This window comes from Acinetobacter legionensis (assembly GCF_048551735.1).
Taxonomy (GTDB): Bacteria; Pseudomonadota; Gammaproteobacteria; order Pseudomonadales; family Moraxellaceae; genus Acinetobacter.
Map to the genome: position 1 here is coordinate 57,672 of NZ_JBIMBV010000003.1, position 57,671 is coordinate 115,342.

Genomic DNA, 57,671 nt, shown 5'->3' on the forward strand with positions numbered 1-57,671 from the left:
GATTTATAATGATTTGCAACTTTAACAATAAATTTTGATTTTAAATCTTCAACTTTTTGGAGGAAATGGCGCAAATTCATTTGCTCTTCAGGACTAATGATTTGCTCATTTTCATCATAGGGATGCTTTAATTTTGCAGAAATAAAACATTCTAATGCATCGATACGACAGAAGGTTTCGTGTGCGTAATCAGCTTGATAGTCAGTGGGTAACAGCGCAAGTTTAAGACTTGTATCCTCGGTGGTATATAGCGTTTCATCTAATCCATAATAAGGTAAATCTTTATTTACAGGTTCTGGAAAACCTTTGGCATATTGGGTATCGAACAATTCACTGTCTGTATAAACTTGAATATCATCCCAATTGGGTTGAACTAAATCTTGTTCAATTCGTTTAATTAATTTTGCATTCAGATCATATCGCCAAAAAATCTCGGTACGTAAATTGGGACGTTGCGTTTCAGGTGCTTCGTAATCATTGTCTGCGCTATACCATTCAGCCAATTCTTTACCAAAAATCCATGCGGTTTTCTTTTGTTGATCATGGCTAACAATAAAGTGGGGGATGGCTAACAGTTCAACATTGGCATTTGGATTTTGTTCATCATTTAAAATACTAGAGCTATGTAGACTGAGTCGATACACGCCTTGTTTCTTCAGCCCTTCAAGCCAAATCTGAAAATGCTGTGCCAATAGGTGCTGGTTGGTTAAATCACGGAAGCCAAAAGCATGCTGATTAAAAATGGCATGATTGACCCAACGAGAAAAACTAATCCCTTGAGTGAGATACTCATTGCCATAAGTGACGAGTGTAAGTTGACGTTTCCAGATTTGATCGAGTGCCATTTTTTATAGATCTCAGCGACATTAAATCCATTTTATACTTTTTATAAATCAAAGTTCTAGCATTTCAACAGGAATCAAACAGGGAAATATACAAATTATTTAGAATAAGTTGTGACTAATCGTATTTTTTGTAAAGCGGAAACTTCATTCGACTGCATAAAAACTGTTAGAATATAGAGTTATATTATTTTTCTAAAATATTGCTTTGAGAGTTACTATGTCACTGGAAGCCCTGACCACTGAAGCGCTCGCTGCGATTGCAGCAGCTCAAGACCTGACTACACTCGACCAAGTACGAGTGCAATTTACAGGGAAAAAAAGCCAGCTTGCGGAACAATCTAAGGCACTTGGTAAAATGGACCCTGAAGAGCGTAAAGTTCAGGGTGCTGCAATTCATGCAGTACGTGAAGCGATCAGTACAGCGTTGACTGAACGCCAAACTGAATTACAGAAAGCTGAATTAGAATTAAAGCTAGCAAGTGAAACAATCGATATTACTTTGCCTGGACGTGGGCAAGCTGTAGGAAGTATTCATCCTGTTACTCAGGTTCAAGAACGTATTTGTCAATTCTTTACCAAAGCGGGTTTTACTGTTGCGACAGGGCCAGAAGTTGAAGATGATTATCACAATTTTGAAGCATTGAATATTCCAGGACATCATCCTGCACGTGCGATGCATGATACGTTTTACTTTGATGCAAACCATTTGCTACGTACCCATACCTCAGGTGTACAAGTACGCACAATGGAAACCTCGCAACCACCGATTCGTATCGTTTGTCCAGGGCGTGTCTATCGCTGTGACTCAGATCAAACCCATTCTCCAATGTTTCACCAAATTGAAGGTTTATACGTTGCTGAAAATACCAGCTTCGCAGAATTAAAAGGTTTGTTGATTAATCTGCTAAATGAATTTTTTGAGAAAGATTTAAAAGTACGCTTCCGTCCGTCTTATTTCCCATTCACAGAGCCAAGTGCTGAGGTGGATATTATGGATGAGCGTGGCCGTTGGTTAGAGGTTTTGGGTTGCGGTATGGTGCATCCAAATGTTCTACAAGCTGCGGGTATTGATCCTGAAAAATACAAAGGCTTTGCATTTGGTCTTGGTGTAGAGCGTTTCGCAATGTTGCGTTATGGCATCAATGATTTGCGTATGTTTTACCAAAACGATGTGCGTTTTTTACGCCAATTTGCTTAACAAATTTATACCTCTCCCTGACCTCTCCTAATGAGGAGAGGGGATGTCCAAGATAACGAGACGAAGGGTTCTGATTCTTTTTAAAAAAGAGTCAGAGAGGAATTCATAGATATTGAATATAGGTTTTAGAAATGAAAATTAGCGAAAATTGGCTTCGCACATGGGTCAACCCTGCAATTGATAGCGATACTTTGTCTGATCAACTGACCATGTTGGGACTCGAGGTTGATGAACTAGTTCCCGCAGCTAAACCATTTACAGGTGTGGTGATTGGTGAGGTTTTAACTGTTGTACAGCATCCTGATGCAGATCGTTTACGTGTCACCACCGTGAATATTGGCTCGGGCGAACCTTTGCAAATCGTATGCGGTGCACCAAATGTACGTGTTGGTATGAAAGCACCAGTTGCAACCATTGGTGCAGTACTCCCAGGTGATTTTAAAATTAAAAAAGGCAAACTTCGTGGTGTTGAATCACAAGGAATGCTCTGTGGCGCTTCAGAAATTGACCTTGAAGATAAAATTGATGGACTGTTAGAACTTCCTGCTGATGCACCTGTAGGCACAAATATTCGAGAATATTTAAATCTTGATGATCATGTTATCGATATCAGCATCACGCCAAACCGTGGTGATTGCTTTAGTATTCGTGGGGTAGCACGTGAAATTGGTGTAATTAACCAATTACCTGTAACCGCACCTGAGATTCAAGACGTTGCTGCTACGCTTGCTGACCAGAAGCAAGTTGTTGTGACAACGGATGGTTGTCCTCGTTACTTAGGCCGTGTAATTAAAAATGTAAATACCAAAGCACCTACGCCAGAGTGGATGGAGCAAGCTTTAGCACGTTCAGGTATTCGTCAACACAGTATTCTTGTTGATATTACCAACTATGTACTTATGGAACTTGGTCAACCGTTGCATGCGTTTGATGGTGATGAGGTTCAAGGTTCAGTGCATGTGCGTCAGGCAAGTGCAAATGAAAAGCTTGTTTTGTTAAATGAACAAGAAATTGAATTGACCGAAGATGTTATGGTGATTGCAGATGATGTAAAAGCATTGGCGATCGCAGGCATCATGGGTGGTTTGTCTTCATCTGTAACAGATGAAACCACTGAGATTTTCCTTGAGTCTGCATTCTTTGCACCATTACATATCGCAGGTCGTGCACGCCGTTATGGTTTGCATACAGATGCGTCACAACGCTATGAACGTGGTGTGGATTTTGAATTGCCTATGATTGCAATGCAACGCGCTTCACAATTGATTCAAGCCCTTGCAGGTGGTGATTTCGGTCCAATTACCGTATCTGAAAAAACTGAATTATTGCCTAAACGTGAAGCAATTGAATTGAATCAAGCGCAAGTCGATCAATTGCTGGGTTATCAAGTTCCTACTGTATTTATTACAGATGCACTGCAACGTTTAGGTTGTGATGTGACTGTAAAAGCTGAAGGTGAATGGATTGTTGTTCCCCCATCACACCGTTACGATATGGCAATTTATCAAGATTTAATTGAAGAAGTTGCGCGTATACATGGTTATGACAATATTCAAATTAGTCTGCCAGTGATTGATGTAAAACTTGCTCAACATCAGGATCAATTTGAACTGACTCAATTACGTCAAACGTTAGTAACACTCGGTTATCAAGAGGCGATTAGTTTTAGTTTTGCAGATTTAAAACTTGAAAAACAATTGAATTCACAAGTAAATCCATTGGCGCTTGCAAATCCGATTTCAAGTGACTTGGCGGTAATGCGTTCAACTCTTCTTTCAAGCTTAATTCCGTGTGTTCAGTACAATATCAATCGTCAACAAAGTCGTGTACGTTTCTTTGAGCTAGGGCTACGTTTTGATTATCAAAACGCGAAAAGTATAGAAGATTTGAAACAGATTCCAACTTTGGCTATGATTGCCGTAGGATCAAAACAAATTGAATCTTGGCATGGAAAAGCTCAAGTTATGGATTTCTTTGATCTCAAAGGCGAGGTCGAAGAAATTTTAGCAGCTGGACGTGTTCAAGTTGAATATGTTCGTTCTGATCGTGAATGGTTACATCCAGGTCAGTCTGCGGAAATTCTCGTGGATGGTAAATCAGTAGGTTATTTAGGTCGTCTACATCCATCTTTGGAAAATGCACTGGATTTGAGCACAACTTGGATCGCAGAGCTCGACCAATCGGCTGTTTTGCAAACTTATGTATCTAATTTTACAGAATTATCACGATTTCCATCGGTTAGACGTGATATTGCGCTTGTAATTAGTGATAAGATTAATGTTAGTGAAATTCAGCAACTTATCGAAAAAACGGGTGGAGAGCTTTTAGACTCTACTTGGTTATTTGATGTGTATACAGGGCAAGGTGTTGAACAAGGTAAACGCTCATTGGCATTTGCATTGTTATGGCAACATCCATCACGTACACTCGAAGATGCTGAGATTAAATCCGGTATGGATCATATTATTCAAGTGTTAGAAGACACTTATCAAGCGACATTGAGGGCCTCATGACAGCATTAACAAAAGCAGAAATGGCTGATCATTTAAGTGAGCTTACGAGTTTAAACCGTCGTGAAGCAAAACAAATGGTCGAGTTGTTCTTTGACGAGATTAGCCAAGCATTAATTGCAGGTGAACAAGTTAAACTTTCAGGTTTCGGAAATTTTGAGCTACGTGACAAACGTCAACGTCCAGGTCGAAATCCTAAAACTGGAGAAGAAATTCCAATCTCAGCACGCCGTGTTGTAACATTCCGTGCAGGTCAAAAATTTAGACAACGTGTGGGAACAGAACAAGAAGATTAATTGGTGCTCTTTATGTCGTAAGATGAAAGCTCTGTAATCTAAAAAGTTTTGTAAGATAAAAACCCTGAGCAATATGCTTGGGGTTTTTTTATTGCAAAAATAAATGCCGCTAGAGTTGTATAAACTAGCTTTGTTGGAATGATTGTGACAAGGATTGATATCGTTTTATCATAATATTAAATGATCAACTGGATTTTTACGTAGACGAAGTTTTAGTTAAAACAAGGCGGGGGAATGTGTTGCAATTGTTGATAAGCAAAGCTCTTATGGCTAATAACTTTAATCTGAGAAAACTCTAAGCGTCTTTGTAAAAACACAAATAAGTAAAAATATTATAGTGTTGGCTAAGATTATCCGATTAGATCGGTTATTTTAAAGGATGATAATAAAAGTAAAATATAGTTCTAAGGGATTCGTGTTAGTACGGTCTAAAGAGGTTTAACTTGAAGGTGATATGGCTTGTTTATGATTAATCCAATTTTAACAAAAAATATAGCAAAAAAAAGAGAACCTAAAAGGTTCTCTTTTCTTGATAACAATCTAAGCGATTATTATTGAGCAGCTGAAGCAGCAGCAGAAGCGTCTGCAGCAGCAGCAGTAGCATCAGATGCAGCAGCAGTAGCGTCAGCAGCAGCATCAGTAGCAGATGCAGCAGCAGCGTCAACAGCAGCAGTAGCTTCAGAAGCAGCTTCTACAGCTTGAGAAGCAGCAGCATTTGCGTCAGCAGCAGCTTCTTCAGTTTTTTTAGCACAACCAACGAAAGCTAAAGTAGTAGCAACTGCAGCAGCAATAGCGATTTTTTTGAATAACATGGCATCACTCTCATAAATTTAATTGAGACAAAAAACCCAAGTTAGCCTGTTTTTTGCTTTTTGCATGAGCAGTCTAACTGGTATGCGAATATGCTATCACTGCGCATTTTGAATTGCTACTGTTAATCTTAAAAAAACTGACCAAATTGATGAAAAAGTGATGTTTTTTTAACAGTATTTTACAATCAAGTTGCACTTTTAGATTGGTTTGTTGATAAATAAGCTATTAATAAATATAAAAAATATTGGTCCGTAATTTATATATTTAAATATTTGCAATGTTCTGTAACGTTGAGACTCGGTGATTGTATATTTATGTAAATAATGTCAACCAAATAAAAAGGCTACTATTAAAGTAGCCTTTTTAAATACTTATCGAATTAGTTTGCAGCTTTACGTTTCATTTGATCAAAGAAATCATCATTTGTTTTGGTTTCTTTCATTCGATCTAATAAGAATTCCATCGCCACTAATTCATCCATAGGATGAAGAAGTTTACGAAGAATCCATACTTTACGCAGATTTTCTTCGTTCATGAGACGCTCTTCACGACGCGTACCCGATTTTTTGATATTCATTGCTGGGAAGACGCGTTTTTCAGCAATACGGCGATCAAGAATGATTTCTTGGTTACCTGTACCTTTGAATTCTTCGTAGATCACTTCATCCATTTTACTGCCTGTTTCAATCAAGGCGGTAGAAATAATGGTGAGAGAACCGCCTTCTTCGATATTACGTGCAGCACCAAAGAAACGTTTAGGGCGTTCTAAGGCATGTGCATCAACACCGCCCGTAAGTACCTTGCCAGATGAAGGAACAACCGTGTTATAAGCACGTGCTAAACGTGTAATTGAGTCAAGTAAGATTACAACATCTTTTTTATGCTCTACCAGACGTTTGGCTTTTTCAATCACCATTTCAGCAACTTGGACATGGCGAGCTGGAGATTCATCAAATGTTGATGCAACAACTTCACCACGCACAGTACGTTCCATTTCGGTTACTTCTTCAGGACGTTCGTCGATCAAAAGTACAATCAAGAAGCATTCAGGATTATTACGCACAATAGATTGAGCAATGTTCTGTAATAACATTGTTTTACCCGCTTTTGGCGGTGCTACGATAATTGAACGTTGACCTTTACCAATGGGTGCAACTAAGTCCACTACACGCGCTGTCAAATCTTCAGAAGAACCATTACCCAATTCCATAACCAATTGCTCAGTTGGGAAAAGTGGTGTGAGGTTTTCAAATAAAATTTTATTGCGTGAGTTTTCAGGAGTGTCATAGTTAATTTGATTAACTTTTAATAATGCAAAGTAGCGTTCACCTTCTTTAGGTGGGCGAATCGTACCTGTAATCGTATCACCCGTTCGTAGATTGAAACGACGAATTTGTGAAGGACTAACATAGATATCATCCGGACCTGCAAGATAAGAACCTGCAGCGGAACGTAAAAAGCCGAAACCATCAGACAAAATTTCAAGAACACCATCACCAAAAATTTCTTCGCCATTCATTGCATGGCGTTTGAGGATGGCAAAAATGATGTCTTGCTTACGATTACGAGCCATTCCTTCAAGGCCCATAAACTCAGCAATTTTAATGAGTTCGCCGATCGGTTTTTTCTTGAGTTCAGTTAAATTCATAAATGGTCAGATTGAATAAGGATGTGTGGAACACAGATAAAGAGAAAAGAAGCAAAAGTCGCCAGCAGTGTAATAGGTGAGTTGAAGTTGTATAGACACAAAAACAAACTCAGAATCTATGTAGTTCTTTCGAGGAGAAATATGTAAAACAATTTCTGTTGCCGAACGGCGATCTTATGTGTTGTCCTTTAAGAAACAGGAAGAGAATCCTAATGTTCCTTGAGCATGGAATATAAGTTAGATCAACAAGTTTGTCAAATTATAGTCGAAAAAAAATACGCTAGAAAATCAAGCGTATTTCTCATTTTCCTAGATTTATACAAATAATGTATAAATTCAGCAAATTAAATATTTTCTTCAATGAATGCAGTTAATTTAGATTTTGGCACTGCACCAATCTGTTGAGCAACAACTTCACCATTTTTGAACATCAATAACGCTGGAATGTTACGAATGTTATAGTTGACCGCAGTTGCTTCACATGCAGTCACATCAACTTTAACGATTTTAACTTTACCTTCAAATTCAGTTGAAAGTACTTCAAGAACGGGTGCAATCGCTTTACACGGTGCACACCAGCCAGCCCAGAAATCTACGATTACAGGGATATCAGATTGAAGTACATCTGCATCAAAGTTGTCATCAGTGGTATTTACGATATTGCCAGACATGGATTTTGCTCCAAAATATTTTAAAGATGAATCTATCTATGGATATAAGTATTACATAGTCATCTTTAACAATGTAGGGGGATGCTTAAATTTTCATTCTAATTTGTGAGTTTGTCCAATTGATGCTCACGATATTTACAATCGGATCTTTAGAAAATCAGTGAAACTGTCACATAATTGTCATATATGCTGAAAAAATAATGACTCATCAAATTGTCTAAATAAATGGCTTTTAAAAAGCGTGTATGTGAATTAATCTAAGCAACAATTCAGTATGAGTTTGTATAAATAATGTCTGATTTTTTGATTGATGAAGAATTACTTGCCGCGATTGATATGGGGTCAAATAGTTTCCATTTGGCAATTGCTCGTGTGGATCATGGTGAAGTTAAGAAAGTTGCTTCTATGTCAGAAAAGGTTCAGCTTGCGGCTGGATTAGATGAAAATAAAAACTTAACTGAAGCTGCACAGCAACGAGGCTTGGCTTGCTTAGCGCGTTTTGTTGGACGTTTAAGTTCAGTACAGCCCACTCGCCTCAGAATTGTAGCGACAAATGCGCTACGTCAAGCTAAAAATGGGCATGAATTTATTCAAAAAGCAGCTGAGATCCTGCCAAAACCCATCGAAATTATTGCGGGACGAGAAGAAGCTCGACTTATTTACTTGGGTGTATCGCATACTATGGCCAATAGTGGTCGTCGTCTGGTGATCGATATTGGTGGTGGATCTACTGAATTGATTATTGGTGAAGAGTTTGAGCCGATTCATACCGAATCTTTACAAATGGGCTGTGTTGCTTTTACTAAAGCCTATTTTGCCGAGGGCGATATTAATAACAAGGCTTTTGATAAAGCTGTGGTTGCCGCACGAAAAGAATTGTCTTCGATTGCAAATACCTATAAAGCTGCGGGTTGGGATACTGTGGTCGGTTCTAGTGGAACCATCAAAGCGTGTCGTCAAATTGCTGTCAATATGGGCTGGAGTGATGAGCAAGAAAATCTTACTCGAGAAGGTTTAGAAAAGTTAAAAGATAAATTGCTGAAATTTAAAAATATTTCAGATATGGAGTTTGAAGGCTTAAAAGAAGACCGTCGAGCTGTATTACCTGCGGGTTTAGCGATCCTTTATGCTGTTTTTGAAGTCTTGAATATTGATAAGCTGGTATATTCTGATGGGGCATTACGTGAAGGTGTAATGTATGACTTATTAGGCCGTTTCCAACATGAAGATATTCGGGATCGTAGTGTACAGGCAATGATGGGGCGCTATGGTGCAGATGCAAAACAAGCTGAGCGTGTCGTAGAAACAGCACAACATTTGTTTAATGCCGTGGCCAGTACATTAAATTTAAACAGTGATGATAGTGATCTTTTGCGTCGAGCTGCTTATTTGCATGAGATGGGCTTAGCCATTAGCCATAGTGGTTATCAAAAACACAGTGCTTACTTATTACAACATTCAGACATTCCTGGTTTTTCACAAATTGATCAAAACCATTTGTCACATTTGGTCGCTCATCATCGTCGTAAATTGCGAGTAGATGCCAAATTAGAAGTGCTAAAAGTGGGCGGCAACAAGCTTGTGTACTTGTGTTTGTTACTCCGTCTTGCTGTTTTACTGAATCATAGTCGTAGCGATGAGATGCTTCCTGCCATTGAATTGGCGGTAGAGAATGAGCAACAATGGCAACTCAGCGTTTCTGGTGATGCCAAACAATGGCCATTGCTGGTTGCAGATTTGCATGATGAGCAAGTGCAATTTAAGCATTGGGACATTGAATTGAATATTCAGTCGGAACAGTTTATCGATTAACTTAAAGGTTTTGTGATGATGGAATGATCAATCATTTCATATCACTTAAACCTAAACTTCCGATGCGTAATCCATCGGTGAATTAGGGATAATACTCGACTTATGAAAAATAAAGCTGCTCAATCTCAAGCTTGGAAAACGGTTCAAATTGCACGTCACCCTGAGCGTCCGCAATTTTTGGATTACGTAGGCGAAATCTTTACTGAATTTGATACCTTGCATGGTGATCGTCTATATGGTGATGATGGTGCAATGGTGGGTGGTTTGGCCCGTTTTAACGGTCTACCAGTGATGGTTGTGGGTCAACACCGTGGTCGTAGTACGCGTGAAAAATTACAGCATAACTTTGGGATGTGTAATCCTGAAGGGTACAGAAAGTCTCAACGCTTACTTGATATGGCGGAACGCTTTAACCTTCCTGTATTTACTTTTATCGATACGATGGGGGCATACCCTGGTATTGGTGCTGAAGAGCGTGGTCAAGCGGAAGCAATTGCAACAAGTTTGGCGCAACTTTCAAGCCTTAAAGTGCCAGTGATTGCGACAGTTTTGGGTGAAGGCGGTTCTGGTGGTGCTTTGGGGATTGGTGTTGCTGATCGCGTCATTATGCTTTCGCACAGTATCTATTCTGTGATTTCTCCTGAGGGTTGTGCATCGATTCTATGGAAAACTGCGGATAAAGCTGAACAAGCCAGTGAAGCACTTGCATTAACTGCCAATAAACTGAAAGAAATTGGCATTGTTGAATATGTGGTTGATGAGGGTGATGGCGCTCATTTGCATCCTTTTGAGGTTATGGAAAAACTTAAGGATGTGTTAAAACAAGCGCTTGATGAATTACAGCCAATGACTGCGGAAGAACGATGCGAAGCACGTTATCAACGTTTAATGAAGTTTGGCAGCAACAATTTAGGTCTTGCTTCTTAAAACAGTATTCTCAATTTCCTGAAGATACCCGTTTCTTAATCGGATGTAGCGGTGGTATGGATTCCATGCTATTGCTACATCTGATGGCACAGCTTTTTCCTGAGCGAATTCGTGCAATTTATGTCAACCATCAACTGCAAAAAGTCAGTGATGAGTGGGCTGATTTTGTTGCTCAACAATGTACAGCGCTTAATATTCCTTATATTCTTCAGCCAGTTCAAGTCGCTCAAGGCAATCTTGAGAATCAAGCACGTGAAGTGCGTTATCAGGCTTATTTTCAGCATATAGATAAAAATGAGGTATTGGTTCTTGCTCACCATCAGCAAGATCAGGCCGAAACGTTAATGTTACGCTTGTTGTCAGGTGCGGGGGTTACAGGTCTATCAGCAATGCAATCCATCGATCAGCGCGATCAATTGCTGATCTGGCGGCCTTTACTTGATACTTCCCGTGAGCAGATTTGCCAATGGGTTGAGCAACTGAAAATCGATTATGTGGATGATCCTTCTAATTTAGATATACATTATGACCGTGCATGGTGTAGACATGAACTTTGGCATATTTTGCAAAGTCGTTATCCTAAAATGCAGCAAGCATTGGCACGTACTAGCTATTTAATGCAAGATGCTGATGAAATTCTCAATGAGGTAGTACAGCAGGATTTAAAGTTCTGTGGTCATCCTACACAATTGGATTTAGCCAAATTGGCATCACTTTCCCCTGCTAGACAGCGGCAACTTCTCTCAATGTGGATGAAAGGTGAAGGGACATATCGCCCAGCTTTGGACATGGTGCAAAGGCTACAAGATGAGGTAATTGAATCTAAGACAGATGCGCAAGCCGCTTTACATTGGAATCATTTTTATTATTTACGCTATCAAAATCAGCTTTACCGAATTGAGCAAAACCAATATTTAGCGTCAAAATCTAAACAATTGCCTCAAGAACAGGAAGTTCAATTTCAGCTTCATCAACAACTACAATTCACATCTGGTGTGTTTCAGATCGAAAGCTCTAAAATGGGCCTGGCTTTTGCACTGTTCAATCATAAGCTAACATTAAAGCCGCGTTTAGGTGGTGAAAAAATTCATCTTTATGGCAGAGTAGGTGCTTGGCCTTTGAAAAAAGCTATTCAAGAAGCACATATTTTTCCGTGGATGCGTCATACAATTCAAATATTAAGTGTAGATAATGTTATGCTTGGTGTGTTTACACCAAATGGTTTTTGGTTGGCGCAATCTGAATATTGTGAAGTGGGTGGATGGCAACCAAATTTAATCTCTGAGTTAAAAAACTAAGGTCGAGCGTGATTCATGAGTGCAGCGTTAAATTGTAATATTACTTTTATTGGTGGTGGGAATATGGCACAAGCCCTAATCGGTGGCTTGTTGAGTCGTGGATTACCTGCAACACGTATTACAGTTTCTGACCCCTTTGAAAATATTCGACAATTGCTACAAGAAAAAGATGTGCATGTGACTGACGATAATATCGCAGCAATTAAAAACGCCGATATCGTTGTTTTTGCTGTAAAACCTCAAGTTTTGGGTGGAGTGCTTAAACCATTAAAAGGTTTACTCGAAGATAAATTATTGATCTCAATTGTTGCAGGTGCTGAAATTCAAACAATTTCAGACTTAACGGGTAGTGAGCGTATTGTTCGTGTTATGCCGAATACACCTGCTTTGGTTCAAACTGGTGCACATGGTATTTTTGCTCAAGAAGAGGTCAGTGTTAAAGACCGCGAATTGGCAACACAAGTACTTGCTTCGACAGGTTTAACGATCTGGGTGACTTCTGAAGCGCAAATTGATGCTGTGACTGCTGTTTCTGGTTCAGGCCCTGCATATTTCTTCTATATGATGGAAAGCATGATTCGCGCTGGAAAAAATATGGGTTTAGATGAAAAGGTTGCGACCGCTTTAACTTTACAGACAGCACTTGGTGCAGCACAAATGGCAATTACCAGCTCAAATGCGCCATCGGAATTGCGTAAAAATGTGACTTCTCCAAACGGTACTACACAAGCTGCTTTAGAAGTATTTGATCGTGCTCAAATTTCTCAAAATATTCAGACAGCTTTAGCTGCTGCGCAGAAGCGTAGTCAGGAACTGGCTCAAGAATTAAGTGACAGCATTAAATAATTATTGATTTTTAGGAACGTTCCAGTATGGGTGCAAATTCTGCGCAAATTTTTGGCATTATTATTAACGTAGCGATTTTGCTCGTATTCTTTCGTTTTTTAATGCAATTGGCCATGGTGAGTCCATACAATCCAGTGGTGATGTCGACAGTCAAAGCGACAAAAATTGTGGATATGTTTGGTCGAATTTTTCCGCCTTTAGCCAAAGGGCGAGTAAATACAGCTGCATTAGTTTTGCTGGTGGTGTTATATCTGCTTAAGATTTTTGGAATGATGTACTTGCAAGGTGCAATACCTAATAGTCCTGTACATTTGATCATTCTAACTTTTGTAACCATGATCCAAGACCTGATTCGTTTTTGTCGCTATTTAATTTTTGCGACCATTATTCTTAGTTGGGTGGTGATGTTTACCCAGTCGAGATCACCTTATATTGAAGTGATTCAAGAGCTTGCCGAGCCATTATTGGCGCCGTTCCGCCGTATCATGCCAAATATGGGAATGATTGATCTTTCTCCAATTCTAGCGATTTTGGCATTGATCATTGCTGAAAAAGTTATGGATTATGCTGCGATTGCGTTGTTAACAGGCCTTTAACTTACCAGTTTAAATAGCAAAAGGACTCAATAGAGTCCTTTTTTTGTGAGTATTAAAAATATAATATTGAGTATGTTTTCAACAAAAGATGATCTCTCCCTAACTTTTTCTAGAAAGTTAGGGAATAGTCTAAAGGCTTAATGTGCTTCACCCCAATTCTTGCCTTGACCGACTTCAACAACTAAAGGTACCGATAAGGTAACGACCTTTTGCATCACATCTTTAATCTGTGCAGCCAATTTATCTGCAATAGCCTCATCAACTTCAAACACCAATTCATCGTGTACTTGAAGTAAAAGTTTCGCCTGATTTTGAGGTAAGATTTTATTGACTTCAATCATCGCCATTTTAATAATTTCAGCAGCAGAGCCTTGGAGTGGGGCATTAATCGCAGCACGTTCCGCACCTTTACGCACCATCATATTTCGAGCATCAATATCTGGTGTATATAAGCGACGACCTGTAATGGTTTCTACAAAACCTTGTTCCAGTGCGACTTGGCGGGTACGTTGCATATACTCATAGATACCCGGATAACGGTGGAAGTATTGCTTAATATAGTTTTGCGATTCTTCACGAGTAAAGCCCAGTTGACGAATCAAACCAAACTCAGACATACCGTACAATAAACCAAAGTTAACAGCTTTCGCTTGGCGGCGTTGATCAGAGGTCACATTTTCTAGCGCGACACCCAAGACCTCAGATGCTGTACGACGGTGTACATCTTGCCCATTTTGAAAAGCATCAACTAAAGCATCATCTTGTGAGAAATGCGCCATTAAACGTAATTCAATTTGTGAATAATCGGCTGCCAAAAGTACACGACCTTGAGGTGCGATAAAGGCTTTACGAATCTGACGACCAATTTCCTCACGTATCGGAATGTTCTGTAGGTTTGGATCGGTTGATGACAAGCGTCCTGTTGCTGTTAATGCTTGATGGTAACTGGTATGGACGCGGTGGGTATCGGGATTGGCTTGTTTCACTAAGGCTTCGGTATAGGTACTTCTAAGCTTAGTTAAACCACGATACTCAATGATTAGTTCAGTAATTGGATGATCGATTTTTTCTAAAACTGCTTCAGAGGTACTGTATTGTCCCGTTGCCGTTTTTTTGCCACCTTTTAAGCCTAATTTTTCAAATAAAACTTCACCGACTTGTTTGGGTGAACCGACATTAAAAGATTCGCCTGCAATTTCGATAATTTGATTTTCAAGATTTTGAATGGTATTGGCAAAGTCTACACTGAGCTGATCCAAGAAGCTTAGATCAAGTTCTATCCCATTTTCTTCCATGGTTGCCAAAACACTGGCTACAGGCATTTCAATGTGATGTAAAATATTGATCAGTTCAGGAATTTCTTTCAGCTTACGTTCCAGAACTTCATATAGGCGGTATGTGACATGTGCATCTTCTGCTGCATAATGTCCAGCGGTTTCAATCTCGATTTGATTAAAGGTCTTTTGTTTTGCACCTTTACCTGCAACTTGTTCAAAAGTTGTGGTCAAATGGCTCAGATAAACGCGCGCAACATCATCCATACCATGGCGTGTTGTCACTGCATTCAATACATAAGAGGCCAGCATGGTGTCAAAATACCAACCTTGTAAATGAATACCGTGATTTTCAAAAATATGCGCATCATATTTTAAATGATGTCCAATTTTTTCAATACTTGGATCTTCAAGAATCGGTTTGATTTGCTGAATAATCGCATCGCGATTGAGTTGCTCAGGAGCACCTTCATAATCATGTGCTAAGGGGATGTAATAAGCATCATTGGCATCAAAAGCTACTGAAAAACCAACCATTTCAGCAATACGATAATCTAAGCTTGTGGTTTCAGTGTCAATTGCAAAACGTTTTTCTGTGCTTAAGCGTTGGAAGAGCTTATCCCATGCTTCTTGACTTAAAATAGTATGATAAGTGGCTTCACCAAGACGGTCATCAACACTTGAACTTGTGGCTTGATCTGTAATTTCACTTTCAACAGGTTGTTCGGTTTTACTAATACTTTGAGTTGTTTGTTTATAGGCGGGGCTATTTGGATTATTGGGATGATCAAGCGATTGTAATTGATTACGGAATTCAAGTTCAGTATACAAACTACGCAATGCTTCAACATCAGGTTCACACAGCTTTAAATCATCATAGGTCAAACTTAAATCGAGATCGATAACAATACTTGCTAGTTGATGATCAAGCGTAATTCCTTCAACATTGTCTTTTAAACTTTGTCCAACTTTACCTTTGATATTATCAACATTTTCCAAAATACCAGCAATCGTACCATACTCATTTAACAGTTTAGCGGCAGTTTTTGCACCTACACCCGGTACGCCACGAATACCATCAGAGGCATCACCCATTAAGGTTAAATAATCAATAATTTGATCTGGGCGGACGCCAAATTTTTCGATTACACCATCGACATCCATCGGTTTGTCTTTAAAACTGTCTTCAAGGGTAACCTTATCAGTGACCAACTGGGCCATGTCTTTATCACCCGTAGAAATCAAAACTTGATGACCAGCTTTTTCAGCACGTTTTGCCAAGGTTCCAATAATGTCATCAGCTTCAGCACCAGGAAGCGTATGTAATGGAATACCTAAAGCACGGATCAAGGCATGCAAATAAGGAATTTGTTGTGACAATTCTTCTGGCATGCTTGGACGGTCACCTTTATATATCGGTGACAGCACATGACGAAAGGTGGGTTCAGGTGTGTCAAAAATAACCGCCATATGTGTTGGTTGCACACGACGCATCAGTTTTTGAATTGCAGAAATTGCCCCACGAATCGCATTGGTCTGTAATCCAGTTGATGTGGTTAAAGGTGGGAGTGCATGAAAAGCACGAAATAAAAAGTATGACCCATCGACCAATACAAATGGTGGCATTGATATTTTCCTAATTCAAATAACCGCTTTATTGTACGTGATTTTTTACGCTTGCGAAGATGCAACAGTCATCCTTGTGTTACTGAATATCTGATGAATTCACATAATCATCAAGCAAGGCTGTTGTATTATCGAGTTACTCAGGATCGAGAAAGATGAAATATGCTCAAAGGGCAGAGTGAAATTCGTATCATTTGGTTAATGATGTTGATCATTATTGCAGTCAGTGCATGGTTTTTGGATGCACGAATATTGACATACATCAGTGGTTTAGCATTTGTCATGAGTGTGATGCAGTATGTTGATGCGATTCAAGATCCATTGCAAGAGATTGCACAGCAGACATTATTTCCATTACAAAGCACTTCAAAAGTGCCTTTGTATATTTCTTCGATTGTTGCTGTTGTAGGGCTAACACTGCATTTGAGCTGGATGGTTGGTTTAGGTCTCACAGCTTGGATTTTCTTTTTCTTACGCTGGTTACGCCGTTTAGAGCGTTATTTAACTCAAGTACAATTACAAATTCAACATTTGAACTTTTCAGAACATACATCCCCAGATTTAAACCATCCGCTATCGATTAAACAAAGTATAGCGATGAATAAAGACTCTTCCCTGAACTTAATGGGACAAATTCGCCAATGGATTTTTCAAGGAAATCCTGTTTTAAAAGTTGCGATCTTGGTTTTGGTGATTGGCATTGTGTTATTGCTACGTTTTGCGACAGAGCATTGGCAATTAAGTTTAGCAGTCAAACTTTCAATCGTTGCTTTGTCCAGTGGAGCAATCACCACATTGGGAGTGTTGCTACAAAATAAAAATCGTAGTTTTGCCTTAGCAATAGAGGGGTTGGGGCTTGCTGGATTATTTTTAACCTTATTCTTTGCCTATTACAATCAGTTGCTTCCGAGTCTTTATCTGGCAAGTTTATGTTTTGCTGTAATTATGGCATTGACACTGAGTTTAAGCTTAAAGCAGCAAAGCGTGGAATTGGCATTGATGGCAGTCCTTATCGCATATATTGCGCCATTTACGTTGCCTGTGCGAAATGCAACGGTGGCGGAACTGATGGCTTATTATTTAGTGATTAACATTGCAATTGCTGTACTTAGTACCTTAAGACCTTGGAAATATTTAAATCAGATCGGATTTTTAGTGACAGTCATCATTGGTGGTGGTTACGCTTTCTATTATGGATATATTCAAGAAAAACAGTTACTCACAATACTCATTTTTGCACATCTCTCCGTATTCATTTGGCTTGGTTTTCGATTCAGTCAATTGATCGCCAAACAGGACCTGGAGCAATTTAAACTTAAACCCAGTTTAGATGTTGCGTTGATTTTTGGGGCACCGATAATTGGCTATTTATTTATATATTTAATGTATTTTCACCAAGAGCTTATCCTTGCTGGATTTAGCCTTGGTTTTGCTGTGGTGTTTGCAGGAATTTACCAACTTTCTAAACGTAATCAATCTATTCAACTGATTTCTCAAAGTTATTTTAGTTTGGCATTGATCTTTATTGCTTTAATTCCACCGATTCTTCTGCATGGTCAGTGGAGCGTGGTGGGTTGGGCTGTTGAAGGCTTATGTATTTTTGGCTTTGCTTTATATCGACAATCAGTGATCAGTCGTTATATGGCGATAGCCTTGTTGATTGTTGCAGGTTGTTCAAGCCTTTATTACTTATTTGAATTGCCTGATTTTCCAACCACGATGTATTGGTGCTTAAGTTTAAGCTATATCGCTGTGGTGTTATTGGCAAATAGTCGTGATGATTTTCGCAAACAGATCAGTTCAGTAACGACCTTGTTTTTAAGCCTGCTGATGATTTCTGCAACCACGATGATTCTTGCATTATTGCTTGATCACCTAGAGGGAGAAAATCGATATATATACACTGTATTGATTGTGGTTGTCGCTTATCTGTTGATGAATGAATTGATGTTGTGGCTAAAGGCCAGATCAACATGGTTGATTCCAAAATGGATTGGGGTAATTCCCGTCTATGTATTCACACTCATTTTATTATTGGATATTAGTAAAAATGGCATGTTGTTATGGACCAGTGATATTGAACGATGGGGTATCTCAGTTTCAGGTTTAGTGCTAGCGACAGTCTGGTTAAGACCTGCAAAAGGGATACAGTTTGAAAGTGAATGGCTGAGTTTAGGTGTTTTAGTTAGTTTAAGTCTAAGCAGTCTTAGCTTGATTGCAACGATGCCTTATATCAGCGTAGTCATTTTACCTTTAGTGTTTTGTGGATGGTGTTTCTTTCAGAAAAAATCAGAATGGACGATGTTCTGGCAGACGCGAAGTAGTTTATTACTGATGCTGATTTGGATGATTTGTTCTCAGCTATTTTCACAGCAAGCATTTCAAGGATATTTATTACCAATCTTAAATCCATTTGATTTGGTTAGTATCGCCATGTTAATTGGTTTTTTCTGGATGCTGTATCTTCAATTTAAGCAAGGTATAAAGCAGGGAATAGACCATGGGATACTTGCTGTTCTGTGTGTTCTAAGTTTGTTGTGGCTGAGTAGCTATATCATTTTAAGAGCTTTACATGTGTATTTTGCTACTCCTTATAATCAACTTAGTCTATGGCAAGATGCCACTACACAACTGAGCTTAACCTTGCTTTGGGTGAGCTTAGCTTTTATCGCAATGAGCTTTGCCAGTCGTAAGTTTTTACGTCCTTTATGGATTTTAGGGGGGAGTATTTTGGTGATTGTCACCTTAAAATTGGTGCTTTTTGATTTATCACATATTGGAACATTAACTCGAGTGGTTTCTTTCTTGGGGGCGGGTTTTGTGATGCTGATTATTGCTTATATTGCCCCGATTCCTGATCAGAAAAATTTAAATCATTAATTATGGATTGGGTGATAATTTAGGTTGTTCAGTTGAAAGCAAAATAAAAGAGGCATTTACTAAATAGTAAATGCCTCTTTTTAAGTTTAAGTATTGAGATACTTAAAGAATTTCAATTGCTAGAGCAGTCGCTTCACCACCACCAATACAAAGGGCCGCAATCCCTTTTTTACCGCCAGTACGTTTTAAAGCATGAATTAAGGTCAAAATAATGCGCGAACCTGTAGAACCAACAGGATGACCTAGGGCACATGCACCACCGTGAATGTTGACTTTTTCAGCGTCCAGTTTAAATTCATCGATTGGGCACATAGTGACCATCGCAAATGCTTCATTGATTTCCCATAAATCAACATCTTGAACATCCCAACCGGTTTTATTCAGGACCTTTTGGATTGCACCTACAGGAGCAATGGTAAACTCAGATGGATGCTGTGAGTTTGAAGCATATGCAACAATTTTTGCTAATGGTTGGAGCCCTTTTGCAGCAGCATGATCCGCAGAAGTTAATACAAGTGCAGATGCGCCATCTGAAATTGAGCTGGCATTCGCAGCCGTGATAGTTCCATCTTTGGCAAATGCAGGACGTAAGGTAGGAATTTTTTCGATATTGGCATTAAATGGTTGTTCATCTTGATCAATAACAACATCGCCTTTACGGCTTGAAACCGTCACAGAAACGATTTCATCTTTAAACCAACCTTCAGTAATAGCTTTTTGTGCACGCTGTAAAGAACGAATCGCAAAATCATCCATTTGTTGACGTGTATAGCCTTTTGTATTTGCCATATCTTGTGCAAATGAACCCATTAGGCGACCCGTTTCAGCATCTTCTAAACCATCAAAGAACATATGGTCTTTTACTTCACCATGTCCCATGCGATATCCGCTGCGGGCTTTAGGAAGAAGATACGGTGCATTGGTCATAGATTCCATTCCGCCAGCAACAATGACGTCTGCCGAACCTGCTTTGATCGAATCCGCAGCTTGCATGACTGCTTTCATCCCTGAACCACACAGTTTGTTAATGGTTACAGCACCCGTTGTATCAGGTAAGCCAGCTTTGCGCATCGCTTGACGTGCAGGACCTTGTTTTAAACCAGCAGGTAAGACACACCCCATAATGACTTCTTGTACATCGTTTGGTTGTAATCCAGCACGGGCAATGGCTTCTTTAATTGTCGCAGCACCTAAGTCAGGTGCAGTCAAACTGGTCAGACTTCCTTGAAAACCACCCATAGCTGTACGGGCACCATTAACAATTACGATGTCAGTCATTGTTCTATCTCCAAATGATTATTCTGTGAATATATCCAAAACCTAAGCAGTATATAAAAAATAGTGTAAGAATAAAGTCTAGGTATTGAATATATGCTGACCGTAGAGAACAGTTTTTAACATTCGGGTCGTGGTCCAAAATTTATAGCTCCCATTCGTCCGATTTTGTATCGTTTATTATTTTCGACATCATATTGACTGCAATAATAGAAACTTCCAGGTGAACCTCTGGGTAGGCCAGTATCACCTTGTAAAGTTAACGCATCTCTACTGCTTGCACTTCCAATCCAGCTCAGTGTGCCATATTTAATTTTATTTTCAGTTTTTAGGAGTATGTGGTCTCCAGCATCAATCTGTTTATTTTTATTTTTATCTGTAAAAATAAGTAATCCTTTATTCCATTTGTCTTTTTCACATTGAATTAAATCTTCAGATGAACAAATGACCACAGTTGTATGTCGGACCAAAGCTTGACTTCTTGCATAAGAAACATGTTGCTGTATTTGTGCTGAAACAGCCCTAATCTCTTGTTTCTGCATCCAATTATGATAATGCGGTAAGCAGATTAAGCTGATAATTGCAATAATACAGATTATGGTAATTAGTTCGAATAAGGTAAGACCTTGCTCTTTACAATAAAAATACATCATTAGGTCTTCTGTTAAGTCTTGTTTTTTATTTGAAAAATAATGATTTTTCTATTAAATTTAATTGAAATGTTAACGTAGTAAAATATTTATTACTATCGGTTTCTTTTACTGCTAAAATGCATGTAGCAAAAAGATAAGCGATCCACGCAAAAAAATTGAGTAAAATGTTACCGAATTACAACGGAAATTGTAAGTAATTTTGTCAATAATTTACTTGATTAAAGTTATCAAGCACTTGGAAAAAGCCTCAAGTGTTTGTATGATTCAACGTGAGTAGCTTAAAAATAATACTGGGGTATTAAAATTTATCTCAGGATAGCCAATAAATTTTAGGCTAAGCTTGAACAACAATTGTTATCTCTGGAGGATATCCATGAAATTGAGTCGTATCGCACTTGCTATGCTTGTTGCTGCTCCATTCGCTGCTGCTAATGCTGGTGTAACTGTTACACCTTTACTACTTGGTTACACTTTCCAAGACTCTCAACACAACAATGGTGGTGATAAAGGCGAGTTAACTAACGGCCCTGAATTACAAGACGATTTATTCGTTGGTGCTGCACTTGGTGTAGAACTTACTCCATGGTTAGGTTTTGAAGCTGAATATAACCAAGTTAAAGGTGACCTTGACGGTACTGGCGTAGCTGGTTCTGAATACAAGCAAACTCAAATCAACGGTAACTTTTATGCTACTTCTGATTTGATCACTAAAAACTATGACAGCAAAATCAAACCGTATGTATTGTTAGGTGCTGGTCATTACAAGTATAAACTTGATGACATGTCTTACCATAACAACGAAGAAGGTACTTTAGGTAATGCTGGTGTTGGTGCTTTCTGGCGCTTAAACGATGCTTTATCTCTTCGTACTGAAGCTCGTGGTACTTATAACTTTGACGAAAAATTCTGGAACTATACTGCTCTTGCAGGTCTTAACGTAGTTCTTGGTGGTCACTTGAAGCCTGCTGCTCCTGTAGTAGAAGTTGCTCCAGTGGTTCCAGTTGCTCCAACTCCAGTTGAACCAGCTCCACAAGTTCTTACTGAAGATTTGAACATGGAACTTCGTGTGTTCTTTGATACAAACAAATCAAACATCAAAGATCAATACAAGCCAGAAGTTGCTAAAGTTGCTGATGCGTTAACTACATTCCCGAATGCGACTGCTCGTATTGAAGGTCATACAGATAACACTGGTCCACGTAAGTTAAACGAACGTTTATCTTTAGCTCGTGCTAACTCTGTTAAATCAGCGCTTGTAAGCGAGTACAACATTGATGCATCTCGTTTGTCTACTCAAGGTTTCGCTTGGGATCAACCGATTGCTGACAACAAAACTAAAGAAGGTCGTGCTATGAACCGTCGTGTATTCGCGACAATCACTGGTAGCCGTACTGTAACTAAATAATCCTTTATTTAGTGAATAAAAAAGCGACTCAATTGAGTCGCTTTTTTATTTAAAGTCCTTATAATTATAGAATATTTAAATAAAACTGAATCAGAAATTAATAATTACAGGTTAACGATGAAATATATCATTTTAGGACTGGTACTCATGGCATTAAATGCCTGTACGTCGACATCAATAAATCCAAATCGTGTCTCAATCCAAAAACAATATCCAAATGAAGTGAAGTCATTGAAAAATGGGCTGTCTATATATTTTCAACCGAAATCGATAGATATTGAAGCTGAGTATAAACCCGCTTTGTCTGTTGCTTCAAAATTATTGAAAGACAATAAAAATTTTGTTCTCTACATTGAAGGTCATACAGACAGTACAGGCTCTTTGGCTACAAATAATAAAGTATCGTTAACACGCGCAAATATTGTGAAAGATTTTCTATTAAATGAATATCAAGTGAATCCAGAGCAATTGATTACACTTGGTTTAGGACCAATAAAGCCAATTGCTGATAATAAAACGGCAGAAGGTCGAGTAAAAAATAGACGGGTAACAGTGACTTTAAAAATTAAGTAATTTTGATAAAGCATCATAATTCAATCTTATAACGTTATAATTGTTGATTGTGATTTCTACAAGTTTGAAAATTGAATGAGTGTACAACTGCCTAAAGCCTTATTAGACCTAGAATCAAATTGCGGTATTTTTGCTGTTTGGATGTTATTGCAAAATTACTCAATTCAGTTAGATACTCAACAGCTGGTTAAACTTTGTCATCACGATGCAGAAGATGGTACTTTTACGATTGGCTTAGCTGTTGGGTTGAAAAAATTAGGTTTTGATCTCGCTTTTTATACAGATGAAGACTCAAATATTCATGAAAAAGAAATAGTCCGTTATCAAGACGCGAAAAGGTTAGAGTTGCAGATCAGTCCAGCGCTAAGCTATGAAGAAATTCAAGACTATACTGAACAAGGGTGCAATATCATTGTTTTTTATGACACTTTAGAAGGCATTGGAAATCATTCGTTGGTTTATTCGATAAATGATCAGGAAATTTGTTTCTATGATAATTTTGAAGCCATGCCGAAAGCGGTCTTTGAGCAACAACGGCTAGCTGAGGGAATCTGTCAGCAAGTGATTGTGATTTATCCCGATATTCCACCTGTACGTTATTGTTAATCCAATTAAAAATGTGAATCTCAGTAAATCGAAATTTACTGAGATTTGTGATAAAAATTGAGGGCTATTTCGGCTTTAGCCTTTAATACACAATACTTGTTTTAGTGTATGGACCACATCAATCAAATCATTTTGATTGGCCATAACTTGATGAATATCCTTGTAGGCACTTGGAATCTCATCAACCACACCTTTATCTTTACGGCACTCAATGCCTGCTGTTTGTGCAATTAAATCTTGCTGATTAAACAAATGCTTGGCTTTAGAGCGACTCATTTTACGTCCTGCGCCATGTGAGCATGAACAAAACGAATCTGGATTACCTTTGCCTTTAACAATAAAAGATTGCGCGCCCATTGAACCGGGGATAATCCCATATTCATCGAGCCCTGCACGAATTGCACCTTTACGTGTAACAAAGACATCTTCACCAAAGTGAAGTTCTTTCTGTACATAATTATGATGACAATTAATCGCTTCTTTGGTCATTTGAAAACTTGGTAATAAAGGGCGGATCGCTTCTAAAATTAAACGCATCATCTCACGTCGGTTTTCAAAAGCATATTCTTGTGCCCATTCTACAGCTTCCACATAATCATCGAAATTCGTTGATCCTTCTGCAAAGTAGCTCAAGTCTTTATCAGGCACGTGACCAAAACGATGCTGCGCTTCTTTCTTGGCACGTTCGATAAAGTAAGTACCAATCACATTCCCTAAGCCACGACTACCTGAATGTAGCATGATCCAGATATCTTCATTTTCATCAAAACACAATTCAATAAAGTGATTACCACCACCTAGGGTACCGAGTTGCTTTTGCCATGTAACATCAAAACTGCGCAACATACGTTTTAAAGCAGGGTGTTTATCTGTAATTCGCTGGAGCTTTTTATCTAAGGGTGAAAGTGTAGAAGCCTTGGCTTTGATTTGTTTGTGCATTTCAAAGCCGACAGGTACTTTTCTTTCAATAGCATTGCGTAAAGTACTTAAATTATCGGGTAACTGAGATGCTTTTAGAATAAGTCTTAATGCATTCATACCGCAACCGATATCCACGCCAACCGCAGCAGGAATGATGGCATTCTTGGTTGGAATAACACTTCCCACTGTTGCACCTTTACCTAAATGTACATCTGGCATGACTGCGATATGCGAATGAATAAATTGTAATTGTGCCATTTTTCGCAGTTGCGTTAAGCTTTCTTCATCCACATCTTTTGTATAAATTTTTACAGGAACGCCATATTCTGCTTTGGCGTTTAAAATCATTTGTATGCTCATTTTTTTTCTCGAAGCAAATTTTTTATTGTCCGAAGGTGGTTAAAATTCTATTGTCAAAGCAATGATCTATTCAGATTTTAAAGACAATAAAAAAACCTAGCGAATGCTAGGTTTGACTGACATTCGGACACTTTGATTAATTCAGTGCCCGTGAGTAGACGACTGCTTAATCTTACTTTAAAGTTTTCTCAAATTGATGCATGTCGTACTCCTATATTTTTTGATTTAAAATCAAGGGTGAAAATTCTGATTGAACACTATCCAATGGGCATCATTCTATAAATAAAAAAAACTTTGTCAATAAAACATAGTAAATTAATTTTTAATTCAGGTGGAATTACTTATGTAAAAATAATAAAGCAGCTAAAAAGCTGCTTTATTCATATCAAATGATTTACTCTTTTTCGACTTGAATCGGTTGTACATCCATTTGATCATAAGCAATCAATTTGGATTTGTGTTTCCATTTATAACCAAGCCAAATAACAAGGAACAAGGGAATACTAATATAAGTAGACAATACACTCATCCATTTTCCATCAAGCACAGCTTCTGCATTTTGACCAAGAATAATAATGGCACAAAGAACAAATGCAAACCACGGACCAAAAGGAAAGAATTTTGCACGATAAGCTAAATCTTCAAGTTTATAACCTTGTGCTAAATAGCCTTTACGGAAGCGATAATGTGAGATTGCGATACCTAACCAGACAATAAATCCGCACATACCTGACATGTTTAACAACCATGTAAACACGACACTTTCACCAATAAAGGTGGTTAAGAAGCACAGTGCTGCAATTGCAGTGGTTGCATACAGTGCATTCATGGGTACACCGCGAAGATCGAGTTTAGAGAAAACTCGTGGTGCTTTACCTTCACGTGCCATATCGAACAACATACGTGTTGATGAATACATACCTGAGTTACCAGCAGACATAATTGCAGTCAAAATCACGGCATTCATTAAGCCCGCTGCAAATGCTAAACCTGCTTTTTCATATAACAGGGTAAATGGTGACAGGGTAATGTTTCCATCACCTTCCGCAGCAAGTGCAAGGTTTGGATCTGTATACGCAACCAATGTACCAATAATAAAGATACACAAGATATAAAATAAAAGAATACGCCAAAAGATTTGTTTAATGGCGATAGGGATGGTTTTTTTCGGATCTTTAGATTCACCCGCTGCAACGCCTACCATCTCTGTTCCTTGGAAAGAGAATCCAGCGATCATTGCCACACCGACTAAGGCTTGAAAACCACCGACAAATGGCGCTTCACCAACAGTCCAATTTTTGCTAATTGAATCTGTTGGATCTAACATGATTTTACCAATCATGAATAAGCCAATGACAATAAAGAAGATGATGGCAATCACTTTAACCAGTGAAAATAAAAATTCACTTTCACCAAAACCTTTTACAGTTAATGCATTGATAAAGAAGATAATCGCAAGGAATAGCGCACTCCACCAAAATCCAGGGATATCGGGAAACCAAAATTTCATGATGAATTGAACGGCAACCAATTCAAATGCAACAGTAATGGCCCAGTTATACCAGTAGTTCCAGCCCAGTGCGAAACCAAAACCTTCTTCTACATATTTATTACCATAGGTAAAGAATGCACCTGATGTTGGATTATGGGTTGCAAGTTCACCTAAACTGGTCATCAAGAAATAAATCATGATACCAATCAGAACATAAGCAAGTAATGCACCACCAGGACCAGCTGTGGCAATCGTTTGACCAGAAGCAAGGAATAACCCTGTACCAATAGAACCGCCAATGGCGATCATGTTTAAATGTCGTGCTCCTAGCTTCCGCTGGAGTTGTTGGGGATGATCTGTTTCGCTCATCGTTATTCCTTACTACTTTTTTGAGTGTTGGCGAACAGCACTTTAAAGCCTTGTTGATCTGCTTTAGTCGTACATTGACTAAAACTCTGCTCAATGAGTAATGGGTAATTTAGGAAGCGGTTTGCCACAATCCATAATTCACCACCTGATTTTAAATGTCGTCTAGCAGTTTTACATAACGTTTCACTGGCATTGTAATCTGTTTGAATACCTTGGTGAAATGGAGGATTACTCACAATCGCATGTAAGAACAATGGTGCATCCTCAATCCCTGTGACTGCTTTTATTTCAAGTTGTTCTAAAGGTAAATTATTTTTTTCAAAGGTCATTCGTGTTGATGCTAAAGCAAAAGCATCGACATCTAAAGCAAAAATGCGATTTTTCGGATTAAGTTTACTGAGATAAGCACTGATGACGCCAGCACCACAGCCAAAGTCTGCAATTTTTCCAGAAGTGACCTGCTTGAGATAAGGTAAAAGAACCCCAGTTCCAATATCGAGACGATTTTGGCTAAACACACCAGGGAGTGCACAAATGCTAAGTTCTCCAGCAGGTGTTGGAACATTATAGACTTGCGCCCATTCTGCTAATGGCTTTGCAGTTACAGTTTTATCTGTGGTGAGTTGCCACATTTGACAATGACGTGCGCTATCAAGCTTGATGGCTTGACCATAAGGCTGGAGTTGTTTTGCAGCACGTTCTACCCCACCTTTTTTCTCTCCAACCAAGAAAATCGAAGCGCCAACGGCTAAACGACTGACTAAATTGTGCAAGATATAATTGAGTAGCTCTTTTGATTTTGGAACAAAAACAACAGCCTGATCAAATTCAGCTTCTGGCAGGTCAGTACCAAAATGTACCTTTGCCTGCTGATTCTGAAAATATTGAAACTCATTGTAATTCCAAGTCCAAATGCTTGCTTCGATGTTATGAGCTAAATTTGAAAGTAGATCATCCGTTGCTGCATTTACAAATAGCACGCGTCCAGAAAGGTAGTCATGCTGTCGAATGACAACTTCGCTTTTTGGCTCCATATTCACCATCCATCAATAAAAATTAGCGCAATGCCCAGTCTAAGCTGGGCATTATAAAGAATAGATTTATTATTTTTTAGTTTCGGGTAAAACTAAATTCAAAATTAATGCAGCGAGTCCGCCAGTTGCGACACCAGAACTAAAAATATTACGCGGTAATTCTGGCAAATGTTCCAAAATTTGAGGAACTTGCGCAACCCCTAGGCCGAGACCCAAAGAGATAGCAATAATTAGTAGTGCACGACGGTCTAGTTGAATTCCCGATAAAATGTTAATGCCTGAAGCAGCAACTGCACCAAACATTACCATAACCGCACCGCCCAGTACCGCTTGCGGTACCGCCTGAATGATACCAGCCACAGCAGGGAATAACCCCAGAATGATAAGCAGGATTGCAATCCAAATCCCAACAAAACGACTTGCAACACCCGTCAACTGAATTACACCATTATTTTGTGCAAAGACAGAACTTGGGAATGTGTTGAAGATCCCTGCAAGGAAAGAGTTGGCACCATTGACCAATACACCACCTTTAATTCGTTCCATCCACACTGGGCCATCTACAGGCTGATTTGAAATTTTAGAGGTTGCGGTGACATCGCCAATTGCTTCTAATGACGTGACAAGATAAATAAACGCCATAGGAATAAATAAGCTCCATGAGAAGCTAATTCCAAAATGCATTGGTGTCGGAATTTGAATCAATGGGGCATCTTTTAAACCAGAAAAATCCAAATAGCCCATAAAGCCCGCAAGAATATAGCCGATCACTAAAGCAATGAGAATTGCAGAACTTTTCACCCAAACTACTTTGAAGCGATTGAGAAGAACGATAATTGCCAACACTGTACATGACATAATGAGATTGTCGGCACTGGCAAACGTATGACTTTCCATGGCTTGGTAGCCACCGCCCATGCTGATTAAGCCTTCTTTAATTAAGGTTAAACCAATTAACAGCACCACAATTCCTGTAACCAATGGTGTGATCAACTTTTTTACCCAAGGTAAAATACGAGAAACACCCATTTCAATAAATGAGCCTGCAATGACCACACCAAAAATAGATGCCATAACTGCTTCTACTGGTGTGCCGGCAGCAACCATGGCAGAACCAATCCCAATCATTGGACCAATAAAGTTAAAACTTGTACCTTGAACAATCAGTAGCCCTGCACCAAATGGTCCAATTTTTTTACATTGTAAGAATGTTGCCACTCCAGAAATCACCAATGACATGGAAAGAATCATATTGGTATCTTGAGGAGAAACACCTAAAGCTAAACAAATCAGTAAACCGGGTGTTACAATTGGAACAATAATCGCAAGTAAATGTTGCAAAGCCGCAAAAAAAGCGATGAGTGGTTTTGGGCGATCATCTAGACCATAAACAAGATCGATTTGAGCCTGTTTCTGATTGGGAGAGGGGTTAGAATTGGACATGGCACAGCAATTGGAAGTGGCAAGATGGCGCTATTCTAATCGCTTTACACACTATTACAAAATAAAAAGCCTGCTGTTGTGAAAAAAACTTGTAACTGTCAATAAACTGTCACTACTAAAAGTTAAGATTTTTCTGTATAATTTGCCCTCAAATTTAAAGCGTATCGAATTTACATGTCTGATATTAAAACTCTCCGTAATATTGCCATCATCGCGCACGTCGACCATGGTAAAACGACTCTTGTCGACAAACTTTTACAACAATCAGGTGCACTCGGTGACCGCGCGGGTGAGATTGAGCGTGTTATGGATTCGAATGCGCTTGAGTCTGAACGCGGTATTACCATTCTTGCAAAAAACACTGCGATCAAATGGTTAGACAAGCGTACAAATACTGAATACCGCATCAACATCGTCGACACCCCAGGACATGCTGACTTTGGTGGTGAAGTAGAACGTGTAATGTCTATGGTTGACTGCGTACTTCTTCTTGTCGATTCACAAGAAGGCCCAATGCCACAAACTCGCTTTGTAACACAAAAAGCGTTTGCTCGTGGTTTGAAGCCAATTGTTATCATCAACAAAGTAGATAAGCCAAGCGCTCGTCCAGACTGGGTTATCGATCAAGTATTTGATTTGTTCGATAACTTAGGCGGTAGTGATGAACAGTTAGACTTCCCAATCGTATATGCTTCTGGCTTACGTGGTGTTGCTGGTCCTTCTCCTGAAGAATTAGCTGAAGATATGACACCGTTGTTTGAAACAATCGTAGATATCGTTGAACCACCAGCAGTTGATATTGATGGTCCATTCCAAATGCAAATTTCATCACTTGACTATAATAGTTTCGTGGGTGTAATTGGTGTTGGCCGTATTCAACGTGGTTCAGTAAAAACCAATACACCAGTGACTGTGATCGATAAAGATGGCAAGACACGTAATGGTCGTATCTTGAAAATTATGGGTTACCATGGTTTAGAGCGTGTAGATGTAGATTCTGCTCAAGCGGGTGATATCGTATGTATCACTGGTTTAGATGCATTGAACATTTCTGACACAATCTGTGATCCTAAAAATGTTGAAGCATTACCTGCATTGTCTGTAGATGAACCTACAGTTTCGATGACGTTCCAAGTAAACAATTCACCGTTTGCTGGTAAAGAAGGTAAATTTGTAACTTCACGTAATATCCGTGAGCGTTTAGATCGCGAATTGATTCATAACGTTGCTTTACGTGTTGAAGATACTGACAGTCCAGACCGTTTCAAAGTTTCTGGTCGTGGTGAACTTCACCTTTCAGTATTGATTGAAACAATGCGTCGTGAAGGCTTCGAGATGGGTGTTTCTCGTCCGCAAGTGATCATGAAAGAAGTGGATGGCGAAACTCAAGAACCATACGAAAACGTTACTTTTGATGTTGAAGAACAACATCAAGGTTCTGTTATGGAACAAATGGGTAACCGTAAAGGTGAGTTGACCAATATGGAAGTTGACGGTAAAGGCCGTATCCGTATTGAAGCAACTGTTCCATCACGTGGTTTGATTGGTTTCCGTTCTGAATTCTTAACCATTACCTCTGGTACTGGTATCATGACTTCTAGCTTCTCGCATTATGGGCCTGCTAAACAAGGTGCAGTTGCGAAACGTCAAAACGGTGTGTTGATCTCAATGGTTAACGGTACTTGCTTAGCGTTTGCATTGTTCACTTTACAAGACCGTGGTCGTCTATTTGCTGAACCACAGTTAGAAGTTTATGAAGGTATGATCGTGGGTATGAACTCTCGTTCAGACGACATGACTGTGAACCCAACGAAAGCGAAACAGTTAACTAATATGCGTGCATCTGGTACAGATGAAGCGTTAACGTTAACACCTGCAATTAAATTCACGCTTGAACAAGCATTAGAATTTATTGAAGATGACGAATTAGTTGAAGTAACACCTAAATCAGTTCGTATTCGTAAAAAATTCTTAACTGAAAATGAACGTAAACGTGCTTCACGTGGCTAAGCGTTCAAACTGGAAATAATTTAATTTCTAGAAAAAAACCGCAATTTTTTAATAAATTGCGGTTTTTTTATATAAATGTAAAAGGATATTGGTTTTTAATAAAAAGCGAGTAAATTAGGCGGAAATATATGTTGAAACATAATGTATACTTCGTCACATAAAAAATACGCAAAATCGGCGTGGAGTTAAAGTATGAGTATTCTTTCAGAGTTCAGAGAATTTGCCATTAAAGGCAATATGATGGATTTGGCAATTGGTGTCATCATTGGTGGTGCTTTCAATAAAATTATCGACTCATTAGTGAAAGACGTGATTATGCCTTTAATCACAGTGATTACGGGTGGTGGTGTTGATTTTACTCAAAAATTTGTCGTACTGGGCGATAACCCAAATAACCTTTCATCATTGGATGAATTGACCAAAGCTGGGATTAACGTACTAACCTATGGTAATTTCATCACAATTGTATTGAACTTCCTGATCTTAATGTGGGTGGTTTTCTTGTTGGTTAAATTCCTCAATAAAATTCGTAAACCTGCTGAAGAAGCGCCTGCTGCTACACCAGAAGATATTGCATTACTGCGTGAAATTCGTGATGAATTAAAGAAACGCCCTGAAGCTTAATCTTCATCAAATTGATTCAAATTACAGTATTTTAATATGTCTAAAGCCTGATAAAGCTATTAAATCATTGTAAAAGAGTTGAATGAAACGGTACGATCAAGTACCGTTTTTTATGCAAGCAAGAAAATAGAGATGGGGCTGATGAAAAAAAACATAGGGATTATGGCAATACTTATCAGTTTGTATGCATGTTCAGAGCATCCAAAAGAGCAGCAATCCGCTGATACTCCAACATCTACGCAAGCGGACCAAAGCCGACCTGCTAGTGGTTTAACTTTTAATGAAATGCCAAATGAAGATACCCGCTACGTCACTATAGAAACCGACTCGGTAGATGAAAATGAAACATTACTGTTGGCACTACAAACACGTTTATTAAAAGCCAATTTTGAGTTTATAGAAAAAGACAGTGGTAGTTCTTGGTCTGAAAATGATTGTTCTCTGAATAAAGTGATTCAAGTAAAAGGTGAGGGCATCCGTGCTTATAAGGCTATCAGTAAAGTTAAGTTAGGTGATGAAAAACAATATCGTCCAGATTTTGTTTTGCTGGTTTTTGCTTTTAAGGATGAACAGCTTGCTGAGCAAAGTTTTCAAATGCTTAAGTCTGCTGTCTATTCAGCAGGAGGATACTGTAATGGTAAATCTCCTGAAACCATTGTCAGAAATGGCAATGAAATATTTTACTTTACCACTCGCGAAGAAGCATTTAGATCATATATTGATGATTATGCGAAGTTTATCCATGAGTTTAAACCTGAGCAAATTGATTCAAAAATATAGGATGGTTTAAAGTGACTAGAACAGCTCAGATTTTTTATTGTTTTGGCGAGTTTTCTAATCTATGGATGCCAAGCCCAAGTTAAAGTTGATGAAAATTTTATTAAGCAGTTCAGCCCAGAAATACGCCCTCAAGTGATCTCGATATGTGAACAATATGATTCTAATGATCAGGTTCAAGGGATTTATTTTAGTCGCTATGCATTTGGTTTATATACCTTTATTGGAATAAAAAACAACAGATTTGAAATATTAAGCTTTGATGATGTCAAGTACTCTCCTATAGATGAAGTTTCAGATATTGAATTGCAAACGGGTCAATATATAAAACGAAATGACCAAATCATTTTAAAAACGGAAAAATTGAATAAGTCAGACCCCTTGGCAAATCAAAGTGCAGATTTTGAAAACTTTATATATTTGCAAAACGCTCAGAGTGCATTTTTAATTAAAGATATTGAGGATGTAGCCAGTTCAATGTCATGGTCACAAACGATGGGAAGTGCACGTTCACAATTTAAGAAGATTCATTGTCATATTCAGGATTATCATCATTATAAAGGTGATGAAGAACCATCACCATCTTATCAAGCATTACCTGAACGCTTTAAAGCGCTTGTGTTTGAGCAACCTTTGCATTTGACAATAAAGTCTGCGGAAGACATTTCTAAGTCATTAGAGCGAAATGATGATTCCGAAACAGTAATAGAGCAAACAGTTCAAATTCTAAGTGGAAATACTCAGAAGTTATTTATGAATCAGCCAATCTGTATTATTCAAGGGCAAGGAAAAGGATTGTATGGATACATAAATCAACCGAGTCAGCCCCTTACTAAGGCATGGATGAGTTTTGAGCGAGGTGCGAGTATGGGAATTGCCAGACAAGGGGATATCATTTCAACTTCATACCAAGAATGTAAATCTTTAAACTAAAAATCCATGCGAAATTTAATCTCAACCAAGTGAAAGCCGAATTGGCTTTTTACTGGACCATGAAGTACACGTTCAGCAGCGGTAAATACAAGTTTATCAATCACAGGAACAAGCTGTCCTTTTTTTACTTCGCCCAGTTCACCACCACGTTTTGCTGAATTACATGTGGAATGCTGTTTGGCCACTTTGGCAAAATCAGCGCCATCATGGATCTTCTTCTTGAGTTGTTCAGCCAAGTCCTTATCTTTGACGAGAATATGTCGAACGATTGCAGTTTTCATTTACTCTTTCCTCGTGGTTTTTGGGGGATGCTCTTCGCGATCTTTAATGGCTGGCATTGTGGGCAAAACACACTGGCTCTTTGTCCTAACTTTAAATTTTCTAAAGTGGTTTCACAGTTAATGCACATCTCACCCGCACGTCCATAAGCCAATAAGGTCTGCTGAAAGTAGCCATTCTCACCCATGGCATTGCTATAGTCTCTTAAGGTTGACCCACCCAAATCAATCGCTTGCTTTAAAATTCGTTTAATTTCGATGACCAATTTTTGAATTTGCGCTTTCGTCAAACTCGAAGCAGGCTGTGCAGGGTGAATCCCTAAATTAAATAAGCTTTCAGTTGCGTAAATATTACCTACACCCACAACAATATGATTATCCATGATTGCAACTTTTGTGCCGACATTTTTATTTTTAAACTTTTCTGCTAAATATTCGGCATGAAATTCATCACTCAATGGTTCAGGCCCTAAAGTATCAATCAATTTTGTTTGGCTTTCCTCATTCAGCCAAATGATACAACCAAAGCGTCGGGGATCATGATAGCGCAGCTGTGTGTCTTCAAATTGAATGATCAGATGGTCATGCTTTCTAAGCGCTTCATGTTCATCACAGATTCTAAAACTCCCTGACATACCCAAGTGCCATAACATGCTATGGGTTTCAAACTCTGCCAAAATATATTTTGAACGACGTGTTAAGCGAACGAGTTTCTGACCTTGAAGTTGTTGAATATCTTCGGGAATTGGCCAGCGTAACCGTGACTCACGCACTTGAACATGAAGAACTTTCTGGTCAATCAGGGGGAGTAAACTGTTTTTTGTTGTTTCAACTTCTGGTAATTCAGGCATGCACTTGTCACATTGGTGTGAGGACTGAATATTGTATGCAAGAATTGGATTGCATTAAAGGGCGGTTCTGTTGAGCCTACGACTTTAGGTTGAAATTATAGAGATGATCGTTGAATAAGATTGAAATGTTATTCCTAAACCATTGTTATATAATATAAAGTTTATTAATAAAATAAAGTTTTCCAATTGATAAAAAATATCTGATAGTTATATGTAAAAAAATGTGTAAATTTCTAGTGAATTGTTTGCTGAAATAATTCTTTTTATCTCGATATTTCAGGAAAAATAGTCATTTTAAAGCTGGAACTTTCTATTAAATTTAGACAGTTAAAGTGATTGAGAGTTGGCTGGTTTATCTTTATTCGTTTTGTTCCTGATTAGGCTTTCCCATGAAAAAAATTGCTTATCCTTTATTGGCAATCTCTGTATATAGCATAATGTCTTTTGCCTCAGCTGAAGATGCGTTTAATTTACATGGCTCGACCATGACGGGTGACTGGAATGGGAGTCGGACTGAATTTGCAGAAAAGGGAATCAAATTTGATGGCACGATTGCCATGGACAGTTCATATCTCGCTGAGGGTGGTTATGATGCGCACCAAGCGCCAACATTTGCGACACAATTCGGACTGGGTACAACTTTAGATATGGGGAAGCTGGCGGGTTGGAATGATGTGACTATTCGTGCTTTAGTTACAGCACGTCAAGGTGAAAGTACTTCACTCAGAGGTATCCAAGCACCAGATGCACCTCAGTGGGCAAACTCGCAAGCCAATTGGGGCCGTGGTAATTCGGGGAGCCGTCTCAGCGAATTATATATAGAAAAGAATTTTAAGGATCAAGGACTAAGCCTGCGTTTAGGTCGTATGGGTTTAGGTACTGAATTCAATACCATGGCTTGTGATTTCCAAGGCAATGCATTTTGTGCAGCACAGATGGGGAAATGGCAAGGTAAGCTTTGGTATAACACACCAGTCTCACAATGGGGCGCACGCTTAAAATATCACATCAATCCTGAACTATTTGCACAAGTGGGGGTGTTTGAATACAACCCTGATAATGCTTTAGAGCGACAAGGCTGGAATTTGGATACAAAGCATGCCGATGGTGTAAATATTCTTTCTGAAGTGGTGTGGTCACCTAAGCAGGGTGTGAATGATTTACCAGGCAGTTATCGTATTGGTACGCTTTACAATACTGCTGATGAGGCTCAAAATCAGTACGATGTTGCTTATAAAGCAGGAACTAAGGCTGAAGATCGTACATACGGCGGTTGGTTTGCGTTTGAACAGCAGTTGACTTCAACTGGGATAGGAAAACGTGGTTTACACAGTTTTGGTAACTTCACCATTCATGATCGTACGACGACAGCCGTAAATGATTCACAGCAACTTGGTCTAAAATACTATGGTCTGTTTGATAGTCAACCAAACGATATTCTAGGTCTAGCTGTAAATCGAGTACATTTGAACGATCGGTATACTAACTATGTGAATAGTGCTCGTTCAGGAACAAATTTAAGACAGTTGAATGAAGATGCAGAGTATAATGTTGAGTTGAACTACTCATATTACCCTGCCAAATGGTTCATGCTTCGTCCTTTAGTGCAGTATGTGGTACATCCTGGTGCAACCAATCAGGTGGACAATGCATTTGTCGTTGGCTTGGGGTCTAAAATTATTTTTTAATACAACTCGAGGACACCTTTATGCAAAGAGTGAAACATCTAAAAATTAATACAACACTACTTTGCTTAACGGTATGTATCACACAGAGCTTATATGCTGAAGTGGAATCTCAAGATTCCACTCAGCAGCATTCTACTCAGCAACTTCCAACCATCAAAATTGAAGCTACACGTTCTGATACCAACATATTAAATACCCCGGCATCGGTATATAGAGTCGATCAACAACAAAATCAAAATAATATTGGGGTAAACCTCACTGAAAAACTCAAGGGAATCCCAGGGTTACAGCTCAATAATCGTGAAAATTATGCCCAAGACTTACAACTGTCTATGCGCGGTTTTGGCGCACGCTCAACTTTTGGAGTCCGTGGGATACGTCTTTATGTCGATGGGATTCCTGCGACGATGCCAGACGGACAAGGCCAAACTTCAAATATTGATTTAACGAGTTTAGATCATATTGAAGTGCTAGGTGGGCCATTTTCATCACTGTATGGAAACTCCTCTGGGGGCACGGTTCTCACCACGACCAAAGAAGGAACAGGGCGTGATTCGGTAGAATTAGGTTATTCAGGTGGAAGTAACAATAAAGGCCGTGCTGACATCACCTTACAAGGTGGTGCAGATAAAGCCAATGAACCAAGCTATGTGATCAGTTCTTCTTATTTTGATACTGATGGCTATCGTGATCACAGTGCCGCAAGAAAAGTGTTGAGCAATGCCAAACTCACGTGGGACTTAGATGATGGTTCTAAGATCAATTGGCTGATCAATCATGTGGATATTTCCGCTGATGATCCACAAGGTTTGACTCGCGAGCAATGGAAACAAAATCCTAAACAGGTCAATGACAGTAAAAATATTTATGATGTTCGTAAAGATATTAACCAAACACAGACAGGTATCAATTGGACTAAGCCCCTGAATGATCATCAAGAACTTTATAGTATGGCTTATATTGGTCATCGTGAAGTGACTCAATACCAATCCATTCCAAAAGGTGAAATATCTCCAAATCTTGGCTTAGATAAAGATGGCAATCCAAAACCATCTACAAGTCAAATGAATCCACGCCATGCTGGTGGGGTAATTGATTTTGAACGAGATTTTTATGGTGTTGATTTACGTTGGACTGGCAAAGACTTGTTACCGAATACACGGATCAGTGCTGGACTGGCTTATGATGCGATGAATGAAGATCGCCAAGGTTATGAAAACTTTACTTTAGATAATAATAAGCCCCATTATGGTGTAAAAGGTAATTTACGTCGTGATGAACGAAATACTTTATGGAATTTAGATCCATATTTACAAGCAGCTTGGCAGTTTTTGCCGACTGTACGTCTAGATACAGGATTGCGTTATAGCAATGTTCATTATGAGTCTAAGGATTATTATTATAAAAAGGCAGACTATATAGCTGATAAAGATAATGGCGATGATAGCGGTCAAACCGATTATAACAAATTGCTTCCATCGGCTGCTTTGACATGGGAAATTACTCCTGAGATCAGCAGTTATCTCAGTTATGCTAAAGGCTTTGAAACACCAACCTTTACCGAAATGGCCTATCCAACACAAGGCACGGCAGGGATTAATTTTGCGCTTAAACCTTCAACCAGTGATAACTATGAGCTTGGTTTAAAAGCACAAAATCGCCTAGGTAATTTTACTGCTGCAGTTTTCCAAAGTAATACTCAAGATGATATCGTTTCTGCGGGGACACTCAATGGACGTGCAACCTATCAAAATGCAGATAAAACACTGCGCCAAGGTGTAGAGCTGTCATGGAATAAAAAGCTGTGGAAGAATTTAACGGCTCAAGCTAGTTATAGCTTGCTTGATGCTACATTTGATGCAGACATTCCCAACAGTGATCCTAAAAAAGTCATCCAAAGTGGCAATTACATTCCTGGTATTGCAAAAAATCAAGCCTTTGTATCTTTCGGTTGGTTGCCTGAGCAGGGCTTTAACGCAGGTGTAGATGTTCGTTATATGGATAAAATCTATGTAGACGATCTCAATACAGATACTGCACCAAGTTATACAGTAACCAGTATGAATGTCGGTTATATCTGGAAAAACAATGATTGGAAAGTGCATAGTTTTGCTCGAGTCGATAATTTATTCGATAAAAATTATGTTGGTTCAGTCATTGTAAATGATGGTAATAGTCGATTCTTTGAACCTGCTGATGGTATTAACTGGAGTGCAGGACTCAGTATCACTAAACAGTTCTAATTCATTGGGAAAATAATTTATGTCTGCTCAACCAAAGTTATTTGAATCTATTCAATTTGGTTCACTCTCCCTCAGCAATAAAATTATTATTGCACCAATGTGTCAATACTCAGCAACAGATCAGGGTGAAGTGACTTATTGGCATGAACAACAATGGGCAAGTTACGCTTTGTCAGGTGCGAGCTTATGTATTATTGAGGCGACAGCGGTTCAAGCCGAAGGGCGGATCAGTTATGCTGATGTGGGACTTTGGAATGATACCCAACGAGATCAAATCAAAGCTTTACTCAATAAGGTAAAAAGCATTGCTCCAACACCTTTTGCTATTCAGCTTGCGCATGCAGGTCGTAAAGCTTCGACTGAAAAGCCTTGGTTGGTGAAGCAGGGGAAAGGTCAGATTGCGCCTGACCATGAACACGGATGGCAAACTGTATCAGCCAGCGGTATTGCTTTTAGCCCGAATGATATTGCACCGCATGAATTAACCATTGATGAAATTAAAACAATTATTCAAGACTTTGCGCAAGCGGCGATTCGTGCAGTAGATGCTGGTTTTTCATTGATTGAAATTCATGCGGCGCATGGGTATTTACTACATCAATTTATGTCACCACTGTCTAACCAGCGAACTGATGAATATGGTGGAAGTTTTGAAAATCGTATTCGTTTTACATTAGAAGTTTTTCAAGCCATTCGAGCAGTTGTGCCAACTGACTACCCTGTAGGTGTACGTATTTCTGCAACTGACTGGATGGATGCAGAAAATAGCTGGAATGTTGAATCAAGCATTGGCTTATCAAAAGCTTTAGCGCAACTTGGTGCTGCTTATATCCATGTATCTTCTGCGGGATTGCATATTCAACAAGATATTAAAGTGGCTGCAAATTACCAAGTGCCTTTTGCAAATGCGATTAAAAAGCAGGTGAATATTCCTGTAATAACAGTGGGCTTAATTACCGAAGCTGAGCAAGCTGAACAGATTCTTCAAGATGCTGAAGCAGATGCAATTGCATTGGCAAGAGCGATTTTATATGACCCACGCTGGCCTTGGCATGCTGCAGCAAAATTGGGTGCAAAAATCTCGATTGCATCACAATATTTACGTTGTCAGCCGCATGGAATCAAAGATCTGTTCTCAGCATATTGATGGCATAACAGTTTTGATTCACTCATTATTCTTTAAACGTATTTAAACTTAATAAAGATATATTCTAGGATATATCTTTATTTGTATGATCTGGAAAAGGAACGGCTTGAATGATTTTTTCGGTAATTTTTCCAGTATTTTTCCTGTTATTTTTGGGTTTTATATCTGTCAAAATCCAATTGATCTCTAAAGAGCAAATTACTGCAATTGGTGCTTTTGTAATCAAAATTGCATTGCCTGCTTTATTACTTCATGCACTGGCTGCAAAAGATTTACATGAGATTTGGTATCCTGCCTATTTCTTTGTTTATACAGGGGTTACTTTTACTCTATTTATTTTGGCCTTTATTTTAGGGCAAAAGCTTTTTAACAATCATTTTACCCATGCTTCTGTGTTTTCACTTGGCGCATCAATGTCCAATACTGGGTTACTGGGCGCAGCAATTTTGACTTTGCTGATGGGTAGTGAAGCCATGATTTATATTTCACTGATTGTGATCATTGAAAGCGTATTTCTTGTACCGCTGATGTTAACCTTGGCAGAAATAGGGCGACAAAGACAAGCCAATTTAGCCGCTATTTTAAAAACAACATTTCTGACTTTATTAAAAAATCCATTGTTCTTGTCAGTGATGATTGGCATGAGCTGTGCGATCTTCGAAATTCAAATTCCACATGTATTAGACCAAGTATTTGCCTTGTTAGGTCAGACTGCCTCACCTTTAGCGTTATTTATTATTGGTGGTGGAATGGTTGGGATTACGATTCAATCACTTAATCTACAAACCATTTATTTGGTGGTTTCTAAAAATATCTGTATGCCGATATTGGTCTATTTAGGCTTGACTGATTTAACCGACTTGGATCAAAAGATGATTTATGCAGGTACCTTGATTGCTGCTTTGCCTATGCCCTCTATATTTGGAATTTTTGGGCAAGTCTATGGTTTAAATGAAAAAGCACTGACACCATTGATGATTAGTACTTTACTGAGTTTTATTGTGGTGAGTGTTTTGATTGGTGTTTGGTGGTAAAAAAATACTCTCTTGCGAGAGTATTTTTTTAAGAGCTGCTTATTTTTTTGCTGGTGCTTTGGGAACAGGTGTTTTGCCTTTTTCAGCAATTAGTTTGTTTACAACATCCAAAGACTCTTTTGCCTTAGGCACATTATTTTTAGCAAGTTCTGAGAAAATCTTTTGTGCTTCTGGCAGATTTTGATCAATGATATTGCCATTAGTCAGCATATTTCCGACAGCCATCAATGCTGGAATATATCCTTTTTTAGCTAAATCTTGGATTGATTTTAAACCTTGATTAACTGCTGCTGCATTTTTCTTCTTTAAGCCATCGGTGATGTCATACAGCGCTTTCGCATGAATTGCAGGTGCAAAATCTTTTTTCACTAAAGGATCAAGTTTTTGTAAGCCGAGTTTATCAGATGCAGGTGTACCTTCAGAAAATAATAAAACAGCCAATTCCACGGTAGCATCATCAAATCCTTGAGCAGAGGACTTCTCTAAGTATTCACGGACTTTCTTTTCATCTTTGGCTAAGCCCAATTGACCTACTGCATAGCTTTGCGCCAAGACATAGCTTGCAACAGAATAGCCTTTTGCTGAAGCATCTTGATAATATTTCAAAGCTTTCTTATCGTCTTTGGTTGTACCTTGTCCCGTTTGGGTTAAATAGCCTAAGTTATATAATGCTTGCGCATTGCCAGCCTTTGCAAGACGTTCAAGTTCTTGATACGCCGCAGGATAGTTTTTTGCTTGAATTAGCTCTTGTGCTTTGGCAAATGTAGGGTCAATGTTCGCTTTAGCTGTATCTGCTGCAAATGCAGAAATACATGAAAAGCTGAGTAGTGTAGCGAATAGAATTTTTTTCATTTTGACGATATACCTTGTTTTAATTTCAACATAATTCCATTTATGGTGTGAGAACATTGTTGAGGACGTTTTTATCATAATTTGAAAATTATAAATGTAAACATGCCTATTGTATAAGTTAGTGTATTTAAATTTTAATTTATTTATAAATAAGAAAGAATTAAGGATATTTTAACAACATTAAAGCCTAGAGAAATTTTTTATTCTCTAGGCTGTGGGCTGTTATTTTACTGCTTTGAGGAGTAATTCAATTTCGCCTGCTTCACGTGCCCCTGAAATACGGGTGCCATCTTGTAAGAAGAATGTTGGTGTACCATCGACTTCGAGTGATTTTGCTAAAGCAATATTTTTCTCAATTGGGTTCGTACATGACTTGTTTGAAGTCGGTTGTTTCTTATCAATTAAATAGTCTTCCCACGCTTGGTACTGGTTTTTAGAGCACCAGATTTGCTGTGAAATACTTTCAGCATTTGGATGTAAACGGGTAATTGGGTATAAAAATAAGTAAACGGTTAAGTTGTCGATATTTTTTAATTCTTTTTCAAGATGTTGGCAATATGGACAGTCAGGATCACTAAATACGTAGATTACACGTTCACCTTTACCTTTGACATGCTTAATGGCTTGTTTCAAAGGTAATGATTTTACATCAATACTTTTTAGCGCTTGCATACGTTCTTCAGTCAGATTTTTTTGTTCTTTAAGATCAATTAAATTGCCGACAAAGAAATATTTTGCTTCTTCATTGGTATAAACAATACGCCCACCCATATAGACTTCATAAACATCTTTAATTGGTGAGTTTTGTACCGATTTCACCTGAATCTCAGGATATTTGGTTTTTAAGTTTTGCTGTAAAGTCTGAATATCTGCATGTGCAGAAGAAAAGGTAAAAAGACCCAAAGTCAGAAGAGATAACCAGATTTTCATGTTAAAGCTCAAAATAATAATGTGGATATTGTGCACTCAATAAAGATCAAAAATATATTGAGATCATGTAATTGCCAATGCGATATTCAGTTGATACCACGCTTAATTTCGTATTGTATTCTGGATACCATGGCGTGTTAACTCATTTCTGAGTTGTTGGATATATTGATTTAATTCTACTTGTGAGTCACTCCGTAAGCGTAATTGCGTACTAAAATTAAAGATTCTGCTGCGTTTTCCATTACGCTGTAAAATTTGAAAGTGCCCAATATGACTACCATTCGCTGTTGTCCTATGGGTACTAAATTCAACGCATGTGACCTGATCTAATGGGTAAGAGGTCATCATCAAATTACTGACGATCAGTTTATGATTGCGTATATAAAATGGGGAAAAATTTAAATTAAACCGTTTAAATATCCACATCAGCATACTCAAAAATGCTATGAAAATGATTGGAACCAACAAGCCCCAATATTTGTCTGAGCGGTTAGTTGTCTCTACTTCGAGTAATTCTACATGTTTGGCTTCAACCATTTTTTGCTCTTCAATCCATTGTCGAATATCGTCAGTGCGTGGTTGAGTTCTCAGTAAATTTTGAATCGTTTGTGGGTCGCGAATATGATAAATCGTGGCCTTAACCAGTTGGCTATTTCCTAACTGATCAAAATAGTAAAATGCATTGCCATTTTTCCATACAGTGCCATAGTTGTAATTTACATCCCCAAGTTTTTGCCATGAGGAATGAAGTGGTTCAGCTAATTTTAGAATATGGGTGGATTTGGAAGAGGCTGATCCTTTATTGCTGCGATATTCACTGGCTTGTAGATAGAGAAGCTGTGTGCCATCAGAAAAAATCAGCGGTGCGATTTCTTTAAATGCTTTGCCTAAAAATGGACTATCACCTGCGCGACGCATTTTTTTCTTATTCAGATCAAAATAATAAATCCCTGTGTCGTTATAAAACAAAGCATGGTTAATATGATCGCCATGTTTGCTTAAGAGATGATAAGGCGCATATTGAGGATCAAAGGCAAATTCGTTGACATAGACCATACCATCGACAGGATTGAGCAAATAATATTGGTTATTTAAACCGTCTATTTCAATACTATAAAGCTTTCCATTGTCTTTTAAATCGAGCAGGGTGTTATTGTAATAGACGTTTTTTCCATCCGCTCGATAGGCATAGTTACGTTCACCTAAGACAAGTTTGAGTTGGTCTGGATTGGCTCCTGAAAGTAATTTCCCTTGAAAATAGGTGAATGTCCCATTACTTGCCGTATCATTTCCGGAATTGACACGATAAGGCAGATTGCCTGATCCAAGTTTAAAATAGGGGTAGAGATAACTTTGTGGTTTTGAAGCTAGGGCAAAATTTTGTTGCATGATTTGCCATACTTCTCGAAGCGCACTTAAATCTTTATTTCGTTCGGTGGAGGGGGAGCAATACCAAGTGTCTTTTCCAGCAGTAAAATAACCATCCCCAATAGTTTTCACCTGTTGAGGTTGCACACCCTTTAGGATGATATTGCCACAATAGACATGCAGTTTATCTGCACCTAGTTGTCGGTATTGGTAATTATCATTGGGTAAATAAAAACTTTGAACATCTGCTTCTGGGATCAAATAATCACCATTGCTGGGTACAGCGGCATAGATTTGGTTGTTATATTTTTGAAATATTCCCAGTTTTTCTGTAGTCGCCGTAAAAGGAATCTCATCTGAATTTGAGTCAGAAAATCTAAATATAAAACTAAAGCTGAATAGAAGCGCGCATATCACCAAGATAAGCGTGAAGGTTTTAAGGATAGAAAATACTTTTAGTGGATTCTGCATCATTTATTTTATTGTTAAATATTGATCGGGTTGAGTTATGGCAATTTAAGGTTGTTTCGTCATCATTTTGATTATGAATTGGTCATACAGATTGATGGCAACGACTTTAGCATTTAAGGCAAATAGGGTTGCATAGCCTCTGTTAAAATTTCAATTAACTCTTCATCCATATAGTGATAATCGTCTGGAATATCCAATACCATGACTTTTTTATGTTGTAACTGGTTGGGGAATTTCTCTTTGATATTTTGTTTATGTTTTTGCTCCATGACAAAAATCATATCTGCCCAAGCAATATCTTTGACAGAAATACGATGTTTGGCGTGTTTACTTGTTCCAGCGGAACGTGTGGAAATGCCATAGCCCACTGCAAAGACACGCTCGGCAGTGGGGCTACGCCATTGGTTACGACTACAAATAAAAAGGGTATTCAATCAGCAGTCTTCCAAAAATCATATTGTGCTTGTTTTCGTCTTTTGGCAGAAGAAATACGTGGATATTCAATTCTTAATTGTTTCGAGCGAGATCTTTTTAACGATCTGTTCCAAAGTAATTTCCAGTCTTTTTCTGGTTTCCAAAGGGTTGAAGTATGTCTGCAATCTCGACCACGGTGTAAATAATTTACCTTACGTCTCCAAGCGCGATTGCGGTTTAATTCATTTTCAAAATATTGTTGTGTAATGTCCATAGATAAAACTCATGAGTTGATCGGGTTCAGCAGCCGCGATAACACATGATTGGGCTATTTTATAAGTATTTATCGAGTTAAACAAGCTGAATGATTTTGATAATGTTTATTTAGAGCCATTTTAAAGGCAATGAAAAGGGTATAATTCTGGCTAAATAGAACGTGCGAGTAGATGATGTTTATTAAAGGCATTAGACGTAATTATGACAAAGTCAGCCAAGATGACAGTATTGCTGATGAAGATAAGATAGATGCTTTGTTGATCAAACTGGGTGGTGAGTTTCTTGTCAGTAAGGATGACCGTGTTTATATTTTTGAAAAGGATGGTCAGACGGCAAAGTTTGATGCAAAACATGCACGAGCATTTCATTTTAAGGATTATTTGTGTAAAGACATGAATAAATTATTTCATGGGTTTTAATATCCATTGAAAATTAGTGAACTGTTCAATTGGGCTATAAAAATATTTTAAGCACTTGGATGAGCCCTCTACCTCTGTATTGATGGTGGTTAGGGCTTTCTAAAGTAATAACTTTTGATGTTGTCATTGTTTATTTTCTTAGTTCTGTTTTTTGATGCGCTGTGTGCCGTAGAATGAGAGTGAATGCTTTAATCCACTGCAAGGATACATTCGGAGCTTGGCTAAAAACAATATAAAACAATGGCTTGTATCTAGATGATCTTTGTATTTTTCTAGCAAAATTATTTGACTATATACTCGTGCTTCAAGTTATATAATATAAAAAAGAAGGCTGTTTTTCCTAAGATTAATCGAGACGTATCTATGATGAAAGTACTGTCAATCTTATTCATAAGTTTAGTTTGTTCAATGGGGATTTTAGCTCAACAGCCAAATCTTGTGCCTCAGCAGGTTAAGTTAAAAAATGGGAAGCGCTTTTCTTTAAATCTTCCAGCAAATTACGAAATTATTCCAGCGGCTGAGGGCTTAAAGCGAGTTCGTTTTTTTAGTAAAGCTCCCGATGGCAGAATGTTTGTAACAGATATGCACGATTTGACTGATAATAAAAAAGGCATCGTTTATATTTTGGATGAATGGAACCCTGAAACGGGAAAATTCGGCAAAATTATTCCTTATATGACGGGGTTGAAGAATCCTAATTCAGTTCAATTTTATACAGACTCTTCAGGACAAGATTGGTTGTATTTAGCGGAAACTAATCAACTGACCCGACGAAAATTTACCAAAGGTGAAATTAAACCAACCGATAAAGCCGAAGTTTTAGTGACTTTTCCTGACTACGGTTTAAGTTATAAATATGGTGGTTGGCATCTAACGCGAACAATTGCTGTGGGTGGGAACGGGAAAATTTATGTTTCTGTCGGCTCAAGCTGCAATGCTTGTACCGAGAAAGAAAAAGTTCGGGCAACAGTATTAGAAATGAATCCCGATGGTTCGCAACAAAAGATTTTTGCTACAGGGTTACGCAATGCAGTCGGTTTGAAATGGGTTGGTAATTTTTTATTTGCCACCAATCAAGGTGTGGATCATTTGGGTAAAAATAAGCCTGATGAAACTTTTTATGCACTCAAACGTGATGCAGATTATGGCTGGGCTTCATGTTATTCGTCGAATGGAAAAATTTTGGCAGATCCAAAATTTAAACGTCCGTCAGCTTGCAAAAATGTATTGCCTCCTTATGCCTATTTCCCTGCGCATTCATCTGCACTTGGTTTTGACTATTTTGATCATCCCGATACGGATGACACCATCAAAAATTCTTTTTTAGTTGCTTTACATGGTTCTACCGATGCCACAATTGGTCATGGCTATAAAATTGTCATTATGCGTAAAGGGAAAAAACTACAGACATTTATGGATGGTTTTTTAGTGGGCAAAAATATCTATGGTCGCCCTTGTGATATTTATCGAGTAGATGAAAATTCATTTTATTTCTCTGATGATAAGAGCGGTGTGATTTATTATGTTCGGCAAAAAGCATCTTCCTAAATTTTGAACTTTTCTAAAAATTTAGGCGTTAGTTAAAAGAACATGGCTGAGAATAAAAAATTCAGGTGAAAGTAAAAATATAAATTGTCGATAAATCTTTGGAAGCCGTACTAGATTAGCAAAGTATTCATCTATGAAAATGAAGCTAACCTATTACTATTGTTAAAGTTGTTGTAATTGACTTAATCATTTAATTCTCTTAATAAACCTACAGGGTTGTAGGTTTATTATTGTAATCAACTTTGAGAAATTACTGCGGTCTCGCCACATCACCACTTAAGCTTTCAGGTAATGCTAAAACAGTGACATCTAACTCTTCTAAGGCATCAGGACGGGCAACCACAAGCGCAATATAACCATTTTCAAATGCTGCACTATTTACCACTTGAACACCTTTATTCAATTGTTCAGCTTGAGCAGGGGCAGGACCTGTACCTTGAATGACATGTAACCATGCTTTTGGTTTTGCCTTAAACCAGAGGCGTGCAATCACTTCCTGACCAAGATAACAGCCTTTGTCATAATTGATTCCTTCACGTTGGTGTAAGCGTAATTCTTGTGGTTGAAATACATGTTCAATAGCTTGATTTATATAAGCCTGACCAGTTTGAATTGCAGCGATTTGCCATACTGAAATATCCGTTTCTGTAGCAGAAAAATCAGTCGTTGAGCCATTCAATGTTGGAAAAACTCGTCCAGTTTCTTCAAGCTTCATTTTAGAAAAAGCGCCGTATTTTTTAATATGTTTGGCAAATTCTTCGGCTTGATCTTGAGTCGTAACAATCTCTAAATGTTCAGGATTAATTTTTTTAAGCCATAAGCCAAAATGGATACGACCTTTAAGATCACAAATCGCAGTGTATTGGGTGATATTTTCAGCCAAAGCTTCAACGTTTACAGTCACTTGACCTTGTAGAAATTTGATTGCATCAACACCAATCAAGGTAAATGAGGAGAAAGCTAGATCGCTCATGAATTGCTCGCTTATCTTAAATCTAATACTAAAGAATTAATCTTATTTTCCGCTATTTTTCAAAAAAAAGCAGTTTTAGTGCAAATATTTTAATGAAGATGTTACTAAATATTTCCAAAACCCCTATTTTTATATCTAAGCTTATGAAATATAAACGATTTGGGAAATAGGTTTTCGACAGTGTACTATGCCAATCATTAGACACGCAGTACAAAATGATGCAAGAGGCACAAAACTAATGAATAACAACTATCGTAAACCACTGCAAGGTACCCAGCTCGAATACTTCGATGTGCGTCAAGCCGTAGAAGACATCCAGCAAGGCGCATATGCAAAACTTCCATACACTTCAAAAGTATTGGCTGAACAGCTGGTACGCCGTTGTGATCCAGCCATTCTCGAACAGTCTTTAAAAGAACTGATTAACCGTAAACAAGACCATGATTTTCCTTGGTATCCAGCACGTGTGGTATGTCATGACATCCTTGGGCAGACAGCATTAGTCGACCTTGCAGGTTTACGTGATGCGATTGCAGATCAAGGCGGTGACCCTGCTAAAGTTAATCCTGTTGTACCAACACAGTTGATCGTTGACCATTCTTTGGCGGTGGAATACGGTGGCTTTGATCCAGATGCATTTGAAAAAAACCGTGCTGTAGAAGACCGTCGTAATGAAGATCGTTTTCACTTTATTGAATGGACCAAAACAGCGTTTGAAAATGTCGATGTGATCCCAGCAGGCAACGGCATCATGCACCAAATCAACTTGGAGAAAATGTCTCCAGTGATTCAAAACCGTGAAGGTATCGTATTTCCAGATACTTGCGTCGGTACCGATTCACATACACCGCATACAGATGCGCTGGGTGTAATTTCTATTGGTGTTGGTGGTTTGGAAGCTGAGAATGTGATGCTGGGTCGTGCATCTTGGATGCGTCTTCCAGACATTATCGGTGTGGAATTGGTGGGACAGCGTAAAGCGGGTATCACTGCAACAGATATCGTTTTAGCACTTACAGAATTCTTGCGTAAAGAACGTGTAGTGGGTGCATATTTAGAATTCTTTGGTGAAGGCGCGGACAGTATGTCTGTAGGGGATCGTGCAACGATTTCCAATATGACCCCTGAATATGGTGCAACTGCGGCAATGTTCTATATCGACCAGAACACCATTGATTATTTAACCTTGACTGGTCGTGAATCAGAGCAAATCAAATTGGTGGAAAGTTATGCCAAAGAAATTGGTCTTTGGGCATCGGATATGCAACAGGCAGAATATCCTCGTGTACTTCGTTTCGATCTTTCAACGGTAACACGTAATATTGCAGGTCCATCAAACCCACATGCACGTGTATCAACAGCAGATTTAAAAGAGAAAGGTATTGCAGGCGTAGTTGAAAACCGTACTGATGGTTTAATGCCTGATGGCGCAATCATTATTGCCGCGATTACCTCTTGTACCAACACCTCTAACCCTCGTAATACAGTTGCCGCGGGTTTGTTGGCACGTAAAGCAAATGAATTGGGCTTAGTACGTAAACCTTGGGTGAAATCATCATTTGCACCAGGCTCTAAAGCTGCTGCACTTTATCTTGAAGAAGCTGGCGTACTTGAGGATTTAGAAAAGCTTGGTTTTGGTATAGTGGCCTATGCATGTACGACGTGTAACGGTATGTCTGGTGCTTTAGATCCAAAGATTCAGCAAGAAATTATTGACCGTGATTTGTATGCGACTGCGGTACTTTCAGGTAACCGTAACTTTGATGGTCGTATCCATCCTTATGCAAAACAAGCATTCTTGGCTTCACCCCCATTGGTGGTGGCTTATGCAATTGCAGGCACAATTCGTTTTGATATTGAAACGGATTCATTGGGCAATGACAAAGACGGTAATCCAATTTACCTAAAAGATGTTTGGCCATCGGATGCTGAAATTGACGCACTGGTTAAAGAATCTGTAAAACCAGAACAGTTCCGTAAAGTGTATATCCCGATGTTTGATTTGGGTGTGACAGAAAAATCAGAAAGCCCGTTATATGATTGGCGTCCGCAAAGTACTTATATTCGCCGTCCACCGTATTGGGAAGGGGCTTTGGCTGCACCACGTACATTGTCAAATATGCGTCCACTTGCAATCTTACCTGACAACATCACCACGGATCATTTATCACCATCGAATGCAATTATGATGGATTCGGCAGCGGGTGAATATCTGCATAAAATGGGCGTACCTGAAGAAGACTTTAACTCGTATGCAACGCATCGTGGTGACCATTTGACCGCGCAACGTGCAACTTTTGCCAACCCAAAACTGTTTAATGAAATGGTGGTTCGTTCTGACGGTACCATTAAGCAAGGTTCTAAAGCGCGTGTTGAGCCAGAAGGCGAAGTGATGCGTATGTGGGAAGCAATTGAGATTTATATGAATCGTAAGCAACCACTGATCATCATTGCTGGTAAGGATTATGGTCAAGGCTCTAGCCGTGACTGGGCTGCGAAAGGTGTTCGTCTTGCTGGGGTTGAAGCGATTGTGGCTGAAGGCTTTGAGCGTATCCACCGTACTAACCTTGTTGGTATGGGGGTGTTACCACTTGAGTTTAAAGCGGGCACTGACCGTAAAACCTTAAAGCTTGATGGTACTGAGCTGTATAGTGTGATTGGCAATATTGCACCACGTACAGACTTAACTTTGGTGATTGAGCGTGCCACGGTTGATGGTAAGAGTGAAGTGATTGAAGTTCCTGTAACTTGTCGTTTGGATACTGAAGAAGAAGTGCATGTGTATGAAGCGGGTGGGGTATTACAACGCTTTGCACAGGATTTCTTGGAAGGGCAAGTGGCTTAATTGAATTCTATTCTTTAAATCCTCCCCAGCCCTCCTTTGAAAAAGGAGGGAGTTCTTCTCTTTTTAAAGATGAGAAGTATTACTTCGCAAGGGGGGGCGATTAAGGAAAAAAGGAATTGAAATTGTTGAAAAAAATCCCTACTGTTCAGTGGGGTTTTTATTTGGGGAATAAAGTGTCTTTATTACGAAAAACTCAAAGTGATACGGTAAATTCTGATGAATCAATCACAGCTGAGCGCCTTTTAAATGTATTGTTGCAGATGCCTGATGATTTTTATGAGGAAGAAAGGACAGATGAGCCACCTCAAGAAAGAGAAGAGCTTTAAATGGTTTGCGCTATTTAATGATTAAGCAGTAGCTCCCAAAACGATAAATTTCTCTTTTGAAATCATTTCTTGCAAAAATGACACCATCATTTTTGGAAATAGACAGTAGACATACATCAAAATATGGTTATACTTTATTCACCATTTCTAAAACCTATGGAGAACAAAAATGGTTACTGCTGGCGAAAAACCCGGAACAGGCTTCTATTTTTGTGTCCAATGCGGACATCGCACTTACTTAGAAATTGGTACAGATCGTTTACCCCAGTGTACCAAATGCCTTGGCAATCAATTTAAAAAATAAGATTGCTAAGCCGCACAGATAAAACAGATACTCCCTGTTTTAAGCAAAAGCCCTATCCAGTGATAGGGCTTTTTGTTAATTTAATAATAGTTGAAAAGATAACGAGAAAAAGGCAGATAAATCATTATGGAAACAATCCTGAGTTTATGTATTGGCATTGGTTTAAGTGCCGCCTGCGGTTTTCGTGTATTTGTACCGTTATTGGTGATGAGTGTTGCATCACTGATGGGCTGGTTTGAGCCAATGAAAGGTTTTGAGTGGTTAGCGATACCATCGGTATGTATTGGTTTAGCTGTCGCGACTATTTGTGAAATTGGTGCGTACTATATTCCTTGGGTCGACAATGCTTTAGATACTATTGCCACGCCAGCAGCGATGGTGGCTGGAACATTAACCACCATGGCGGTCAGTACAGGTGAAATGTCACAGTTTGCAAGTTGGGCGGCTGCGATTATCGTTGGTGGTGGTACAGCAACAGCTGTACAAATGGGCACGGTTGCGGTTCGTGGTGTATCTACTGCAACGACAGGTGGAATAGCCAATCCTTTGGTGTCTACAGGTGAATGGATTGGGGCAATCGTGGTATCGGTATTATCACTTATCGTTCCTGTATTGGTGGTGATTGTTGGTATTATTTTGATGGTGCTAGCGGTTCGCTGGTTAAGAAAGAAAAAACAAGAAAGCGTTGTTCATCCATTGTAGTTAGTGTGTTTTAGCATTTGTGAAACAAGTGTTTATCAAGATTCAAAGAGGATAATGACTCAATTCAATTGGGTTGAGTCATTAAATTGGATTAAGTGTTTTCTGTTTTTTGACATAAAATTTGATTCACTCTAAATCGAATACAAAGACAAATTTCCCCAACAATAAATCAATAAAAGAGAGATTGATTTTTGCACCTTAAAGGCATACTTTTGTTATGGGATTGATAAAAACATCGTTTTTATGGATTTAATCTCAAGGTCTTTTTAAGAGTATTGGGGGAAACTTTTATGATGGACAAATTTATTATCAATGTAAATGCGCAAGTCAATGGTGTATATGAAGTACATAATGCAAGCAAAGCTTGTGAGCATTTACCTAAGGCGGAAAATCAAAATCTACTGGGATTTTTTGCGACAAGTGAGTTGGCAATTAAACGAGCAAAGATGAATTGGCCTCGTGAAAAAATCAAGGGATGTATTTGCTGTTGTTAAGAAGCTCATAGCCTTTAACCATCACCAATTTTACCTGCTGTTCCATCTTTATGTGGTGGAACTGCATAATATTAAAAGGAATAGAGCGTATATCTATTCAATTGAAATGTATATTTTAAACGTCAATTGTTTGAAGTCACGATGAAAGCTTATGCTGACTCATCGTTTTAAAAATAATTTGGGGATTAAAAGTATGCTGATACTTTTTACTGTTTGATATAAAAATAGAAAAATTAATAAAAACTTCATCAATAAATAATCTGATTTTTGTGATGTGTATTTGATAAAAAGTAATAAATTTTAATGATTTAACATAAATATTTGTTTTAAAACAAAAATATAAATGCTATTAATAGCTCATAATATAAACATCACATGGATAGGTGAGAACAATGAGAAAGTTCGAGGTCGAGATCAATTTGCCTGCACAAGATATCGTATCATTTGAGGCAGAGGACATTGAGCAAATTCATGCAAAATTTTATGCGATCAATTGGCGCCGTTTATTCCTGACGCAGGGGCAAGTTGAAAATTCTGATATTTCCTTTGCTGTAGAGGACACGGAGACAGAACTTTATTTACATATCCAGTTAAATACACACTCGAGTAAAGCAGACCCTGTTTTTCAGATCGATAGCAATATTCAACTGGTTGTTGAAAGTAAAGAATTTTTGGGGCTTTTAACACGTAAAAAGAAATATGATGTGGTGTATAAAAACTTAAACCAATCACAAGTTTCAGAACAGCTCAGCTTATTCCTAAACGATCAAATCGACGAGATGACAGAACAATATCGACAATTGATGCATAAAAAAATGCTACAAGAGCATCGTTTGGCATAACGACTAGAGATTGACATCTTCTATATAAAATAAGGAAGCTTGAGCTTCCTTCTTGATCTGTAAAAAAGAATAAACGGGCTTGATTGTTTGACCAAGAGATAAAATATACCTAGTGCATATAAAAATTAAATATAGTGATAAATTTTACAATTTGTAATTTAAAATCAATGATTAATTTATAATTTTTTGATTGGAGTCGCTATTAATTTTAAAGAGTGTTGTTACACTACAAATAGATTTTAAGAGTATGCGTTATAAAATAATGAACAAGTTTGAAATTCAAATTCAGTATCCTAATCACGCCGATGAGCGTGAGATGGAGCAAGAGAGCGATTTAGACATTGCTGAGATATTGGCGAAATTTGAAAGTATCAGTTGGCGCCGTCAACGCGTTTTGCAATTACAATTGGATGGTCGAAACACTATTTTTACAGTGTTGAACTCAGCGTCAGAAGCATTTTTAAAAATTACATTAAATGCTTATGCAAAAAGTGAGAATTTTGAATTTAAGATAGAAAGCAATATCAAATTGATTTTCCCACAACGCGAATTGTTTGGCTTGATGACACGAAAAAATAAAGAAGTATTTGCAATTAAACACAGTACACTTGAACAGGTAAAAGCGAGTTTAACTGCATTTTTAAATCAGGATACCCAAGGCTTGGAAGATATTTTGCGTGATAGTAAAACAACCTCGCTAAAAGATGTGCCTTAAGTTAGCAGATTAAAGCGTGTGATCATTGAAATAGAATGACTAAAATGCAAATTTATAAATTTGCATTTTTTTTTAAATTTATGCAATAAAAAATCATTAAATAAGCTTTGTTGAAAAATTTTCTTTATTAAGTAACTTTTAAAGGAAAATTTTCCTAAAAAATAAAAAAATTAATCTATCTTAGGAAAATAATCCCGAGTCGATTTGGCTAATATTTATCTCAAGGATGTAAGGGATCGAAAAGAGTAGATTGCTGCCAGTTGCGTACAACGTGAGTGCAGTACTTACCCACAAGGTCTCGATTCGGCTTAGGACGCTATAAACCATAAGTTTATAGGCAATAGGATTAAAACTTACCAAGTTTTAATAGTTGAAGTAAACCAGAGTTGTTTTCCCACTCATCCTGAAAAATTCGATAAAAATAATGTGAAAATCTCAAATTAGATTCATCAATTAAGCCTATTCAAAACATCAGAAAAATACATTAAAGCAAAATGATTTCATCTCAGCATCCCATTAAAATAAGTTCTATACTTTATTCAAATAATGAAAGATATTGAAACCAAACAATGATAAAGAGTAGTGTAATGAATGATAAAAATGAAAATCATATTTGCTTAATATGTAATCAAACTTTTTCACATGCGAATGTTGTTCCGCTCGGGGCTATACGTAAGGTTATTACTGAAGAAATTGCACGAGATTTTCCCAATTGGTCTGCGCAGGATTATATTTGTAAATTAGATTTAACCAAATATCGTATGCAGTATGTGCAATCTTTGCTTCAATCGGAGCAGGGGGAGGTGTCAAACCTAGAGTATGAAGTGCTTAATAGTATGCAACAGCATGAATTAATAACAAAAAATACTGAAACACAACTTGAAAAAAAATGGACCATTGGGGAAAGGCTCGCAGATAAAATTGCAACTTTTGGCGGAAGTTGGACGTTTTTAATTTGTTTTATGCTCTTTTTAGTTGTTTGGATTTTATTAAACACAGTTGTGATCGTAAAACAACCTGCTGATCCTTATCCGTTTATTCTATTAAATCTTATTTTATCTTGTCTTGCTGCAGTACAAGCACCAATTATTATGATGAGTCAAAACCGTCAAGAAGCCAAAGATCGTATACGCTCCCAAAATGATTATCAAGTCAATTTAAAAGCTGAATTAGAAATCCGTCATTTACATGAAAAAATAGATCATTTACTCATTCATCAGTGGGATAAACTGGCAAAAATTCAGGAAATTCAATTGGATTTATTATCAGAAATGAATAAAAGAGAAGTAAAAAAAGGCGAGTGAAAGATTAAAAATACAGAAAAAGCTTTTGAGCGTTAGGGCTCTTTTGAGTTGGTGGCTTTGTTGATAAGAACAGAAATATATTCTCGATTTTTTAAATGAGTTTGCAATAAAAAATCATTTTAGAAATATAAAAGATAAAAAATCCTTAGATTGTGATTGATTTTGGAAAATAATTCTAAATTTCACGAGAAAATCTTAATCTTAGGAAAATAATTCCGAACCGATTTCGTTAATATTTATCTCAAGGATGTAAGGGATCGAAAAGAGTAGATTGCTACCAGTTACGTACAACGTGAGTGTAGTACTTACCCACAAGGTCTCGATTCGGCTTAGGACGCTATAAATCAGAAGTTTATAGGCAATAGGATTAAAACTTACAAAGTTTTAATAGTTGAAGTAAACCAGAGTTGTTTTCCCGCTCATCCTGAAAAATTCCATGAAAATTATACCGTAAAATTCCATTTATTTGATCTCATTAACTTACCGACAAAGCAATTAAGAAATTATCAATAAGAAGCTAAAAATCATACAGATTGTTAAGATGCCGCAGTATAGGTATGCATTAATGTACCGACCTAGAGCAAGCCATAAATGGCAATTCATACAATTATATGAATAGAGATAAGTTTCAATATTTTATTCGCTCACGGCAGAATTTTAATCTGTAATTATTTCATTACTTAAATAACTTCTTTTGGGGATTCCATTAGTAGATCTGCTGCAAGTGAATACTGATCAATAGCCTATAAATATTTTACTTCTAATGTGGTGATCAAGGTTTCTAACAGCAATAACACATCAGATTTCTTGCGTGCATCAATAAAAAAAACTGGTAAATTTAGGTTGCGTTCCATCAACCATTGACGGTATTGGTGCGTTGGCTTATTCATATCATCATCGATATGGGTGACTCCAATTACAATGTTTTCACCATATTGTTTAAAAATATTGAGGTAATATTCTAGTTCATCTAACGGTGTTGCTAAGCTATGATCAATCAGCAAAATTGTACCAATCGCGCCTTTGCATATTACCCCCCACATAAAGTCAAAGCGGCCTTGTCCTGGTGTGCCATACAGCCCAACTTTACTGCCATCATCTAGTGTTACTTCGCCATAATCGATTCCCACTGTTGTGTTTAGTTTTTTATGGCTACGATCATCTGTGTTAAATGCTTCTGTTGCTAATACAGGTATTTCTGATAAAGATTTAATCGCTTCAGTTTTACCTGCCCCCATTGAACCAGCAAAAACAATTTTGTACTTCTGAATAATCATCGTAGATTTATCCCTTAAAATTTAAATCGATTTTTTAATTTGTTAAAAAAGCTTTTTAAAATCCCTTTTTCTTCCGTTTGCTCAGTATCACTTGGTGTTTTATCAAATCGACTTTCTTTTGCTGAAATCAGTTCAGCGTTATGGATGGCTAAATTCGCAGCAACAAAGTGTTGCACGGTTGCGACTGGAATGTTGAGTTTGTCTGAGACATGTTGGATTTCTGCCCCAGAAATAAAGCATGCACTTAGTTGTAGCAGTAATTTCTTATCCAACTCAATGGGTTGAATCCAAAATTTGAGACGATAATATTTATCAGCTGCAGGTACAGTAATTAAATTGGGATTTGTCCAAATCAGGTTAAATAACCAATTTTCTAAATTGAATTGTCGTTTACGTGAAACTTTTATAAAATCCGCAGTGACTGCTGCCGTATAGTGTATCGAGCGATCTGTTTGGTATTCTTCACGAGTTGCTTCAAGCCATGCCAGATGCGCATGATGGTCGATAATCGCAATCGTGCCGAGATGATCATTTAAAATGACTTTACGACTGTCGTGATGGAAAAGCGCTGCAAAAAAATCAATTTCTTTGATTTCAAGTTGATCATTAGCTTCATCATCTGAAATTTGGCTAAGTTCAGATTGTTCTATTTCAG

51 protein-coding genes (2 of these 51 cut by a window edge) are annotated in these 57,671 nt (G+C 38.1%); 30 read left to right on the top strand and 21 right to left on the bottom strand.

Annotated elements, in window-relative coordinates:
* Positions 1-845, bottom strand: partial view of a hypothetical protein gene (locus tag ACG9ZL_RS03590; RefSeq protein ID WP_419359098.1) — the 5' portion only. It extends 184 nt beyond the left edge of the window; the window shows 845 of its 1,029 coding nt (coding positions 1-845); the start codon lies at positions 843-845; its stop codon lies off the left edge, out of view.
* A 217-nt stretch (positions 846-1,062) separates the two neighbouring features.
* Between ACG9ZL_RS03590 and pheS the strand changes: the two genes are divergently transcribed.
* The 3 genes from pheS (at position 1,063) to ACG9ZL_RS03605 (ending at position 4,849) form a co-directional block, all read left to right on the top strand.
* Positions 1,063-2,043: a phenylalanine--tRNA ligase subunit alpha gene (pheS, locus tag ACG9ZL_RS03595; RefSeq protein WP_419359100.1), complete on the top strand. Its 981-nt coding sequence runs from the start codon at positions 1,063-1,065 to the stop codon at positions 2,041-2,043.
* 131 nt (positions 2,044-2,174) lie between these two features.
* Entirely contained in the window at positions 2,175-4,556 is a 2,382-nt protein-coding gene (gene pheT, locus ACG9ZL_RS03600; RefSeq protein ID WP_419359102.1) for a phenylalanine--tRNA ligase subunit beta, read from the top strand.
* Positions 4,553-4,849 (top strand): integration host factor subunit alpha, encoded by a 297-nt coding sequence (locus ACG9ZL_RS03605; protein WP_004723042.1) that lies wholly within the window; start codon positions 4,553-4,555, stop codon positions 4,847-4,849. Before pheT ends, ACG9ZL_RS03605 begins: the two co-directional genes overlap by 4 nt.
* Positions 4,850-5,400: 551 nt before the next feature.
* Here the strand turns inward: ACG9ZL_RS03605 and ACG9ZL_RS03610 are convergent.
* From ACG9ZL_RS03610 to trxA, 3 genes are all read right to left on the bottom strand, one after another.
* Positions 5,401-5,661, bottom strand: a complete 261-nt coding sequence (locus tag ACG9ZL_RS03610; RefSeq protein ID WP_034609976.1) for a hypothetical protein — start codon at positions 5,659-5,661, stop codon at positions 5,401-5,403.
* A gap of 380 nt (positions 5,662-6,041) precedes the next feature.
* Positions 6,042-7,310, bottom strand: a complete 1,269-nt coding sequence (gene rho / locus ACG9ZL_RS03615; RefSeq protein WP_336953367.1) for a transcription termination factor Rho — start codon at positions 7,308-7,310, stop codon at positions 6,042-6,044.
* Between the two features lie 344 nt (positions 7,311-7,654).
* On the bottom strand, positions 7,655-7,981 hold the full coding sequence (gene trxA / locus ACG9ZL_RS03620; RefSeq protein WP_004723035.1) for a thioredoxin: 327 nt from the start codon (positions 7,979-7,981) through the stop codon (positions 7,655-7,657).
* 291 nt (positions 7,982-8,272) lie between these two features.
* Between trxA and ppx the strand changes: the two genes are divergently transcribed.
* The 5 genes from ppx to ACG9ZL_RS03645 all read left to right on the top strand — a co-directional run bounded on the left by ppx (position 8,273) and on the right by ACG9ZL_RS03645 (position 13,460).
* Positions 8,273-9,793 (top strand): exopolyphosphatase, encoded by a 1,521-nt coding sequence (ppx, locus tag ACG9ZL_RS03625; protein ID WP_419359104.1) that lies wholly within the window; start codon positions 8,273-8,275, stop codon positions 9,791-9,793.
* A 102-nt stretch (positions 9,794-9,895) separates the two neighbouring features.
* Positions 9,896-10,720, top strand: coding sequence for an acetyl-CoA carboxylase carboxyltransferase subunit alpha (locus ACG9ZL_RS03630; RefSeq protein WP_336953365.1), 825 nt, complete (start codon positions 9,896-9,898; stop codon positions 10,718-10,720).
* Positions 10,657-12,018, top strand: coding sequence for a tRNA lysidine(34) synthetase TilS (tilS, locus tag ACG9ZL_RS03635; protein ID WP_419359106.1), 1,362 nt, complete (start codon positions 10,657-10,659; stop codon positions 12,016-12,018). The genes ACG9ZL_RS03630 and tilS overlap by 64 nt, the downstream gene beginning before the upstream one ends.
* Positions 12,019-12,033: 15 nt before the next feature.
* Positions 12,034-12,864 (top strand): pyrroline-5-carboxylate reductase, encoded by an 831-nt coding sequence (gene proC, locus ACG9ZL_RS03640; RefSeq protein ID WP_336953363.1) that lies wholly within the window; start codon positions 12,034-12,036, stop codon positions 12,862-12,864.
* A gap of 26 nt (positions 12,865-12,890) precedes the next feature.
* Positions 12,891-13,460, top strand: coding sequence for a YggT family protein (locus ACG9ZL_RS03645; protein ID WP_004723028.1), 570 nt, complete (start codon positions 12,891-12,893; stop codon positions 13,458-13,460).
* Positions 13,461-13,597: 137 nt separating this feature from the next.
* Here the strand turns inward: ACG9ZL_RS03645 and polA are convergent, their stop codons facing one another.
* On the bottom strand, positions 13,598-16,360 hold the full coding sequence (polA, locus tag ACG9ZL_RS03650) for a DNA polymerase I (protein WP_336953362.1): 2,763 nt from the start codon (positions 16,358-16,360) through the stop codon (positions 13,598-13,600).
* 162 nt (positions 16,361-16,522) lie between these two features.
* Here polA and ACG9ZL_RS03655 point away from each other — a divergent pair, with 162 nt between their 5' ends.
* Positions 16,523-19,240, top strand: coding sequence for a DUF2339 domain-containing protein (locus tag ACG9ZL_RS03655; protein ID WP_419359109.1), 2,718 nt, complete (start codon positions 16,523-16,525; stop codon positions 19,238-19,240).
* Positions 19,241-19,342: 102 nt separating this feature from the next.
* Here ACG9ZL_RS03655 and ACG9ZL_RS03660 read toward each other — a convergent pair whose 3' ends face one another.
* Positions 19,343-20,518 carry a thiolase family protein gene (locus tag ACG9ZL_RS03660; protein WP_419359111.1) on the bottom strand — a complete coding sequence of 392 codons (1,176 nt, stop codon included), beginning with the start codon at positions 20,516-20,518 and terminating at the stop codon, positions 19,343-19,345.
* 116 nt (positions 20,519-20,634) lie between these two features.
* Positions 20,635-21,057 (bottom strand): GspH/FimT family protein, encoded by a 423-nt coding sequence (locus ACG9ZL_RS03665; RefSeq protein WP_419359113.1) that lies wholly within the window; start codon positions 21,055-21,057, stop codon positions 20,635-20,637.
* 484 nt (positions 21,058-21,541) lie between these two features.
* Between ACG9ZL_RS03665 and omp38 the strand changes: the two genes are divergently transcribed.
* From omp38 to ACG9ZL_RS03680, 3 genes are all read left to right on the top strand, one after another.
* Complete coding sequence (gene omp38 / locus ACG9ZL_RS03670; protein WP_056514838.1) at positions 21,542-22,573, top strand: outer membrane protein Omp38; 1,032 nt, start codon at positions 21,542-21,544, stop codon at positions 22,571-22,573.
* A 117-nt stretch (positions 22,574-22,690) separates the two neighbouring features.
* Positions 22,691-23,146 (top strand): OmpA family protein, encoded by a 456-nt coding sequence (locus ACG9ZL_RS03675; RefSeq protein ID WP_336953358.1) that lies wholly within the window; start codon positions 22,691-22,693, stop codon positions 23,144-23,146.
* A 75-nt stretch (positions 23,147-23,221) separates the two neighbouring features.
* Positions 23,222-23,752 carry a cysteine peptidase family C39 domain-containing protein gene (locus tag ACG9ZL_RS03680; RefSeq protein ID WP_336953357.1) on the top strand — a complete coding sequence of 177 codons (531 nt, stop codon included), beginning with the start codon at positions 23,222-23,224 and terminating at the stop codon, positions 23,750-23,752.
* Positions 23,753-23,827: 75 nt separating this feature from the next.
* Here ACG9ZL_RS03680 and ACG9ZL_RS03685 read toward each other — a convergent pair whose 3' ends face one another.
* The 4 genes from ACG9ZL_RS03685 to ACG9ZL_RS03700 all read right to left on the bottom strand — a co-directional run bounded on the left by ACG9ZL_RS03685 (position 23,828) and on the right by ACG9ZL_RS03700 (position 29,371).
* Positions 23,828-25,033: an RtcB family protein gene (locus ACG9ZL_RS03685; protein WP_419359114.1), complete on the bottom strand. Its 1,206-nt coding sequence runs from the start codon at positions 25,031-25,033 to the stop codon at positions 23,828-23,830.
* Between the two features lie 394 nt (positions 25,034-25,427).
* Positions 25,428-26,894, bottom strand: coding sequence for an amino acid permease (locus ACG9ZL_RS03690; RefSeq protein WP_419328062.1), 1,467 nt, complete (start codon positions 26,892-26,894; stop codon positions 25,428-25,430).
* Between the two features lie 2 nt (positions 26,895-26,896).
* Positions 26,897-27,928 carry a methyltransferase gene (locus ACG9ZL_RS03695; protein WP_419359116.1) on the bottom strand — a complete coding sequence of 344 codons (1,032 nt, stop codon included), beginning with the start codon at positions 27,926-27,928 and terminating at the stop codon, positions 26,897-26,899.
* 69 nt (positions 27,929-27,997) lie between these two features.
* Complete coding sequence (locus ACG9ZL_RS03700; RefSeq protein WP_004819155.1) at positions 27,998-29,371, bottom strand: uracil-xanthine permease family protein; 1,374 nt, start codon at positions 29,369-29,371, stop codon at positions 27,998-28,000.
* Positions 29,372-29,545: 174 nt separating this feature from the next.
* Here ACG9ZL_RS03700 and typA point away from each other — a divergent pair, with 174 nt between their 5' ends.
* The 4 genes from typA to ACG9ZL_RS03720 all read left to right on the top strand — a co-directional run bounded on the left by typA (position 29,546) and on the right by ACG9ZL_RS03720 (position 33,715).
* Positions 29,546-31,381 carry a translational GTPase TypA gene (gene typA / locus ACG9ZL_RS03705; RefSeq protein ID WP_336953352.1) on the top strand — a complete coding sequence of 612 codons (1,836 nt, stop codon included), beginning with the start codon at positions 29,546-29,548 and terminating at the stop codon, positions 31,379-31,381.
* Between the two features lie 192 nt (positions 31,382-31,573).
* Positions 31,574-32,005: a large conductance mechanosensitive channel protein MscL gene (gene mscL / locus ACG9ZL_RS03710; RefSeq protein WP_004723003.1), complete on the top strand. Its 432-nt coding sequence runs from the start codon at positions 31,574-31,576 to the stop codon at positions 32,003-32,005.
* Between the two features lie 141 nt (positions 32,006-32,146).
* On the top strand, positions 32,147-32,785 hold the full coding sequence (locus ACG9ZL_RS03715; RefSeq protein WP_419359118.1) for a hypothetical protein: 639 nt from the start codon (positions 32,147-32,149) through the stop codon (positions 32,783-32,785).
* 42 nt (positions 32,786-32,827) lie between these two features.
* On the top strand, positions 32,828-33,715 hold the full coding sequence (locus ACG9ZL_RS03720) for a hypothetical protein (RefSeq protein WP_419359120.1): 888 nt from the start codon (positions 32,828-32,830) through the stop codon (positions 33,713-33,715).
* On the opposite strand, the gene ACG9ZL_RS03725 is transcribed toward ACG9ZL_RS03720, so the two are convergent.
* Positions 33,712-33,996 carry a peptidylprolyl isomerase gene (locus ACG9ZL_RS03725; protein WP_004819160.1) on the bottom strand — a complete coding sequence of 95 codons (285 nt, stop codon included), beginning with the start codon at positions 33,994-33,996 and terminating at the stop codon, positions 33,712-33,714. The two genes, ACG9ZL_RS03720 and ACG9ZL_RS03725, sit on opposite strands and share 4 nt — an antisense overlap.
* On the bottom strand, positions 33,993-34,844 hold the full coding sequence (mutM, locus tag ACG9ZL_RS03730) for a bifunctional DNA-formamidopyrimidine glycosylase/DNA-(apurinic or apyrimidinic site) lyase (RefSeq protein ID WP_336953349.1): 852 nt from the start codon (positions 34,842-34,844) through the stop codon (positions 33,993-33,995). Before mutM ends, ACG9ZL_RS03725 begins: the two co-directional genes overlap by 4 nt.
* A 389-nt stretch (positions 34,845-35,233) precedes the next feature.
* Between mutM and ACG9ZL_RS03735 the strand changes: the two genes are divergently transcribed.
* The 4 genes from ACG9ZL_RS03735 (at position 35,234) to ACG9ZL_RS03750 (ending at position 40,956) form a co-directional block, all read left to right on the top strand.
* Positions 35,234-36,532, top strand: a complete 1,299-nt coding sequence (locus tag ACG9ZL_RS03735) for a carbohydrate porin (RefSeq protein WP_419359122.1) — start codon at positions 35,234-35,236, stop codon at positions 36,530-36,532.
* Positions 36,533-36,552: 20 nt separating this feature from the next.
* Complete coding sequence (locus tag ACG9ZL_RS03740) at positions 36,553-38,775, top strand: TonB-dependent receptor domain-containing protein (RefSeq protein ID WP_419359124.1); 2,223 nt, start codon at positions 36,553-36,555, stop codon at positions 38,773-38,775.
* Positions 38,776-38,794: 19 nt separating this feature from the next.
* A complete protein-coding gene (locus tag ACG9ZL_RS03745) occupies positions 38,795-39,922 on the top strand; it encodes an NADH:flavin oxidoreductase/NADH oxidase (RefSeq protein WP_419359126.1) in 1,128 nt (375 codons plus the stop codon).
* Between the two features lie 110 nt (positions 39,923-40,032).
* Positions 40,033-40,956: an AEC family transporter gene (locus ACG9ZL_RS03750; RefSeq protein WP_419359128.1), complete on the top strand. Its 924-nt coding sequence runs from the start codon at positions 40,033-40,035 to the stop codon at positions 40,954-40,956.
* Positions 40,957-40,995: 39 nt separating this feature from the next.
* Here the strand turns inward: ACG9ZL_RS03750 and ACG9ZL_RS03755 are convergent, their stop codons facing one another.
* The 5 genes from ACG9ZL_RS03755 to ACG9ZL_RS03775 form a co-directional block, all read right to left on the bottom strand.
* Complete coding sequence (locus ACG9ZL_RS03755; RefSeq protein WP_419359130.1) at positions 40,996-41,808, bottom strand: tetratricopeptide repeat protein; 813 nt, start codon at positions 41,806-41,808, stop codon at positions 40,996-40,998.
* 222 nt (positions 41,809-42,030) lie between these two features.
* Positions 42,031-42,738 (bottom strand): DsbC family protein, encoded by a 708-nt coding sequence (locus ACG9ZL_RS03760; protein ID WP_004819173.1) that lies wholly within the window; start codon positions 42,736-42,738, stop codon positions 42,031-42,033.
* Positions 42,739-42,840: 102 nt separating this feature from the next.
* Positions 42,841-44,580, bottom strand: coding sequence for a DKNYY domain-containing protein (locus ACG9ZL_RS03765; protein WP_419359132.1), 1,740 nt, complete (start codon positions 44,578-44,580; stop codon positions 42,841-42,843).
* A gap of 110 nt (positions 44,581-44,690) precedes the next feature.
* Complete coding sequence (locus ACG9ZL_RS03770; RefSeq protein ID WP_004722986.1) at positions 44,691-45,011, bottom strand: low molecular weight protein tyrosine phosphatase family protein; 321 nt, start codon at positions 45,009-45,011, stop codon at positions 44,691-44,693.
* The gene (locus tag ACG9ZL_RS03775) at positions 45,008-45,265 is read right to left on the bottom strand and encodes a hypothetical protein (protein ID WP_239046415.1); all 258 of its coding nucleotides are present in this window, start codon (positions 45,263-45,265) and stop codon (positions 45,008-45,010) included. The genes ACG9ZL_RS03770 and ACG9ZL_RS03775 overlap by 4 nt, the downstream gene beginning before the upstream one ends.
* A gap of 175 nt (positions 45,266-45,440) precedes the next feature.
* Here ACG9ZL_RS03775 and ACG9ZL_RS03780 point away from each other — a divergent pair, with 175 nt between their 5' ends.
* On the top strand, positions 45,441-45,686 hold the full coding sequence (locus tag ACG9ZL_RS03780) for a hypothetical protein (RefSeq protein ID WP_004722984.1): 246 nt from the start codon (positions 45,441-45,443) through the stop codon (positions 45,684-45,686).
* Positions 45,687-46,049: 363 nt separating this feature from the next.
* Complete coding sequence (locus tag ACG9ZL_RS03785; protein ID WP_419359134.1) at positions 46,050-47,234, top strand: PQQ-dependent sugar dehydrogenase; 1,185 nt, start codon at positions 46,050-46,052, stop codon at positions 47,232-47,234.
* A 250-nt stretch (positions 47,235-47,484) separates the two neighbouring features.
* On the opposite strand, the gene ygfZ is transcribed toward ACG9ZL_RS03785, so the two are convergent.
* Positions 47,485-48,207, bottom strand: a complete 723-nt coding sequence (ygfZ, locus tag ACG9ZL_RS03790) for a CAF17-like 4Fe-4S cluster assembly/insertion protein YgfZ (RefSeq protein ID WP_105713280.1) — start codon at positions 48,205-48,207, stop codon at positions 47,485-47,487.
* Between the two features lie 238 nt (positions 48,208-48,445).
* Here ygfZ and acnD point away from each other — a divergent pair, with 238 nt between their 5' ends.
* From acnD to ACG9ZL_RS03830, 8 genes are all read left to right on the top strand, one after another.
* Positions 48,446-51,052: a Fe/S-dependent 2-methylisocitrate dehydratase AcnD gene (acnD, locus tag ACG9ZL_RS03795; protein ID WP_419359136.1), complete on the top strand. Its 2,607-nt coding sequence runs from the start codon at positions 48,446-48,448 to the stop codon at positions 51,050-51,052.
* Between the two features lie 122 nt (positions 51,053-51,174).
* Positions 51,175-51,378, top strand: coding sequence for a hypothetical protein (locus ACG9ZL_RS03800; protein WP_419359138.1), 204 nt, complete (start codon positions 51,175-51,177; stop codon positions 51,376-51,378).
* 169 nt (positions 51,379-51,547) lie between these two features.
* On the top strand, positions 51,548-51,682 hold the full coding sequence (locus tag ACG9ZL_RS03805; RefSeq protein ID WP_004722968.1) for a zinc ribbon-containing protein: 135 nt from the start codon (positions 51,548-51,550) through the stop codon (positions 51,680-51,682).
* Positions 51,683-51,808: 126 nt separating this feature from the next.
* Complete coding sequence (locus ACG9ZL_RS03810; RefSeq protein WP_151956807.1) at positions 51,809-52,384, top strand: DUF4126 domain-containing protein; 576 nt, start codon at positions 51,809-51,811, stop codon at positions 52,382-52,384.
* A gap of 290 nt (positions 52,385-52,674) precedes the next feature.
* A complete protein-coding gene (locus ACG9ZL_RS03815) occupies positions 52,675-52,878 on the top strand; it encodes a hypothetical protein (RefSeq protein WP_419328050.1) in 204 nt (67 codons plus the stop codon).
* A 392-nt stretch (positions 52,879-53,270) separates the two neighbouring features.
* A complete protein-coding gene (locus ACG9ZL_RS03820) occupies positions 53,271-53,720 on the top strand; it encodes a hypothetical protein (protein WP_419359139.1) in 450 nt (149 codons plus the stop codon).
* A 247-nt stretch (positions 53,721-53,967) separates the two neighbouring features.
* Positions 53,968-54,435 (top strand): hypothetical protein, encoded by a 468-nt coding sequence (locus ACG9ZL_RS03825; RefSeq protein WP_336953333.1) that lies wholly within the window; start codon positions 53,968-53,970, stop codon positions 54,433-54,435.
* A 587-nt stretch (positions 54,436-55,022) separates the two neighbouring features.
* Complete coding sequence (locus ACG9ZL_RS03830) at positions 55,023-55,739, top strand: DUF1003 domain-containing protein (protein WP_419328047.1); 717 nt, start codon at positions 55,023-55,025, stop codon at positions 55,737-55,739.
* Between the two features lie 743 nt (positions 55,740-56,482).
* Here ACG9ZL_RS03830 and ACG9ZL_RS03835 read toward each other — a convergent pair.
* Positions 56,483-57,016, bottom strand: coding sequence for a GTP-binding protein (locus ACG9ZL_RS03835; protein WP_419359141.1), 534 nt, complete (start codon positions 57,014-57,016; stop codon positions 56,483-56,485).
* Between the two features lie 14 nt (positions 57,017-57,030).
* A protein-coding gene (locus ACG9ZL_RS03840; protein WP_419359142.1) for a hypothetical protein crosses the window boundary here: on the bottom strand, positions 57,031-57,671 show its 3' portion. It continues 331 nt past the right edge of the window; 641 of the gene's 972 nt are visible here — the last part of the coding sequence; its start codon lies beyond the right edge, outside the window; it ends in the stop codon at positions 57,031-57,033.

What these genes read in the sequence shown, in the direction of transcription:
- pheS (WP_419359100.1), top strand. Translation starts at nt 1,063, where the DNA reads ATGTCACTGGAAGCCCTGACCACTGAAGCGCTCGCTGCGATTGCAGCA.
- pheT (WP_419359102.1), top strand. Translation starts at nt 2,175, where the DNA reads ATGAAAATTAGCGAAAATTGGCTTCGCACATGGGTCAACCCTGCAATT.
- ACG9ZL_RS03605 (WP_004723042.1), top strand. Translation starts at nt 4,553, where the DNA reads ATGACAGCATTAACAAAAGCAGAAATGGCTGATCATTTAAGTGAGCTT.
- ACG9ZL_RS03610 (WP_034609976.1), bottom strand. Translation starts at nt 5,661, where the DNA reads ATGTTATTCAAAAAAATCGCTATTGCTGCTGCAGTTGCTACTACTTTA.
- rho (WP_336953367.1), bottom strand. Translation starts at nt 7,310, where the DNA reads ATGAATTTAACTGAACTCAAGAAAAAACCGATCGGCGAACTCATTAAA.
- trxA (WP_004723035.1), bottom strand. Translation starts at nt 7,981, where the DNA reads ATGTCTGGCAATATCGTAAATACCACTGATGACAACTTTGATGCAGAT.
- ppx (WP_419359104.1), top strand. Translation starts at nt 8,273, where the DNA reads ATGTCTGATTTTTTGATTGATGAAGAATTACTTGCCGCGATTGATATG.
- ACG9ZL_RS03630 (WP_336953365.1), top strand. Translation starts at nt 9,896, where the DNA reads ATGAAAAATAAAGCTGCTCAATCTCAAGCTTGGAAAACGGTTCAAATT.
- tilS (WP_419359106.1), top strand. Translation starts at nt 10,657, where the DNA reads ATGCGAAGCACGTTATCAACGTTTAATGAAGTTTGGCAGCAACAATTT.
- proC (WP_336953363.1), top strand. Translation starts at nt 12,034, where the DNA reads ATGAGTGCAGCGTTAAATTGTAATATTACTTTTATTGGTGGTGGGAAT.
- ACG9ZL_RS03645 (WP_004723028.1), top strand. Translation starts at nt 12,891, where the DNA reads ATGGGTGCAAATTCTGCGCAAATTTTTGGCATTATTATTAACGTAGCG.
- polA (WP_336953362.1), bottom strand. Translation starts at nt 16,360, where the DNA reads ATGCCACCATTTGTATTGGTCGATGGGTCATACTTTTTATTTCGTGCT.
- ACG9ZL_RS03655 (WP_419359109.1), top strand. Translation starts at nt 16,523, where the DNA reads ATGCTCAAAGGGCAGAGTGAAATTCGTATCATTTGGTTAATGATGTTG.
- ACG9ZL_RS03660 (WP_419359111.1), bottom strand. Translation starts at nt 20,518, where the DNA reads ATGACTGACATCGTAATTGTTAATGGTGCCCGTACAGCTATGGGTGGT.
- ACG9ZL_RS03665 (WP_419359113.1), bottom strand. Translation starts at nt 21,057, where the DNA reads ATGCAGAAACAAGAGATTAGGGCTGTTTCAGCACAAATACAGCAACAT.
- omp38 (WP_056514838.1), top strand. Translation starts at nt 21,542, where the DNA reads ATGAAATTGAGTCGTATCGCACTTGCTATGCTTGTTGCTGCTCCATTC.
- ACG9ZL_RS03675 (WP_336953358.1), top strand. Translation starts at nt 22,691, where the DNA reads ATGAAATATATCATTTTAGGACTGGTACTCATGGCATTAAATGCCTGT.
- ACG9ZL_RS03680 (WP_336953357.1), top strand. Translation starts at nt 23,222, where the DNA reads ATGAGTGTACAACTGCCTAAAGCCTTATTAGACCTAGAATCAAATTGC.
- ACG9ZL_RS03685 (WP_419359114.1), bottom strand. Translation starts at nt 25,033, where the DNA reads ATGAGCATACAAATGATTTTAAACGCCAAAGCAGAATATGGCGTTCCT.
- ACG9ZL_RS03690 (WP_419328062.1), bottom strand. Translation starts at nt 26,894, where the DNA reads ATGAGCGAAACAGATCATCCCCAACAACTCCAGCGGAAGCTAGGAGCA.
- ACG9ZL_RS03695 (WP_419359116.1), bottom strand. Translation starts at nt 27,928, where the DNA reads ATGGAGCCAAAAAGCGAAGTTGTCATTCGACAGCATGACTACCTTTCT.
- ACG9ZL_RS03700 (WP_004819155.1), bottom strand. Translation starts at nt 29,371, where the DNA reads ATGTCCAATTCTAACCCCTCTCCCAATCAGAAACAGGCTCAAATCGAT.
- typA (WP_336953352.1), top strand. Translation starts at nt 29,546, where the DNA reads ATGTCTGATATTAAAACTCTCCGTAATATTGCCATCATCGCGCACGTC.
- mscL (WP_004723003.1), top strand. Translation starts at nt 31,574, where the DNA reads ATGAGTATTCTTTCAGAGTTCAGAGAATTTGCCATTAAAGGCAATATG.
- ACG9ZL_RS03715 (WP_419359118.1), top strand. Translation starts at nt 32,147, where the DNA reads ATGAAAAAAAACATAGGGATTATGGCAATACTTATCAGTTTGTATGCA.
- ACG9ZL_RS03725 (WP_004819160.1), bottom strand. Translation starts at nt 33,996, where the DNA reads ATGAAAACTGCAATCGTTCGACATATTCTCGTCAAAGATAAGGACTTG.
- mutM (WP_336953349.1), bottom strand. Translation starts at nt 34,844, where the DNA reads ATGCCTGAATTACCAGAAGTTGAAACAACAAAAAACAGTTTACTCCCC.
- ACG9ZL_RS03735 (WP_419359122.1), top strand. Translation starts at nt 35,234, where the DNA reads ATGAAAAAAATTGCTTATCCTTTATTGGCAATCTCTGTATATAGCATA.
- ACG9ZL_RS03740 (WP_419359124.1), top strand. Translation starts at nt 36,553, where the DNA reads ATGCAAAGAGTGAAACATCTAAAAATTAATACAACACTACTTTGCTTA.
- ACG9ZL_RS03745 (WP_419359126.1), top strand. Translation starts at nt 38,795, where the DNA reads ATGTCTGCTCAACCAAAGTTATTTGAATCTATTCAATTTGGTTCACTC.
- ACG9ZL_RS03750 (WP_419359128.1), top strand. Translation starts at nt 40,033, where the DNA reads ATGATTTTTTCGGTAATTTTTCCAGTATTTTTCCTGTTATTTTTGGGT.
- ACG9ZL_RS03755 (WP_419359130.1), bottom strand. Translation starts at nt 41,808, where the DNA reads ATGAAAAAAATTCTATTCGCTACACTACTCAGCTTTTCATGTATTTCT.
- ACG9ZL_RS03760 (WP_004819173.1), bottom strand. Translation starts at nt 42,738, where the DNA reads ATGAAAATCTGGTTATCTCTTCTGACTTTGGGTCTTTTTACCTTTTCT.
- ACG9ZL_RS03765 (WP_419359132.1), bottom strand. Translation starts at nt 44,580, where the DNA reads ATGATGCAGAATCCACTAAAAGTATTTTCTATCCTTAAAACCTTCACG.
- ACG9ZL_RS03775 (WP_239046415.1), bottom strand. Translation starts at nt 45,265, where the DNA reads ATGGACATTACACAACAATATTTTGAAAATGAATTAAACCGCAATCGC.
- ACG9ZL_RS03780 (WP_004722984.1), top strand. Translation starts at nt 45,441, where the DNA reads ATGTTTATTAAAGGCATTAGACGTAATTATGACAAAGTCAGCCAAGAT.
- ACG9ZL_RS03785 (WP_419359134.1), top strand. Translation starts at nt 46,050, where the DNA reads ATGATGAAAGTACTGTCAATCTTATTCATAAGTTTAGTTTGTTCAATG.
- ygfZ (WP_105713280.1), bottom strand. Translation starts at nt 48,207, where the DNA reads ATGAGCGATCTAGCTTTCTCCTCATTTACCTTGATTGGTGTTGATGCA.
- acnD (WP_419359136.1), top strand. Translation starts at nt 48,446, where the DNA reads ATGAATAACAACTATCGTAAACCACTGCAAGGTACCCAGCTCGAATAC.
- ACG9ZL_RS03805 (WP_004722968.1), top strand. Translation starts at nt 51,548, where the DNA reads ATGGTTACTGCTGGCGAAAAACCCGGAACAGGCTTCTATTTTTGTGTC.
- ACG9ZL_RS03810 (WP_151956807.1), top strand. Translation starts at nt 51,809, where the DNA reads ATGGAAACAATCCTGAGTTTATGTATTGGCATTGGTTTAAGTGCCGCC.
- ACG9ZL_RS03815 (WP_419328050.1), top strand. Translation starts at nt 52,675, where the DNA reads ATGATGGACAAATTTATTATCAATGTAAATGCGCAAGTCAATGGTGTA.
- ACG9ZL_RS03820 (WP_419359139.1), top strand. Translation starts at nt 53,271, where the DNA reads ATGAGAAAGTTCGAGGTCGAGATCAATTTGCCTGCACAAGATATCGTA.
- ACG9ZL_RS03825 (WP_336953333.1), top strand. Translation starts at nt 53,968, where the DNA reads ATGCGTTATAAAATAATGAACAAGTTTGAAATTCAAATTCAGTATCCT.
- ACG9ZL_RS03830 (WP_419328047.1), top strand. Translation starts at nt 55,023, where the DNA reads ATGAATGATAAAAATGAAAATCATATTTGCTTAATATGTAATCAAACT.
- ACG9ZL_RS03835 (WP_419359141.1), bottom strand. Translation starts at nt 57,016, where the DNA reads ATGATTATTCAGAAGTACAAAATTGTTTTTGCTGGTTCAATGGGGGCA.